The sequence below is a fragment of the Bacillus sp. FSL R10-2201 genome (assembly GCF_038008665.1).
GTDB classification, from domain to species: Bacteria; Bacillota; Bacilli; order Bacillales; family Bacillaceae_G; genus Bacillus_A; species Bacillus_A mycoides.
Window position 1 is genome coordinate 4,487,110 of record NZ_JBBOZP010000001.1, and the last position, 57,122, is coordinate 4,544,231.

66 protein-coding genes, 1 pseudogene, 1 riboswitch and 1 other annotated feature (2 of these 69 only partly in view) are annotated in these 57,122 nt (G+C 37.4%); of the genes and pseudogenes, 28 read left to right on the forward strand and 39 right to left on the reverse strand.

From position 1 onward, the window contains the following. Positions 1-647 carry the 3' portion of an MDR family MFS transporter gene (locus NSQ69_RS23210; protein ID WP_002112346.1) on the forward strand. Its footprint begins 796 nt before the window's first position, so 647 of the gene's 1,443 nt are visible here — the last part of the coding sequence; the start codon falls outside the window, past its left edge; it ends in the stop codon at positions 645-647. Between the two features lie 40 nt (positions 648-687). Here the strand turns inward: NSQ69_RS23210 and NSQ69_RS23215 are convergent, their stop codons facing one another. Further along, entirely contained in the window at positions 688-1,011 is a 324-nt protein-coding gene (locus NSQ69_RS23215; RefSeq protein WP_002015665.1) for an ArsR/SmtB family transcription factor, read from the reverse strand. Next, positions 1,012-1,443: an SRPBCC family protein gene (locus NSQ69_RS23220; RefSeq protein ID WP_002015664.1), complete on the reverse strand. Its 432-nt coding sequence runs from the start codon at positions 1,441-1,443 to the stop codon at positions 1,012-1,014. A 424-nt stretch (positions 1,444-1,867) separates the two neighbouring features. Between NSQ69_RS23220 and NSQ69_RS23225 the strand changes: the two genes are divergently transcribed. Then, complete coding sequence (locus NSQ69_RS23225) at positions 1,868-2,095, forward strand: DUF3973 domain-containing protein (RefSeq protein ID WP_341099713.1); 228 nt, start codon at positions 1,868-1,870, stop codon at positions 2,093-2,095. Positions 2,096-2,129: 34 nt separating this feature from the next. Here NSQ69_RS23225 and NSQ69_RS23230 read toward each other — a convergent pair whose 3' ends face one another. Both NSQ69_RS23230 and NSQ69_RS23235 read right to left on the reverse strand, forming a co-directional pair. Next, a complete protein-coding gene (locus tag NSQ69_RS23230; protein WP_000621751.1) occupies positions 2,130-2,312 on the reverse strand; it encodes a sporulation protein Cse60 in 183 nt (60 codons plus the stop codon). A gap of 1 nt (position 2,313) precedes the next feature. Next, positions 2,314-2,550 (reverse strand): DUF2553 family protein, encoded by a 237-nt coding sequence (locus NSQ69_RS23235; protein WP_002089059.1) that lies wholly within the window; start codon positions 2,548-2,550, stop codon positions 2,314-2,316. A gap of 280 nt (positions 2,551-2,830) precedes the next feature. On the opposite strand from NSQ69_RS23235, the gene NSQ69_RS23240 reads away from it, so the two are divergent. Then, a complete protein-coding gene (locus NSQ69_RS23240; protein ID WP_002143447.1) occupies positions 2,831-3,310 on the forward strand; it encodes a CarD family transcriptional regulator in 480 nt (159 codons plus the stop codon). Positions 3,311-3,384: 74 nt separating this feature from the next. Here the strand turns inward: NSQ69_RS23240 and NSQ69_RS23245 are convergent, their stop codons facing one another. From NSQ69_RS23245 to NSQ69_RS23275, 7 genes are all read right to left on the reverse strand, one after another. Next, positions 3,385-4,170: a glucose 1-dehydrogenase gene (locus NSQ69_RS23245; protein ID WP_341099715.1), complete on the reverse strand. Its 786-nt coding sequence runs from the start codon at positions 4,168-4,170 to the stop codon at positions 3,385-3,387. Between the two features lie 12 nt (positions 4,171-4,182). Continuing rightward, a complete protein-coding gene (gene glcU / locus NSQ69_RS23250; RefSeq protein WP_341099717.1) occupies positions 4,183-5,040 on the reverse strand; it encodes a glucose uptake protein GlcU in 858 nt (285 codons plus the stop codon). A gap of 33 nt (positions 5,041-5,073) precedes the next feature. Beyond that, a complete protein-coding gene (locus NSQ69_RS23255; protein ID WP_002089063.1) occupies positions 5,074-5,496 on the reverse strand; it encodes a DUF3888 domain-containing protein in 423 nt (140 codons plus the stop codon). 99 nt (positions 5,497-5,595) lie between these two features. Then, positions 5,596-5,829: a molybdopterin converting factor subunit 1 gene (moaD, locus tag NSQ69_RS23260; RefSeq protein ID WP_002089064.1), complete on the reverse strand. Its 234-nt coding sequence runs from the start codon at positions 5,827-5,829 to the stop codon at positions 5,596-5,598. A gap of 2 nt (positions 5,830-5,831) precedes the next feature. After that, complete coding sequence (gene moaE, locus NSQ69_RS23265) at positions 5,832-6,296, reverse strand: molybdopterin synthase catalytic subunit MoaE (protein WP_341099718.1); 465 nt, start codon at positions 6,294-6,296, stop codon at positions 5,832-5,834. After that, a complete protein-coding gene (gene mobB, locus NSQ69_RS23270) occupies positions 6,293-6,814 on the reverse strand; it encodes a molybdopterin-guanine dinucleotide biosynthesis protein B (protein WP_002164943.1) in 522 nt (173 codons plus the stop codon). The genes moaE and mobB overlap by 4 nt, the downstream gene beginning before the upstream one ends. Further along, entirely contained in the window at positions 6,778-8,067 is a 1,290-nt protein-coding gene (locus NSQ69_RS23275) for a molybdopterin molybdotransferase MoeA (RefSeq protein ID WP_341099719.1), read from the reverse strand. The genes mobB and NSQ69_RS23275 overlap by 37 nt, the downstream gene beginning before the upstream one ends. Positions 8,068-8,150: 83 nt before the next feature. Here NSQ69_RS23275 and moaC point away from each other — a divergent pair, with 83 nt between their 5' ends. Beyond that, positions 8,151-8,636 carry a cyclic pyranopterin monophosphate synthase MoaC gene (gene moaC, locus NSQ69_RS23280; RefSeq protein WP_002129484.1) on the forward strand — a complete coding sequence of 162 codons (486 nt, stop codon included), beginning with the start codon at positions 8,151-8,153 and terminating at the stop codon, positions 8,634-8,636. Between the two features lie 42 nt (positions 8,637-8,678). On the opposite strand, the gene NSQ69_RS23285 is transcribed toward moaC, so the two are convergent. The 6 genes from NSQ69_RS23285 to NSQ69_RS23310 all read right to left on the reverse strand — a co-directional run bounded on the left by NSQ69_RS23285 (position 8,679) and on the right by NSQ69_RS23310 (position 14,769). Next, complete coding sequence (locus tag NSQ69_RS23285; RefSeq protein ID WP_002067678.1) at positions 8,679-9,692, reverse strand: molybdopterin-synthase adenylyltransferase MoeB; 1,014 nt, start codon at positions 9,690-9,692, stop codon at positions 8,679-8,681. Positions 9,693-9,708: 16 nt separating this feature from the next. Beyond that, positions 9,709-10,722: a GTP 3',8-cyclase MoaA gene (gene moaA / locus NSQ69_RS23290; RefSeq protein ID WP_002129486.1), complete on the reverse strand. Its 1,014-nt coding sequence runs from the start codon at positions 10,720-10,722 to the stop codon at positions 9,709-9,711. A gap of 197 nt (positions 10,723-10,919) precedes the next feature. Beyond that, positions 10,920-13,697: a BclA-related collagen-like exosporium protein gene (locus tag NSQ69_RS23295; protein ID WP_341099721.1), complete on the reverse strand. Its 2,778-nt coding sequence runs from the start codon at positions 13,695-13,697 to the stop codon at positions 10,920-10,922. A gap of 121 nt (positions 13,698-13,818) precedes the next feature. After that, on the reverse strand, positions 13,819-14,142 hold the full coding sequence (locus NSQ69_RS23300; protein WP_002129489.1) for a hypothetical protein: 324 nt from the start codon (positions 14,140-14,142) through the stop codon (positions 13,819-13,821). A 20-nt stretch (positions 14,143-14,162) separates the two neighbouring features. After that, entirely contained in the window at positions 14,163-14,387 is a 225-nt protein-coding gene (locus NSQ69_RS23305; RefSeq protein WP_000512595.1) for a spore germination protein, read from the reverse strand. Positions 14,388-14,463: 76 nt separating this feature from the next. Further along, positions 14,464-14,769, reverse strand: a complete 306-nt coding sequence (locus NSQ69_RS23310) for a rhodanese-like domain-containing protein (protein ID WP_000141214.1) — start codon at positions 14,767-14,769, stop codon at positions 14,464-14,466. 199 nt (positions 14,770-14,968) lie between these two features. Here NSQ69_RS23310 and NSQ69_RS23315 point away from each other — a divergent pair, with 199 nt between their 5' ends. Next, positions 14,969-15,151 carry a hypothetical protein gene (locus NSQ69_RS23315; protein ID WP_002129493.1) on the forward strand — a complete coding sequence of 61 codons (183 nt, stop codon included), beginning with the start codon at positions 14,969-14,971 and terminating at the stop codon, positions 15,149-15,151. A gap of 48 nt (positions 15,152-15,199) precedes the next feature. On the opposite strand, the gene NSQ69_RS23320 is transcribed toward NSQ69_RS23315, so the two are convergent. Continuing rightward, on the reverse strand, positions 15,200-16,324 hold the full coding sequence (locus NSQ69_RS23320; RefSeq protein WP_328019515.1) for an alpha/beta fold hydrolase: 1,125 nt from the start codon (positions 16,322-16,324) through the stop codon (positions 15,200-15,202). 152 nt (positions 16,325-16,476) lie between these two features. Here NSQ69_RS23320 and NSQ69_RS23325 point away from each other — a divergent pair, with 152 nt between their 5' ends. From NSQ69_RS23325 to NSQ69_RS23345, 5 genes are all read left to right on the forward strand, one after another. Then, the gene (locus NSQ69_RS23325; RefSeq protein WP_088265221.1) at positions 16,477-18,720 is read left to right on the forward strand and encodes a spore germination protein; all 2,244 of its coding nucleotides are present in this window, start codon (positions 16,477-16,479) and stop codon (positions 18,718-18,720) included. A gap of 16 nt (positions 18,721-18,736) precedes the next feature. Beyond that, on the forward strand, positions 18,737-19,831 hold the full coding sequence (locus NSQ69_RS23330) for a spore germination protein (protein ID WP_002129500.1): 1,095 nt from the start codon (positions 18,737-18,739) through the stop codon (positions 19,829-19,831). Further along, on the forward strand, positions 19,807-20,886 hold the full coding sequence (gerHC, locus tag NSQ69_RS23335) for a spore germination protein GerHC (RefSeq protein ID WP_002129502.1): 1,080 nt from the start codon (positions 19,807-19,809) through the stop codon (positions 20,884-20,886). The genes NSQ69_RS23330 and gerHC overlap by 25 nt, the downstream gene beginning before the upstream one ends. A 92-nt stretch (positions 20,887-20,978) precedes the next feature. Next, entirely contained in the window at positions 20,979-21,164 is a 186-nt protein-coding gene (locus NSQ69_RS23340) for a hypothetical protein (RefSeq protein WP_002129504.1), read from the forward strand. A gap of 98 nt (positions 21,165-21,262) precedes the next feature. After that, entirely contained in the window at positions 21,263-21,685 is a 423-nt protein-coding gene (locus NSQ69_RS23345) for a haloacid dehalogenase (protein ID WP_002034433.1), read from the forward strand. Between the two features lie 44 nt (positions 21,686-21,729). On the opposite strand, the gene NSQ69_RS23350 is transcribed toward NSQ69_RS23345, so the two are convergent. Then, the gene (locus NSQ69_RS23350) at positions 21,730-22,731 is read right to left on the reverse strand and encodes a VrrB protein (RefSeq protein WP_341099727.1); all 1,002 of its coding nucleotides are present in this window, start codon (positions 22,729-22,731) and stop codon (positions 21,730-21,732) included. Between the two features lie 166 nt (positions 22,732-22,897). Between NSQ69_RS23350 and NSQ69_RS23355 the strand changes: the two genes are divergently transcribed. Beyond that, positions 22,898-23,326: a GNAT family N-acetyltransferase gene (locus NSQ69_RS23355; protein ID WP_341099729.1), complete on the forward strand. Its 429-nt coding sequence runs from the start codon at positions 22,898-22,900 to the stop codon at positions 23,324-23,326. Positions 23,327-23,353: 27 nt separating this feature from the next. Here the strand turns inward: NSQ69_RS23355 and leuS are convergent, their stop codons facing one another. The 9 genes from leuS to NSQ69_RS23400 form a co-directional block, all read right to left on the reverse strand. After that, positions 23,354-25,762: a leucine--tRNA ligase gene (gene leuS / locus NSQ69_RS23360; protein WP_002129511.1), complete on the reverse strand. Its 2,409-nt coding sequence runs from the start codon at positions 25,760-25,762 to the stop codon at positions 23,354-23,356. A 65-nt stretch (positions 25,763-25,827) separates the two neighbouring features. Beyond that, positions 25,828-26,046 (reverse strand) — a binding site (T-box leader). Between the two features lie 198 nt (positions 26,047-26,244). Next, positions 26,245-27,438: an MDR family MFS transporter gene (locus NSQ69_RS23365; RefSeq protein ID WP_002167529.1), complete on the reverse strand. Its 1,194-nt coding sequence runs from the start codon at positions 27,436-27,438 to the stop codon at positions 26,245-26,247. Positions 27,439-27,628: 190 nt separating this feature from the next. Further along, positions 27,629-28,852, reverse strand: a complete 1,224-nt coding sequence (locus NSQ69_RS23370) for a cation:proton antiporter (RefSeq protein ID WP_002167528.1) — start codon at positions 28,850-28,852, stop codon at positions 27,629-27,631. Positions 28,853-28,855: 3 nt separating this feature from the next. Further along, positions 28,856-29,353, reverse strand: a complete 498-nt coding sequence (locus tag NSQ69_RS23375) for a cation:proton antiporter regulatory subunit (protein ID WP_001026048.1) — start codon at positions 29,351-29,353, stop codon at positions 28,856-28,858. Positions 29,354-29,387: 34 nt separating this feature from the next. Continuing rightward, positions 29,388-29,954, reverse strand: a complete 567-nt coding sequence (locus tag NSQ69_RS23380; protein WP_000454225.1) for a tyrosine-type recombinase/integrase — start codon at positions 29,952-29,954, stop codon at positions 29,388-29,390. Positions 29,955-30,299: 345 nt separating this feature from the next. Beyond that, positions 30,300-32,159: an FtsX-like permease family protein gene (locus tag NSQ69_RS23385; RefSeq protein ID WP_002129517.1), complete on the reverse strand. Its 1,860-nt coding sequence runs from the start codon at positions 32,157-32,159 to the stop codon at positions 30,300-30,302. Between the two features lie 16 nt (positions 32,160-32,175). After that, positions 32,176-32,937: an ABC transporter ATP-binding protein gene (locus NSQ69_RS23390; RefSeq protein WP_002129519.1), complete on the reverse strand. Its 762-nt coding sequence runs from the start codon at positions 32,935-32,937 to the stop codon at positions 32,176-32,178. A gap of 129 nt (positions 32,938-33,066) precedes the next feature. Continuing rightward, a complete protein-coding gene (locus NSQ69_RS23395; RefSeq protein WP_001129345.1) occupies positions 33,067-33,216 on the reverse strand; it encodes a hypothetical protein in 150 nt (49 codons plus the stop codon). 15 nt (positions 33,217-33,231) lie between these two features. Continuing rightward, the gene (locus NSQ69_RS23400) at positions 33,232-33,495 is read right to left on the reverse strand and encodes a YtzC family protein (protein ID WP_002089099.1); all 264 of its coding nucleotides are present in this window, start codon (positions 33,493-33,495) and stop codon (positions 33,232-33,234) included. A 111-nt stretch (positions 33,496-33,606) separates the two neighbouring features. Here NSQ69_RS23400 and NSQ69_RS23405 point away from each other — a divergent pair, with 111 nt between their 5' ends. The 6 genes from NSQ69_RS23405 (at position 33,607) to NSQ69_RS23430 (ending at position 39,009) form a co-directional block, all read left to right on the forward strand. After that, the gene (locus NSQ69_RS23405) at positions 33,607-34,566 is read left to right on the forward strand and encodes a TIGR01212 family radical SAM protein (protein ID WP_002129523.1); all 960 of its coding nucleotides are present in this window, start codon (positions 33,607-33,609) and stop codon (positions 34,564-34,566) included. Then, positions 34,563-35,135, forward strand: coding sequence for a class I SAM-dependent methyltransferase (locus NSQ69_RS23410; protein ID WP_002184797.1), 573 nt, complete (start codon positions 34,563-34,565; stop codon positions 35,133-35,135). Before NSQ69_RS23405 ends, NSQ69_RS23410 begins: the two co-directional genes overlap by 4 nt. 185 nt (positions 35,136-35,320) lie before the next feature. Continuing rightward, positions 35,321-36,154: an ABC transporter ATP-binding protein gene (locus NSQ69_RS23415; RefSeq protein WP_002034419.1), complete on the forward strand. Its 834-nt coding sequence runs from the start codon at positions 35,321-35,323 to the stop codon at positions 36,152-36,154. An 18-nt stretch (positions 36,155-36,172) separates the two neighbouring features. After that, a complete protein-coding gene (locus NSQ69_RS23420; RefSeq protein WP_002067629.1) occupies positions 36,173-36,853 on the forward strand; it encodes a hypothetical protein in 681 nt (226 codons plus the stop codon). A gap of 24 nt (positions 36,854-36,877) precedes the next feature. Further along, the gene (locus NSQ69_RS23425) at positions 36,878-37,552 is read left to right on the forward strand and encodes an aspartate/glutamate racemase family protein (RefSeq protein WP_002184795.1); all 675 of its coding nucleotides are present in this window, start codon (positions 36,878-36,880) and stop codon (positions 37,550-37,552) included. Between the two features lie 155 nt (positions 37,553-37,707). Then, positions 37,708-39,009 carry a PepSY-associated TM helix domain-containing protein gene (locus NSQ69_RS23430; protein ID WP_002129527.1) on the forward strand — a complete coding sequence of 434 codons (1,302 nt, stop codon included), beginning with the start codon at positions 37,708-37,710 and terminating at the stop codon, positions 39,007-39,009. Between the two features lie 34 nt (positions 39,010-39,043). On the opposite strand, the gene NSQ69_RS23435 is transcribed toward NSQ69_RS23430, so the two are convergent. Further along, positions 39,044-40,108, reverse strand: a complete 1,065-nt coding sequence (locus NSQ69_RS23435) for a tetraprenyl-beta-curcumene synthase family protein (protein ID WP_002089107.1) — start codon at positions 40,106-40,108, stop codon at positions 39,044-39,046. Between the two features lie 37 nt (positions 40,109-40,145). Next, positions 40,146-40,949, reverse strand: a complete 804-nt coding sequence (locus NSQ69_RS23440; protein WP_002129529.1) for an alpha/beta hydrolase — start codon at positions 40,947-40,949, stop codon at positions 40,146-40,148. Between the two features lie 74 nt (positions 40,950-41,023). Here NSQ69_RS23440 and NSQ69_RS23445 point away from each other — a divergent pair, with 74 nt between their 5' ends. The 3 genes from NSQ69_RS23445 (at position 41,024) to NSQ69_RS23455 (ending at position 43,367) form a co-directional block, all read left to right on the forward strand. Then, on the forward strand, positions 41,024-41,536 hold the full coding sequence (locus tag NSQ69_RS23445) for a gamma carbonic anhydrase (protein ID WP_002015678.1): 513 nt from the start codon (positions 41,024-41,026) through the stop codon (positions 41,534-41,536). Between the two features lie 145 nt (positions 41,537-41,681). Then, positions 41,682-42,212 carry a phosphatase PAP2 family protein gene (locus NSQ69_RS23450; protein ID WP_002167520.1) on the forward strand — a complete coding sequence of 177 codons (531 nt, stop codon included), beginning with the start codon at positions 41,682-41,684 and terminating at the stop codon, positions 42,210-42,212. Positions 42,213-42,224: 12 nt separating this feature from the next. Further along, complete coding sequence (locus NSQ69_RS23455) at positions 42,225-43,367, forward strand: glycosyltransferase family 4 protein (protein WP_002129533.1); 1,143 nt, start codon at positions 42,225-42,227, stop codon at positions 43,365-43,367. A gap of 282 nt (positions 43,368-43,649) precedes the next feature. Here NSQ69_RS23455 and NSQ69_RS23460 read toward each other — a convergent pair whose 3' ends face one another. Together NSQ69_RS23460 and NSQ69_RS23465 are read right to left on the reverse strand one after the other, a co-directional pair. Beyond that, positions 43,650-44,252 (reverse strand): molybdenum cofactor guanylyltransferase, encoded by a 603-nt coding sequence (locus tag NSQ69_RS23460; RefSeq protein ID WP_002129534.1) that lies wholly within the window; start codon positions 44,250-44,252, stop codon positions 43,650-43,652. After that, positions 44,249-44,758, reverse strand: a complete 510-nt coding sequence (locus NSQ69_RS23465; protein WP_002129536.1) for a MogA/MoaB family molybdenum cofactor biosynthesis protein — start codon at positions 44,756-44,758, stop codon at positions 44,249-44,251. The genes NSQ69_RS23460 and NSQ69_RS23465 overlap by 4 nt, the downstream gene beginning before the upstream one ends. Before the next feature lie 371 nt (positions 44,759-45,129). Here NSQ69_RS23465 and NSQ69_RS23470 point away from each other — a divergent pair, with 371 nt between their 5' ends. Next, a complete protein-coding gene (locus tag NSQ69_RS23470) occupies positions 45,130-46,119 on the forward strand; it encodes a hypothetical protein (RefSeq protein WP_002129537.1) in 990 nt (329 codons plus the stop codon). 424 nt (positions 46,120-46,543) lie between these two features. Here NSQ69_RS23470 and NSQ69_RS23475 read toward each other — a convergent pair whose 3' ends face one another. Next, a complete protein-coding gene (locus tag NSQ69_RS23475; RefSeq protein WP_002129538.1) occupies positions 46,544-46,687 on the reverse strand; it encodes a hypothetical protein in 144 nt (47 codons plus the stop codon). A gap of 237 nt (positions 46,688-46,924) precedes the next feature. Between NSQ69_RS23475 and NSQ69_RS23480 the strand changes: the two genes are divergently transcribed. Further along, positions 46,925-47,104: a hypothetical protein gene (locus NSQ69_RS23480; protein WP_002034406.1), complete on the forward strand. Its 180-nt coding sequence runs from the start codon at positions 46,925-46,927 to the stop codon at positions 47,102-47,104. Positions 47,105-47,110: 6 nt separating this feature from the next. Further along, complete coding sequence (locus NSQ69_RS23485) at positions 47,111-47,290, forward strand: hypothetical protein (protein WP_000488702.1); 180 nt, start codon at positions 47,111-47,113, stop codon at positions 47,288-47,290. Between the two features lie 41 nt (positions 47,291-47,331). Here NSQ69_RS23485 and metK read toward each other — a convergent pair whose 3' ends face one another. Then, the gene (metK, locus tag NSQ69_RS23490) at positions 47,332-48,531 is read right to left on the reverse strand and encodes a methionine adenosyltransferase (protein WP_078203695.1); all 1,200 of its coding nucleotides are present in this window, start codon (positions 48,529-48,531) and stop codon (positions 47,332-47,334) included. Positions 48,532-48,700: 169 nt separating this feature from the next. Beyond that, positions 48,701-48,822: riboswitch (SAM riboswitch) on the reverse strand. Positions 48,823-49,050: 228 nt separating this feature from the next. Between metK and pckA the strand changes: the two genes are divergently transcribed. Together pckA and NSQ69_RS23500 are read left to right on the forward strand one after the other, a co-directional pair. After that, positions 49,051-50,637, forward strand: coding sequence for a phosphoenolpyruvate carboxykinase (ATP) (gene pckA / locus NSQ69_RS23495; protein ID WP_002089118.1), 1,587 nt, complete (start codon positions 49,051-49,053; stop codon positions 50,635-50,637). A gap of 296 nt (positions 50,638-50,933) precedes the next feature. Next, positions 50,934-51,131: a hypothetical protein gene (locus NSQ69_RS23500; protein WP_002089120.1), complete on the forward strand. Its 198-nt coding sequence runs from the start codon at positions 50,934-50,936 to the stop codon at positions 51,129-51,131. Between the two features lie 287 nt (positions 51,132-51,418). On the opposite strand, the gene NSQ69_RS23505 is transcribed toward NSQ69_RS23500, so the two are convergent. Beyond that, positions 51,419-51,802 carry an ATP synthase subunit I gene (locus NSQ69_RS23505; protein WP_002129542.1) on the reverse strand — a complete coding sequence of 128 codons (384 nt, stop codon included), beginning with the start codon at positions 51,800-51,802 and terminating at the stop codon, positions 51,419-51,421. Between the two features lie 292 nt (positions 51,803-52,094). Between NSQ69_RS23505 and NSQ69_RS23510 the strand changes: the two genes are divergently transcribed. Next, a complete protein-coding gene (locus NSQ69_RS23510) occupies positions 52,095-52,316 on the forward strand; it encodes a hypothetical protein (RefSeq protein ID WP_002034446.1) in 222 nt (73 codons plus the stop codon). Positions 52,317-52,344: 28 nt separating this feature from the next. Here NSQ69_RS23510 and NSQ69_RS23515 read toward each other — a convergent pair whose 3' ends face one another. Both NSQ69_RS23515 and NSQ69_RS23520 read right to left on the reverse strand, forming a co-directional pair. After that, on the reverse strand, positions 52,345-53,250 hold the full coding sequence (locus NSQ69_RS23515; RefSeq protein WP_002167515.1) for a DMT family transporter: 906 nt from the start codon (positions 53,248-53,250) through the stop codon (positions 52,345-52,347). 113 nt (positions 53,251-53,363) lie between these two features. Continuing rightward, positions 53,364-53,687, reverse strand: a complete 324-nt coding sequence (locus tag NSQ69_RS23520) for an iron-sulfur cluster biosynthesis family protein (protein ID WP_002089124.1) — start codon at positions 53,685-53,687, stop codon at positions 53,364-53,366. Positions 53,688-54,142: 455 nt separating this feature from the next. Between NSQ69_RS23520 and NSQ69_RS23525 the strand changes: the two are divergent. Continuing rightward, positions 54,143-54,364: pseudogene (locus tag NSQ69_RS23525) on the forward strand (Nif3-like dinuclear metal center hexameric protein); the annotation flags it as partial. Positions 54,365-54,501: 137 nt separating this feature from the next. Continuing rightward, positions 54,502-55,572 carry a collagen-like protein gene (locus tag NSQ69_RS23530; RefSeq protein WP_341099733.1) on the forward strand — a complete coding sequence of 357 codons (1,071 nt, stop codon included), beginning with the start codon at positions 54,502-54,504 and terminating at the stop codon, positions 55,570-55,572. 258 nt (positions 55,573-55,830) lie between these two features. On the opposite strand, the gene NSQ69_RS23535 is transcribed toward NSQ69_RS23530, so the two are convergent. Then, on the reverse strand, positions 55,831-57,048 hold the full coding sequence (locus NSQ69_RS23535; protein ID WP_002143485.1) for an ATP-binding protein: 1,218 nt from the start codon (positions 57,046-57,048) through the stop codon (positions 55,831-55,833). A gap of 25 nt (positions 57,049-57,073) precedes the next feature. Continuing rightward, positions 57,074-57,122: the end of an ATP-binding protein gene (locus NSQ69_RS23540; protein ID WP_243514043.1), read on the reverse strand. Its footprint extends 1,181 nt past the window's final position; the window shows 49 of its 1,230 coding nt (coding positions 1,182-1,230); the start codon falls outside the window, past its right edge; it ends in the stop codon at positions 57,074-57,076.

Here is a 57,122-nt window from a genome sequence, read left to right on the forward strand (position 1 = left end):
TAACACTTATTGCTGGCGCAATGATTATTAGTATTACAGTGTATCTTCCAATTTGGAGCCAAGGTGTTTTAGGAAAAAATGCGACAGAGGCTGGACTCATTTTAATGCCGATTCCTGTTATGTGGACATTCGGTGCTATGTTCTCCGGTAACTTAGTTGGCAAGTTACAAACGAAACAAATTATTTTACTTGGAGCTAGCATTTTATCAGTTGCTACTTTCTTATTATTTACATTATCAACAGATTCACCATCATTCCTTATTTATGTTGCAGTCGGATTATTCGGCTTAGGAATGGGGCTTGTTACACCAATTTACATGGTAACAATTCAAGCAGCTGTACCGGCCCATACGCGCGGAACGGCAGTTGGTTTAAATACATTTATTAATACATTTAGTCAAACACTAGGAGCTGCAATCTTCGGAACGATCTTCAATACGATGATTCATGCACGTGGCATTAAAAACCTTGATCTTGTTTCTTCTGGCGGACATGGAGGGGCTACAGCAAACGTAGCAACCGAGTCACAATCCGCATTAGCATCAAGTGTACACGTCATTTATATGAGCACTTTCGTATTAGCGGTATTCACATTAATTATCGCTTGGATCCTATTAAAGCCAGCTAAACAAACAAGTGAACAATAAAAAAAGGATGACCATTTTGGTCATCCTTTTTGCATAAAATCTACTCTTCATTCTCCACAATATGTTTAAGCACGGACAATTTATTATCCCAAAATCGTTCATAGTACGAGAGCCACTGCTGTAATTCCTCTAATGGTTCTGGGTGCAAACGATATATCTTCTCTCTTCCACTCTTTCTTCCACTCACTAAATTCGCTTCTGAAAGAATATGAAGGTGCTTTACAACTGCAGTACGGCTCATCGGAAAATGATCCGTTATTTTTGAAATTGGTAACTCTTTATCACTTAATAACCGTAACACTTCTCGGCGGGTTGGATCAGCAATTGCTTGAAATACATCATATTTCGCTGCTGACGAGGACACTTAACCTTCGACAACCTTTTTCAGTTTTTCATTTACAATCGCTACCCAGCCACCATTCATTCTATCGCGAATAATAGAGCTCTTCGCATTCGCTTTCGGAAGGATTTCATCAGGATGTTTCCAGCCGCCGTGAATTAACGTAAATTCTGTTTTATTATCTCCTAGGTCTTTCAAATTAAATGAAACAACCCAGCCATCTGTGTCCCATGAGAAAGATAAATAATTCGGCTCATCAATCTCTAACACTTTACATGGTGATGGTCCGAAAGGTGATTGCACATGAAACTCATGTCCTACCGCTAATTCGAAATCATTTGGCATAAACCATGACGCAATTCCTTCTGCAGTCGATACTACATTCCATACTTTTTGAATAGGCGCGTTAAAAACGATTGTTTGTTTAATATCATTTAATGTATTTTGTTGTTCCATTTTATATCTCCTTTATTCGGCATTAAAATATAACACCTTTTAGTTTCATATTAACAATATAACACCTTTTGGTTTCATGTCAAGAAAGACTCTTTTTCACTGTTGAGAAATTCTCAACATTTTTTCAACAGGACAAACACCCTCTCACCATTCCTTCATAATATACTCACAAAGGCAATGAAAAATAGAAAATTCCCTCAATATGAAACTCTATCACTCCTATTGAGAGAAGCGCCTAACTTATCTCATCTGTACTTCGTCTCTCCTCCTTCCCTCGGGGACAATACGCGAGATATGTAAAAATCAGAAGGAGTATGCCCGCCATTTGGGTAGGTAGTTATTTCTCTTCTCCTCAACATTTCCTTAGGAGCGAAATGACTACCGACCCACTTTTTCAAACAAAAATAAAAAGGAGATGAAAGCTATGTTCTATTGCATTAACTGTTCTGAAATTCACCATGAAAAACACCCGAATGATAAAGTTTTTAAAAACGGTTTTTATATTGATCCATTTTTAGGTGGTCGTTATCACCTTGGTATGTGTACAGATGCCCAAAACCATGAAACAGGGGCGCCTCTTTTAGCGACAAAGAAATTAGGCACAACTCAATCTATTATGAACGTATTACCGACACATGTTGTCCCAACATAAAACATAAAAAAGAGCTGGCTCACCCAGCTCTTTTTTATGCTTTATAAACGATCATTGCTGAAAAACAATAAATTTGGTTTTCGTCATCGTTAATAGAAACACCGACTTGGTACTTAATATCTACAAAGTTACTATCATCAATTTTTTTCAAAAATACATTTACAGCGTCTTCTAAGTCTTTTTCATGACTTTCATCAAACACTTTCACACGAATCATGTTAACACCATCCTAGATCGCAGCCCTCCGCCGCTTGTTTATTGCCACGGTGCGTATCTATGATGCGATAAAACTTTCCATCTTCATATATATATCCGTCTTCTAACACATATTGTTTATCTTCAGTATAGACATAAAACTTACCTATCATAAACTTACTCGTATATAATTCCAAATAATCTTGCCTAAATTTAGCTACAACTTTATTTGTAATATCAATTCTAATTGTGCGCCCCACCTTCTCTCCCTCCCTTGCAAAGAACGGATTTAGGTATATTGTATTAGCGATTTTATATTTTATGCTTAAAAATAAGTGGATATGCCCTCTTTCTGCGCCTGTACTATTTTTCTAAAAAAATTCCCCCTATTTATTCAACTTATAAGAGCAAAAAAACAAACAAAAAAACGACTTTTATATATTGACTACAGTATATCAGATGTGATATTATATAAAATTTGACATTTTTATCCTGGTATGTTATCATTAAAAGTAGTTACCACATACGGAGGTGGATGATTTGTTTCAAATTGGTGATAAAATCGTTTATCCAATGCACGGTGCAGGAATCATCGAAGCAATTGAAGAGAAAGAAATATTAGGCACTACGCGTCAATATTGTGTTATACGCATCATTAGTAAAGATATGCAAGTAATGCTTCCGATAAATCAATTACAAAAATCAGGTATACGTTATATCGTCGATAAAGGTACGTTAGATGGTATACTTCTTGAATTTCATCATGGGGAATCAGACCCCTCACTCTCTTGGAAACAAAGATATACAATGAATATGGAAAAAATGAAGAACGGCAATCTTCAAGATAGTGCAGAAGTTGTTCGTGATTTACTTCGTCGCAATAAAGAAAGAGCATTAAATGCGAGCGAAAAACAAATGCTAGATAATGCGCGTAAAATGGTTATTAGTGAAGTTGCGCTCGTACAGAATGTTTCAGAACATCAAGCAACAGAATTTCTTCAAGATACAATCAATCATTAATTTTAAAAATAGCCGACCGCTATTTTTTTTTGCGTAAAAAAGGCCAAAGAGTTAAATCTCTTTGGCTTTTCATATTACCCACGCCCCGCTTGAAACGCTGGGTATAGAGTCATTCCACCATCTGCAAATAACGTAATTCCAGTTACGTAACTTGCCTCTGCTGAAGCGAGCCACGTTGCTACTGCTGCGATTTCTTCAGGTTTTCCAATGTACCCCATTGGAATCATACTTTCTACGTCGTCACGTTTTTTCGGGTCAGCAAATTTTTCAGCATTAATTGGCGTATTAATTGCACCAGGACCAATATTATTTACCCGAATACCTTTTGGTGCATATTCTAACGCTAACGTTTCTGTCATAAGCTTAATCCCTCCCTTACTAGCCGCATAATGCACAAATAATGGCCACGGGATTTTTTCATGAACACTAGACATATTAATAACCGAACCTTTAATATCGTGTTCCACAAAATATTTAATCGCTTCACGACTTCCTAAAAAAGCACCTGTTAAATTTGTATGAATTACTTTATTCCAATCCTCTAACGGCATTTCATGCGAGGGTACCGCGTTTTCTATCCCTGCATTATTAATCATAACGTCGAGCGTACCAAACTCTTTCACAGCAGATTGAATGAGGTTCACAACATCTGCCTCGACCGTCACATCACCTTTTACAGCAATCGCTTCTCCACCTACCTTTTTTATTTCTTCTAATACATCGTTCGCTTCTGACTCTCTTGAGCGATAGTTAATAACAACTTTCGCCTTCTCTTTAGCAAATCTTACTCCCATGGCTCTTCCAAGACCAGTTGCTGATCCTGTAATAACGACGACTTTCCCTTCTAAATCGCTATACATTTTAATACCTCCTTAACCTTTCGCAATCCCCAGCATAATTCCAGCTGCAATGATAAAAACGATACCAATAACAATCCCAATTAATTGACGCTTCGTTTTCCTTTCACCTAACATAAAAATCCCGCCAAGCGTCGAAATAATAATTCCCATTTGTGAAAGGGAAAAGCTTGTTGCGACCCCAACTCTTGGCTGCGAAATGAATAAAAACATATTTCCAGCTGCCCAAATCAATCCTGGAAGAATATTTCGAATCGCATATTTATTGAATGGATGATGTTTAAATGTGAGTAAAATCCCGCCTAATACCATACCGACCGCTTGTGGTAATAAAGCCGACCAACCGTTCACGTTAAATAACCGGATAACTACTACGTAAACTAAATAACCGACTGTTGAAATTAATAAAATAATAATTCCTTTTTTAAAATTTCCTGCTTGCTCTGCATTCTTCTCTTCTTTACTTTGAAGCGATGTTAAAATAACCCCGATAATAATACAAACGAGCGCCAAAACTCCAAGAACGACCGATATCGTCGTTGACCATTCATGAAACACGATAACCCCAAATAATGTTGTTGCGACTAATTGAAGCCCTGTTGAAATCGGCATCGTTCTAGAAACACCCATTAAATCAATACTTTTTAATTGATTCGCTTGACCAAGTGCCCAAAATAAGCCAGATACAATTCCAACTCCAATAACGGTCGGAGTTAATACCGGCTTCATAAAAATATAAACAACAATTGAGAAGATAAGTGCACCGAACGTTGTACCGAGCGTTTGACTATACGGTCCCCCACCCAGTTTCACGTTAAATAGTACAATACTCCCCCAAAATATAGCTGGTAAAATCGCTAAAAGTATATCCATCGCTCATTACCTTTCTCTACAAAATGTCATAGGTTATCGCTCTAAATCATTAGAGTGAGCTTTTATTTTTTCGTTTTTTCGTGCACAAATCTTTTCTACAATAGCACCAGAAACATTCTTTTCTCGCTCCACTTTCTTTATCTTTATGTGATCTAAATTGTCTTCCAAAGTAAGTGTAACTTTATCATTCGGCGGATTATGTGCCCCTTGAAATGTAAGAAATTGTATCGTAACTTCAAACCTAGGAACAAACTCATCTTTCTTGCCTAGACGCTTTATATTTGTAACTGAGTCACATTCATATTGATCTTCTGTCACTTGCCTTATAACCGAGTAATATCGATTCAGTAACGCACTTTCTAAAAGCTGTTCCGTCGATTCCTTTGCCAAAGAATTGCTTGGAGAAAAGAAAAAAACAGAACATATCATTGCAATCATTACACATATCTTTTTCATAACTTCCTCCTTTTCCTATAAGATAGTGTTCTCCAAAATGCCATAAAAAAACGACTTTCCCTATTTAGGAAAGTCGTTTTTTATAGCATAAATCCAATATTAACCACCACTCACTGGTGGTATTAGTGCAACTACATCACCAGTGTGTATCGTGTCATCTTCATTTGCGTACTCTTCATTAATCGCAACCATAATTGGCGCTGACACTGGTACATTATATTCTTTCGCAACAATATCTTTTAACTCTGCAACAGTAATATTTTCTTTCTCTATTTGTAATTCACTCGTTCCTGCTTCTTCTTGCAAGTTCGCAAATAACAATACTCGAATCATATTTATAACTCCTTCCCAGGCTCTCCTGCTGGATATGGTGTTTTTTCTAATTGGTCACCAATCCATGAGTCACCATCTTCCCAAAACTCCTTTTTCCAAATTGGAACAATTTGCTTAATACGCTCCATAATATATTCATTCGCTTCATAAGCCTCTTTGCGATGAGGCGTTGATACAGCAACAACAACCGCTATATCAGAAATTTGCAGCGTGCCGATGCGATGCGTAATCGCAACATGTGTACCGGGCCACTTCTCCTTCACTTCTGACCCAATTTTCTGCAGCATTTTTTCTGCCATCGTCTTATAAGCTACATACTCTAAGTATAGTGTACGATGCCCTTTCGTAAACTCCCTAACTGTCCCGATAAATGTTGTAACAGCACCACATTCACGGCGAACTACTTTCTTTGTCACCTCTTCAATCGAGATTTCTGTATCAATTACTTCATAATACGTATTTATCATTTTGCACCCCTAGCCGTTTGTAAAAACCAGTCTATATACAATTTTTCTTCTGTTATATGAAATACTTTATATTCTTCTCGTACATTTGACGAAGCATCATACCACGTAATAACTGCCGCTATATTTTCTACTTTATGTAAAAGTTCAGCGTCTTCCGCAGAACGAAGTAACACTACTTTCGGATAGTTCTCAGCTTTATAGCCCTCTATTAAAATCGTATCTACTTCAAAAAATTCGTACAAGCGGATAATTTCTTGCAAGGACCATTCATCTCGCAAAGAGGACAAAGATAGTAATCCGGCACCTTCTACACTACTTACTACAGCACCAGCTTTTCTGTGTCTTTCACTATCTTTTTGCGCTACTTCAGGAAAGCCCCCGTGACCATGATGTTTAATTGTAGCAACCTTCATTTCTCTTTCAGTTAATGCATGCACCATCTTCTCTACAAGTGTTGTTTTCCCGCTATTTTGATACCCTACTATTTGTAAGATTGAAGAGGCTTTGTCCACGGCCAATCACTTCCCTCAGAGCATTCTAACAATAATACAGACACTTTCATTCCTGCTTCAAATCCTCTCGTTCCTCCAGGCAGCACGATAAAAGCATTTGCATCCGCAAGTGAAGAGACTGCACTCGATTTATCTAAACCGACTGGCATCGCTTGTAGTGCCCCATTAACAATACTCGCTTTTGCTCTTACAAAACGAGTAAACGGATTTGGTTTCGGGAAATCTTTTTGTAAAATAGCATCAGTTCTATATACGTGAGGCTCCTTCACATGCAAATACGTTTTCATAATTGGATGCACAAATAATTCGAAACCTACATAACAAGCTGACGGATTACCTGATAAACCAAAGAGTAGCTTTCCATCAACTTCAGCTACTGTCGTTACACTCCCCGGTCTCATCGCTATTTTATTAAAGAGTACATTCGCCTGTAACCTTTCATAAATAGCTGGCAAATAGTCGTAATCCCCTACTGAAACACCGCCCGTTGTAATTAAAATATCAACCTCATCCATCGCTGATTTAACAGCTGTAAAACATGCATCTAACTCATCGGCAAGTTGTCCATAGTAACGCACTTTCCCGCCAGCTTTCATAATTTGAGCGGCAATCATGTAAGAGTTACTATTTCTAATTTTCCCTGGCTCTAACGCCTCATGCACTTCTAGTAATTCACTTCCTGTCGTTACAATACCGACAACAGGCTGTTTTACAACTTTCACAGTGCTATATCCAAACGTCGCTAATAATGCGGCAACACCTGGATTGATTACAACACCTTTCTTAACGAGGACTTGATTTTGTTTTATATCTTCTCCTTTAAATGACACATTGTCACCGTTTTGGAAAGGACGTTTTAGCTTCATATATATACTTTCGTTCCTCTCGAATCCTTCCGTCAGTTCTAGCATTACGACTGCATTGCAATCTTCTGGAATAGCTGCTCCTGTCATAATACGAACCGCCTGAAAAGCCCCTACTTCTTCTGTAAAAACAGATCCTGCTCCGATCTCTCCTATTACTTCAAATTCAATCGGCTGCTCTTGACTCGCTTCCTTCGTGTCTTCTGCTCGAATTGCGAAACCATCGTAAGGAGAACGATCAAAGTGAGGAACGTCGTGATCTGAGACAACATCCTCTCCAAGAATCCTCCCATAACTTTCTGTAATAGAAACTTCTTCTACTTCACCATGCTTAGCATATTTCATAACCCGCTCTACAGCCTCAGCAACTTGAATCGGGATTCGTTTTTCTACCATTGTTTCTCACCTCATATTTGCAAAATATCTAATCTCGATTACACTTTATATATTAAATCGCAATTACTTCAAGGAGGAATTCCATGTCTTCATTCACACATTTCAACGACCAAGGGCGCGCTAAAATGGTTGATATAAGTGACAAAAAAATAACCGTTCGAACAGCAATAGCATGCTCTAGCATTCTCGTTACAAAAGAAATTTTTGATAAAATCTCACGCAATGAAATTGGTAAAGGTGACGTATTAGCCGTCGCACAAATCGCAGGTATTATGGCTGCAAAACGTACTTCTGATATTATCCCAATGTGCCATCCTTTATTATTAAAAGGTGTTGACGTCTCTTTCGATTGGAAACAGTCAGAAGAACAGTATCGGCTACTTATTGAAGTAAAAGTTAAAACAGAAGGTAGTACCGGCGTTGAGATGGAAGCTTTAACAGCCGCTTCCGCTACCGCTCTTACTGTATATGACATGTGTAAAGCCGTTGATAAAGGTATGATTATTGGCGAAACGTACTTACTTGAAAAAACGGGCGGAAAAAATGGAGATTATATTAGAAATTCTTAATCCTACCTTTTCCATTTGAACCTAAAGGATTCCCCTTTAGGTTCAACCTATATATCTTGCATATAGTCGTTTCGCAACATTCATATCATTCGTACCATGAATAAACGCCCTGCCATCTGTAAATAAAACAAAACGATATTCTTCCACTGGAAATGATAATAAATACGGCGTTGCTTTTACATCCACACTTTTTTGTAAGCGCTTTTTAATTTCTTCTAAATTAAAACCCTGACGCACACCTGGACGGATTTGAACTGTATTTCGCCCACATAATACTTCTGTTTTCGTTTGTGCTTCAAATGTTAAACTCGGATATGTACGTAACTTTCCACAGGATAAACATGTATCCTTTTTCTGCCTATTCACTTTAAATGCCATCTGTTGATTATTCCAAAGATCAAATGATAGCATCGTTTCACGAAGTGCCTCAAAATCTTCTACTAATATTTTCAAGGCTTCCGTTATTTGATGTGCAACTACTAATTGCACTGCTGGCTGTATAATACCGGCCGTATCACATGTCGCTCCGCTCGCCGGATGTTCCATTAAACATCGAAAACACGGCGTTTTTCCTGGCAAGATTGTATAAGTTACTCCGTAACTTCCAACACATCCTCCGTATATCCATGGAACGTTATACATCTGGGATATATCATTAATAAGAAGGCGCGTTTCAAAATTGTCTGTCGCATCTAATATTAAATCTACACCTTTAATTAACTCTTCCATTTCTTGCACCGTTACATCAGTCACAACCGGTACAATTTCTACTTCGGAATTAATTGCCTTTAAATGTTCTGCTGCCGCTATTGCTTTCGGCTTATAATGCTTCGCATCTTCTTCTGTATATAATTGTTGCCTTTGTAAATTACTCCATTCTACATAATCACGATCCGCAATTGTAATTTTTCCAACACCTGCTCTAACAATTGCTTCTGCATTCGCTGCTCCGAGCGCACCAGCACCGATGACGAGCACGTGCTTCCCTCTTATTTTCCGTTGCCCTTCTTCCCCAACACCAGAAAATAACATTTGTCTTGAATATCGCTCTTGCATACGACATCCCCCTTTCTTATCCTCCTATATAAGACATTTCAATTTTCGGACGATTTTTCGCACTTTCTTCTGTCCGTTCATCTGAATATCGATCTTTTCTATTCTCCCATACATATTGTATAGCTTTTAATAACTCATTATCCGAAAGGTTTTCCCTGAGAAGTTTCCTTAAATCCATTCCTTCTGTCGCAAACAAGCAAGTATAAAACTTTCCATCTGCCGAAATTCTTGCTCTCGTACAAGAAGAACAAAATGACTCAGAAACGGAGGTAATAAAACCAACCTCTACATTCGTTCCAACGTATCGATACCGCTTCGCAACCTCACCAAAATAATGAGCTTCAGCTGGCTCAATTGGATACACCCCATGAATCATATCAATTAATTCTCGTTTCGTAATAACTTGATCAAAATTCCATCCATTCGTACTGCCAACATCCATAAACTCAATAAATCTAAGCGTGATTCCTTGTTCTTTAAAATACGTAGCAACCGGAAGTACTTGATGATCATTCATTCCTTTTTTTACAACCATATTTACTTTCACTTCAAGGCCTGCTTCTTTCGCTGCCATAATTCCTTTTAACACTGGCTTCGTATTCATATTCCGGCCATTAATTGCGCGGAACACATTATCATCTATCGCATCCAAACTAACATTTACTCGGTGTAACCCAGCTTCTTTTAACGCCTTCGCTTGCTTCGTTAAATGAATCGCATTTGTCGTTAATCCTATATCTACTAAACCGTCAATTTTCACGAGACGTTCGATAAGTTTTGCTAAGTCCTTACGGAGCAAGGGTTCGCCACCAGTAAGTCTAATTTTCCGTACACCGATGCTAACAAATACTTTTGCTAATCGCTCTATTTCATCAAATGTCAGTAAAAACTCATCTTTCAAAAAAGCATAATCAGGACCAAACACTTCGGCTGGCATACAATACGTACACCGTAAATTACAACGATCAATGACAGAGATGCGTAAATCTTGAAGTGGGCGTCCGAAAAAATCTTTAACCTTCTCCTGCATCGCCACTCTCCCTTTCTGCCAAATTTATACCTCTCTTCATTCTATTATAATATATTTTTGAACCGCGATGTTTTTGCTCAAGTGAATAAAGTGAAACTTTAATCAGTGGGGGTTTTGTCCATCCCCACTGATTATTAGCCCACAAATAGAGGGATAAAAAACCTTGAAACATAAAAGTTCCAAGGTTTTTTTGCTTATTAACTTAATCTAATAATAGTTAGAGTAGCTCCTGGCGTTGTCGTAGATAATGTAGCCACTGCAAGTAATCCAAATAACTGTAAACTAATAGCAGAGCCCGCAGCTAAATTACTAATAATTGTCGCATTAAATGAACCTGTAGCCACTGCCGGTGAATTTATTGTTCCTGCTAGCGGACTTCCATTTACAGTTATACGCGAACTTACAAGTAAAGCTGCCGTTATATTAATTGTGTAGGCTATATAATAATTACCTGCATTTGTAACGGTAAACACAGTATTTCCACCACTAACTGTTATTCCCGGTCCAATATTTTGATTGTTCGGTAATGGTATATTCGTACCGCCTAACAACACGGAAATAGCACTTCCTGAAGTATTATTTGCAAAGGAATACGTTGCAGTTGTACTAACTCCAGTCACCCCTGTTGCTCCTGTTGCTCCTGTTGCTCCCGTTGCTCCCGTTGGACCTTGGATTCCTTGTGAACCTGTCGCTCCTGTTGCCCCCGTTGGACCTTGAATTCCTTGTGAACCTGTCGCTCCTGTTACTCCCGTTGGACCTTGAATTCCTTGTGGGCCTTGTGGGCCTGTTGGACCTGTGTCCCCGGTTGGGCCTTGCGGACCTTGTAAACCTTGCACACCTTGCGGACCTGTTGGACCTATTTCTCCTTGCACACCTTGTATTCCGGTTGGGCCTTGTGGACCAGTCGGACCTTGCACTCCTTGTATCCCTTGAATTCCCTGTGGGCCTTGTGCTCCGGTTGCACCTGTTGCCCCTTGTATCCCTTGTGGGCCTTGACCTCCTTGGATTCCTTGAGGACCTGTTGGACCTTGGATTCCTTGCGGGCCTTGAATTCCTTGCGGCCCTTGATCTCCCGTTGCTCCCGTTATACCTTGGATCCCTTGTGGACCTTGAACACCTTGCGGACCGGTTGGGCCTATGTCTCCTTGTACTCCTTGTATTCCTTGTGGACCCTGCAGCCCCGTTGCTCCGGTTGCACCAGTTACTCCAGTTGCTCCGGTCACACCCGTCGCCCCTGTTGCTCCCGTATCTCCTACTCCTCCCGTTACACCTGTCGCTCCTGTCGGACCAGGTGGTCCACCTGATGGACCTGTCACTCCCGTCGGACCTGATGGACCTGTTGGGCCAGTCGGTCCGGCTGGGCCTCCTGATGGACCAGTTACACCTGTTGGACCAGTTACTCCAGTTGCTCCTGTAGTCCCTTCCCCTGTCACCCCTGTTGTACCCGTATCTCCAGTTACTCCTGTCGGCCCTTGGATTCCTTGAATTCCTTGTGGGCCTTGCACTCCTTGCGCACCCGTCGGTCCTTGAATTCCTTGGATACCTTGAACTCCCTGTGGACCCATTGGACCTGTTGGACCTATATCCCCTTGAGTACCTTGCACTCCTTGCGGGCCCTCTGGACCTGTTGCTCCTATATTCCCTTGAACACCTTGAACTCCAGTTGCTCCTTGTGCTCCGGTTGCTCCTGTTATACCTTGAATCCCTTGTATTCCCTGAATTCCTTGTGGGCCTTCTGGACCTGTTACTCCTATTGGTCCTTGAATTCCTTGGATTCCTTGTGGGCCCTCTGGACCTGTTGCTCCAGCTGGTCCTGGCACTCCTTGTATTCCTTGCGGACCCTGAAGTCCTTCTGGGCCTTCTGGGCCTGTTGGTCCTATATCACCCATTGGCCCTTGAATTCCTTGGACTCCTTGTGAGCCTGTGTCCCCGGTTGGACCAGGTACCCCTTGTATTCCTTGTGGGCCTTGATCTCCTGTTGCTCCTGTTATACCTTGATGTCCTATGGCCCCTTGTATACCTTGCGGACCTTGATCTCCAGTTGCCCCCGTTATCCCTTGAATTCCCTGAACCCCTTGGATTCCTTGTTCACCAGTTACTCCTGTCGGACCAGGAATACCTTGAATACCTTGCGGACCTTCTGGACCCGTTGGTCCAATTGGCCCTTGAACCCCTTGTATTCCTTGCAGGCCCTGTGCTCCTGTTTCTCCTGTACTTCCAGTCGGACCTGTATTTCCAGTCACTCCCGCACTTCCAGTTACTCCAGTATTTCCAGTCGCTCCCGTCGCACCTGTACTTCCACTCGGTCCACCTCCTGGCCCTGTCGCACCAGTTGCTCCAGTCGGACCTGGAGGTCCTCCAGATGGGCCAGTTAACCCTGTTGGACCTGTTATTCCAGTCGGACCACTAATCCCCTGACCAGTCGCTCCTGTTGCTCCCGTATTTCCACTCGGTCCTTGTGGGCCTTGTATCCCTTGAGCTCCTTGTATTCCTTGTGAACCTGTTGCACCCGGTACCCCTTGCACTCCTTGAATTCCTTGAGGTCCCTCTGGCCCGGTAGCTCCAATCGGCCCCTGTAATCCCTGTATCCCCTGTATACCTTGTGCCCCAGTCGCTCCGGTCGGACCAATTGGACCTTGTAACCCTTGCACTCCTTGAGGTCCTGTCGCTCCAGTTTCTCCCTGTGGTCCCCTTAATCCTTGTGGGCCCTGCTGTCCTTCTGGTCCTGTTGCACCCATTTGTCCAGCTGGTCCTTGAATCCCTTGCACTCCTTGAGGTCCTGTCGGGCCCTTCTCCCCCATCGGACCTTGAAATCCCCTTGGTCCTTGTGGGCCAGTCGGGCCTTGTGGACCGGTTGGACCAGTAATCCCAATGCCAGTAAATCCCGTTGGAACGGGAGGAAAAGTAGGTCCAATAAGATTCGGTGAAATTCTGAAATTAGAGTTTAATGAATTTTGTCTATCGCGCTCTTTCACACTTTCACCACCTACACACCATCTTTTTTACTTTAAACAAACCTCTTCTTCTTAATATGTATTTACAAAAACAATCTCAAAGACTATTTTTATTCTAAATAATAAAAACTCCCTTAATTCCTTAAGGGAGTCCAGCAGCTGAATCCATATTATCTGTATTAGGGACAGCTTGCGATATACTCGATACATTTGCACCTTGCCCCATATTTGTTCCCGTTACAGTACCAGCAGGGGTACCTCGTGTATAGGTTGTCGTCACCGAATCTCCCGGTTGTAAACAAAGCTTCGTCTCCGTCCCTATTACTGTAACAACGTCAATCCAAGTGCACCCCATTGAACCACTATACGATTTCGAAGCAGTAAATGAAGTATCACTCAAATTATCCCCTGTAAATATATTTCCAGTATTATTAACGATAATAAATTCTTTAATACGTGCAGGCATACTTACACTCTACCTTTCCTTTATGCACCTAATGTACGTGTACTCGTCGCTAATGGCGGAAGAAACACTGATGTTCTAATCACAGCTTCTGGCTGTCGTTTCCCATTTAAAAAAACAGCCGCACTCGATCCTCCAGCACCAGCATATATTTTTGCCACAGCTAAAGGTGAGATATCATAACAGTCGCCAACATTAACAGCTCCTGTATTATTTATAATTTTTACTTTACGCATGTTAATTCCCATTTCGCCTCCCCCTTTTGTATACTGTATGCAAAAGAAAAAAACTTGAAACAAACACGTTTCAAGTTTTTGCAGCTACTTATTTAGTTTCGCCTTCATATTGAAGCATACCGCCAACCATATTCACCGTTTTAAACCCTTGCTCATTTAAATAATGGCATACATTTTCACTACGCATTCCCGAACGGCAAATAAAGATATATTCATTCTCTTTCTCAAAGAAATCCACTTTATTTGGAATATCGCCCATTTTAATATGTACAGCTTCTGGAATTTTCCCTGCCGCTACTTCTTCATCTTCCCTTACATCTACTAAAAATAATGTTTCTCCATTTTCTAAACGCTCTTGCACTTCTTCTGTAGTAATTGTTTTTACTTCTGTCATATGTAGTTCCTCCTTATATACAATAAAACCTTCAGTTTCTTCTTTAAACAATCATTTCTCATCAATTTTAGCACGCGAAGGAAGGAACGCAAAGAATGGAACATTTATTTCTCAATTTTCCAGCAAAACTTATTCTTTACAAACATAACTGACGCATTGTATCCTCAATATACTTGTTTGATGAAAGGAGCCAGTTAAAATGACACTTTTTCTTTTCATTATGGGCATCATTTTCTTAGTTTTTGCAGTTATTGCTCTTAGTATGAAAAATAATAAAAAGATAAAATCCCCTCAAGAAATGTCATTCTTATTTCTATTACTTAGTATAGCTTTCTTCGGTTTATCAATCGCTTCATATATTTTCCGTCTGCAAATCATGTAAAAAAAGGTGCCTACTATAAATCATGCACCTTTCCACATTAATTATTTCCTACACAAAACTAGATACTTTCCGGTTTAAAAACTCATAAATTTTCTTTTCAAATAAATGAACATCTAACGCTCCTGCCATATGCCCATTTATACTTTCTATCTCATATACTTCTGCGTACTTCCCTTGCTTTTGCAAAATGTCTACCATTTTATAATTATAACGAGGTGGCTGAAGTAAATCTTGTTTGCACGGAATCATGAGTACATTCGCTTCTATATTAGAAAGAGCCTCTTCTAAAGAAGAAAATCCATGCGCAATATCATGTAATAAGACTGCTTTCGCAGTGTACATCCACGAATTTGCATCTACTAAATCTATACTTTTGCATGTCACTTTATTAATCTCTTTCTCAAATGATGTTAATGCAGAAAATTCCTGATAAGGTGCCATTTCTATACTGTTCCGCGGGAATGCCGTTTCATAAAAATGTTCATCAAACGCATTCATAAACATCATTCGATTTGCTAAATGAAGACCTTTCGTTGGCTGCTCTTCTCCATACTTTCCACCTTTCCAGTTTGGATCAAGCTGAATTGCTTCAATCGCATTTTGCGCTACATTTCCCGACGTTATAATTGGATTTTGTGGATTCGTAATAACTCCAATCACTCGCTCTACCATATGAGGATAGTGAACAGCCCATTGCTGCGCAATCATCCCACCTGCCGACGGTCCCATTACAGCATGTAGCCTAGCAATCCCCATATCTTTTATTAACTCATATTGCATACGTGCTACATCTAAAAATGTGAAAACTGGAAAATCCATCGCATACTCAAAACCAGTCATCGGATTTATCGATTTTGGTCCCGTTGTAATTACGTAGGGATTCTTCACCTGTACATTACAAAGGTTATCAGTGCATATAACGAAATATTTATTTGTATCAATTGCTTTTCCAGGTCCAATTAATCCATCCCACCAACCAGCTTCCTCATCATGCTCTGTATATTTTCCTGCCGCATGACTTGTTGCACTAAAATAGTGACAAACCAAAATCGCATTTGATCTTTCTCTATTTAAAGTGCCATACATCTCATACCCCATTTGAACAGGAATTTCCCTACCATTTTCAAACACAAATTCTTTTAAAACAAACTTCTCCTTTTTTACAATTTGCACAGACTCGCCTTCTTCCCGTCATATTATGAACTGCTTACTAAAGGATTTTTTCTATACAAACCAATCTCCTCCTTCTTTTCATAAATAAATGAATAATATACAAAATTAGCCACAAAATAGCACTATATTACAAGATCAAAGAGGGCATACATATGATTTGGAATTGGTTACGTAAGAAAAAAAACTCAAATACAAAAGAGACAGATGATTCGAAACAACAGCCAGATGATCAAAAGGAACATAACAAAGATAAGAATGGCGAGCCAAAAAGTACGGAACAAACTGAGGATAATTCTCAAAATAAGCAGCAAAATTCTAAACAAGAGGATAATTCTCAAAACAAGCAGCAAAGTTCTAAACAAGAGGATAATTCTCAAGGTAAGCAGCAAAATTCTAAGCAAGATGATAATTCTCAAGACAAACAACAAAATTCTAAACAAGAGCATTCTTCTCAAAACAAGCAACAAAGTTCTAAACAAGAGGATTCTTCTCAAAACAAACAGCAAGGTTCTAAACAAGAGGACTCTTCTCAAGACAAACAGCAAAGTTCTAAACAAGAGGATTCTTCTCAAGACAAACAGCAAAACTCTAAACAAGAGGATAATTCTCAAAACAAACAACAAAGTTCTAAGCAAGAGGATTCTTCTCAAAACAAACAGCAAGGTTCTAAACAAGAGGACTCTTCTCAAGACAAACAGCAAAGTTCTAAACAAGAGGATTCTTCTCAAGACAAACAGCAAAGTTCTAAACAAGGTGATTCTTCTCAAAACAAACAGCAAAATTCTAAGCAAGATAATACTTCTCAAAACAAGCAGCAAAATTCTAAGCAAGATGATACTTCTCAAAACAAACAGCAAAATTCTAAGCAAGATGATACTTCTCAAAACAAACAGCAAAGCTCAGGAAGTAACAGCATTTATGACTTTAGCAAACCAGAAAGTGACCATATTCATTCTCTACAAGATTTAATAGAGAAGATGAAACAGTCTAGTGACTTTGTTAATTACCATACATCTGACGATGACACGATGCCTTATTGGATTTCTTACTATCGTCCTTCACTTGATGGTGAGAAATTGCAAAAGTATTTAATGCCTACTCTTTTGGAACGTCCTTGCGCTCCATTAGAAGAATTAAAAGAACATATTCCAATGAGTGGTATAACGATTACGAACGACTTACAAAAAATTGAGGACATGGTTTTAAAGGGACATGCAATTATTCAATTAAATCAGCAAGATCAAAAATGTATGCTTGCAAACATTGCAATTGATAATTATCGTGCACCAACTCCTCCATTAAATGAATCCACCGTTATCGGGCCACAAGAAGGATTCGTAGAAGATATTGATACGAATATTAATTTAGTACGAAAACGTCTTCCTGTTTTAGATTTACACACAAAAGAGATGATTATTGGAGAGTTTTCAAAAACAAAGGTTGTCATGATGTATTTAGACAACCTTGCCGAAAAAGATAATGTAGACTTTCTAGAAGAATCACTTCGAGCTCTTGAATATGATCAAATTAACGATAGTGCTTATATACAGGAATTAATGGGTGAAAAGTCAATTTTTCCTCTCTATATAAATACAGAACGCACTGATAGAGTCACAAAAGCACTTATTGATGGAAAAATCGCTATTTTTGTTGATGGTTCTCCAAGTGTCCTATTAACGCCTGTATCATATTTCGATTTTTTCATTTCACCAGAAGACTATAACGTATCTTGGCTATACGCGACATTTTCAAGAATATTACGCCTTATCGCAGTTCTATTCTCAATTTGTGCCACACCGCTATATGTCGCTATTTTAAATTATCATTACGAGCTCATTCCAAGTGATTTGCTTGAAACATTGATTTTATCAAGGGCACAAGTACCCTTCCCACCTTTAATCGAGGCGCTCTTTTTAGAATTAGCCATTGATTTATTAAGAGAAGCTGGCGCGCGATTACCAATGAAAGTTGGACAAACACTAGGTATTGTAGGCGGTATTGTAATTGGGCAAGCATCTGTACAAGCTGGTTTAACGAGTAATATTTTATTAATTATCGTTGCTTTATCAGCGTTAGCTTCCTTTATTACACCCATTTATAAAATGGGTAACGCTGTTCGTTTACTACGTTTCCCATTTCTCTCATTTGCAGAAATAGGTGGGCTCTTCGGTATATCTCTTGGATTTATCTTTTTATTTACCCATTTGTTTAGACTTACTTCTTTACGTAAGCCGTACGCTCTCTTTTATCCAACGAGACAACAATCCTTTAAAGATTCTTGGATTCGTTTTCCATTAACAATGATTGATACTCGAGATGTTCAAGCAAGACCGCAACACGTAAAGAAAGCAACTAATGGAATTTCTACAAAACATACGTCAGATTTTGATGATTAAGAAATGAGGTGCATCGATGAGTAAAATTAAAGCAGAACACCAAATATCACCCGTCTTCGTTTTCTTTTTAATTCACGGTGCACAATTTGGTGCTGGTGTTCTCGGATTCGCTCGAATCATTGCAAAAGCCGCTGGATACGACGGCTGGATGGGCGTTCTAATCACAGGAATCTGTATCCATATTCTTATATGGATGATGTATTTCTTATTAAAAGAAACAAACGGGAATTTAATCGACTTACATCGGCAAACATTTGGAAAGTGGCTAGGAAACGGCATTAATATCATCTTTGCTGCTTATTTTTTAATCGTCAGTATTTCCGTCATTCGAACATACGTTGAAATTATTCAAGTGTGGATGTTTCCTACCGCTTCCACTTGGATGTTAACACTATTTTTATGCTTAGTTAGCTATTACATTATCTCTTCTGGATTTCGTGTAATTACCGGCATTTGTGTCATCTCAGTTGGTGGTACATTAGGATATTTATTTCTTAGCCTATTCGTTTTGAAATACTCTCATTGGCCTAATTTACTCCCTATATTCACACATTCTTTTTCAGATATTTTAAAAGCCGCTCAACTGTCAATCTACAGTATGACCGGTTTTGAGGTTTACCTCATGGTTTATCCATTTGTGAAAAACCCTAAACAATCTCATAAATTCGCTCAATATGGGGCACTATTTTCAAACCTACTATATTTATTTAGTACCCTTTTAGCCTTTGCGTTTTTTAGTGAAAAACAATTATTAAAAACAATATGGTCCCAACTTTCTATGACCCAAGTCATTCAATTACCATTCATAGAAAGGCTAGAATATATTGCAATTTCAGCTTATGCACTCGTTATTATTACAAGCTTTATCCTTCCTTTATGGTCGGCAACGAGAGCAACTCACGAAATATTCCGTGTAAAACAAAGAGGTGTTCTAATCGCTTTCATCTTTATCACTCTCATTGTTTCACAACTTTTAACAAACAGGCACGATATTAATAATTTTATTAGTAACGCATCAAAAGTTAGTTTTTGGCTCATTTATGTATACATCCCAATCCTATTTATTATTGTGTGGGTGAAAAGAAAATGGAAAAAATCAAAAGAAAATTAATACTTATTTCTTGTATAGCACTTTTTAGTTTAACTGGATGTTTACAAAAAAATATTATCGATGATGTACAACTTATTCAAGGAACCGTTTTTGATACAGCAAAGGATAATAAAATAAAAGTAACATTCGTTTGTCCCATTCAGAAAAAAGGAAATAAAGTTCAAGTTTTTGAAGGCAGCGCAAATGCGGTAAAACAAGTAAAAGCAGACACATCTTTAGAATCTTCTCAACCATTTGCTAGCGGACAAATGCGTGTTGCTCTATATACTATACGACTTGCAAAAAAAGGAATGTCTACTTCATTCGATACATTACTTCGAGATGTGAATATAGGGAACGCTTTATATGTTGCTTTACTTGAAGGTAATGGTACTGAACTTTTAAAAGGGAAATATACGACTTCATACAACGTTGCAATTTATATAAAAAAATTGTTAGAGCATAACATGGAAACTGGTCCTTTACCAACGGATAATCTGCATGTAGGAGCATTCCGTTATTATCAAGAAGGGCAAGACTACTATATTCCAATTTTAAAGAAACATGGTGATAAAATAAAAATCACCGGAATTGGTCTTTTTAAAAAGGATAAATATATCGATAAAATTGCGGAAAAAGATATGTTCATATTTAAAGGACTATTAGAGAAACATAAATTAGATTCACATGAATTTAAAACAGATTCTGCGTACGTAATGATTAATAATATTCGTTCTGTTCCAACTTACGATATAAAGATTAAAAACGGAAAGCCTTCTTTTTTCATTCACGTTCATCTTGATGCACGTATTCAAGAACTATCGAAGCAAATTAACTTAGAAAATAACAAGAACACAAAAAACATTGAAAAAAATGTACAAAAACAATTAGATACACAAGCTGCTAAATTAATTAAGCAGTTTAAATCTTTAGGCGTCGATCCTCTCGGGCTAGGAGCTAAATATAAGCAACATTATCGTCCATTTAAATTAGAAGAGTGGAAAAAAATGTACAAAGATGTCCCTGTTAAAATAAAATACACCATAAATATTACAAATTCTGGTGTAATTGAATAAGTTAACGATTGAACTCCCCTCTCTGGCATGGTACAACGGAGAGGGGAGTTTTTATTTTTAAATAGAGAAAAGGGATATTTACGGGGGAGCTTATGTCTAAAAAATTAGTAAAACCTATTTTAAATGGTATTTTATTTCTCGGCGTCTTTTTATTTGCTCATACATACTTAAAAAATGTTTCTTTCACACGTTATTTACTTGTAGTTATACCAATGCTACTCATCGGAATGTTTGGCATCGATCTTATTTTATCCGTTTTAATTAAGAAAGAAGAATAACGAGCGAACATCTTATTTCTCATAAGATGTTCTTTTTATTTAATAACTACCTTATGTTACAATAAAATTCGGCATAACGTAAGAAAGGATGAAACAACATGACAAACGAAAAAGGTTTAGATAAAGGATACGAACTTGTTGCAAAAATGCATGAAGAATTCGGACATCCTGTGACAAGTACTCCAACAAAACTAACAGAAGAGCGTGCAAAAATTCGTGCTAGCTTTATGCAAGAAGAGCTAGAAGAATTTCTAGAAGCAACAACTGTTGAAGATCAATATGATGCACTTATTGACCTTATTTACTTTGCATTCGGAACGTTTGCAGAAATGGGCGTACGTCCAGATAAAGGATTCGAAATTGTAAACAATGCTAACATGGCAAAACTATTCCCTGATGGAAAGCCTCGATTCCGCGAGGGCGACGGCAAAATTATGAAACCAGAAGGATGGCAAGCACCGGAACCACAACTTCGTGCGGAAATCGAACGCCAACGTCAAGAGGCAGAAAAAAACTGCTAGGATCTCCTAGCAGTTTTTTATTATGTCTTTTTTCCTTTGGTCTATTAATGACCCACGTGTCCCGCGTGTCCTGCTGCTCCTGCAGTACCAGCTGCTGCTCCTGCTGCCGTTCCTGCTCCAATTCCACCTGCCCAAGGCTGTTGTTGCTGCTGATACTGTTGGTATTGTTGTTGACCTTGATGTTGTTGTTGACCTTGATGTTGGTGTTGACCTTGGTGATGATGTTGACCTTGGTGATGATGTTGACCTTGGTGATGATGTTGACCTTGGTGATGGTGTTGACCTTGGTGATGATGTTGACCTTGGTGATGATGTTGGCCTTGGTGATGGTGTTGACCTTGATGAGTTTGATAAAGGACAGCCTGCGGGTGAATTTGATGATGACCTTGGTGATGTACTTGTTGCTGATGGTGGCCGTGGTGATCTTGATGACCGTGGTGCTGATGGTGACCGTGGTGCTGATGGTGGCCTTGGTGATGGTGTTGGTGTGTTTGGAAAAGAACAGCCTGCGGATGAATTTGATGATGACCATGATGATGTACTTGTTGTTGATGATGACCGTGGTGCTGATGATGGCCTTGGTGACCATGATGGCCGTGTTGTTGATGATGGCCATGATGCTGATGATGACCGTGGTGCTGATGATGACCGTGTTGTTGATGATGGCCGTGATGCTCATGATGACCGTGAACACCTTGAGGGAATCCGCCGATTCCACCAGCTACAACACCAACGCCAGGTACAGGAAATCCTGTTTGTACACCGCCAACGAAAGATGGAAATGTAGTTGGCATACCTACAGGCACTCCTCCTTGTGTACCTCCTACTACTGCTGGAAATCCTGTTTGCACTCCAGCTACTGACGTTGGGAATCCTGTTTGTACACCCGCCACTGACGTCGGAAATCCTCCAGCTGCTCCTCCCATCCAACTTGGGATTCCGCCATATCCGTGTTGACCATCTCCTCCCATAAACATCATTTGTCCATAACTATCCGATCCACCTCCGAAGAAGCCATGTGGTGCATTATTGTCCATCCCTTTCATTCCTTTCACCTCTTCTGCTCAATTTAACCTACCTTTTTTATCATATTTCCTATAGAAGAATAGGTGTTTGTCTATATAGGAATTCCGCACCTTTTTCTTCGTTCTCCATTCATGATAGGATTAATTGACTGATTATTTTTCTTTCACTTGAAAGGGGGCATTTCCATTGAAGAACATAGCAAAAGCTTCCATCGACGATTTAGATTCAATCGTACATATAGATGTTAATGTAATCGGAGACGATAGTAGACGAGATTATATTAAACACGCTATTGATGAAGGAACCTGCATCATTGTAAAAGAGGACAATTCCATTTCTGGTTTTCTAACATACGATACAAATTTCTTTGGTTATACTTTCCTCTCATTAATCATTGTTTCGCCAACGAAAAGAAGACAAGGTCATGCAAGCTCATTAATCTCATATATGTTAAGACATTCTCCTACTCAAAAAATATTTTCTTCAACGAACAAATCGAATACAAATATGCAAAAAGTTTTTAAAGCAAATGGATTTATGCGTAGTGGAATGATCGAAAACTTAGATGAAGGTGATCCTGAGCTTATTTTTCACGCAAAAAAGCTCAGAGCATAAACGCTCTGAGCTTTTATTAATAATTAATTAATTTGCAACAACGTTAACAAGTTTTCCAGGAACAACAATTACTTTACGAACTGTTTTTCCTTCAATTTGTTCTTTGATTGCCTCAAGTGCAAGTTGTTCCATTTCTTCTTTTGATGCGTCTTTACTCATTGTTAGTTTTGTGCGAACTTTGCCCATAATTTGAACAACGATTTCAACTTCATCTTCTACAAGTTTAGACTCATCAAATGTTGGCCAGCTTGCATATGTGATTGTTTCACTGTATCCAAGTTTGCTCCATAGTTCTTCCCCGATGTGAGGTGCAACTGGTGCAATCATTTTTACGAAACCTTCTACATATTCTTTCGGAAGTGTTTCAGCTTTGTATGCATCGTTGATGAATACCATCATTTGAGAAATCGCTGTGTTGAAGCGAAGCTCTGCATAGTCTTCTGTTACTTTCTTCACTGTTTGGTGGTAAGCTTTTTCAAGATCTTTGTTTGGTGCATCAGTAATTTTCTCACTCAATTCACCGTTCTCTTGAATGAATAGGCGCCATACGCGGTCTAGGAAGCGACGAGCTCCGTCAAGACCATTTTCAGACCAAGCGATTGAAGCATCTAATGGTCCCATGAACATTTCGTATAGACGAAGTGTATCTGCACCGTGGCTTGCTACGATATCATCAGGATTTACAACGTTACCTTTTGATTTACTCATTTTCTCGTTGTTTTCACCTAAGATCATACCTTGGTTGAATAATTGTTGGAACGGTTCTTTCGTTGGAACTACACCGATATCATATAATACTTTATGCCAGAAACGAGCATATAGTAAGTGAAGTACAGCGTGCTCTGCTCCACCGATATAAATATCAACTGGAAGCCATTGTTTTACTTTTTCAGGGTCTACAAGTGCTTCGCTGTTGTTTGGATCGATGTAGCGTAGGTAGTACCAGCAGCTACCAGCCCATTGCGGCATTGTATTCGTTTCACGACGACCTTTTTTACCAGTTTCAGGATCAACAACATTTACCCACTCTTCAATGTTTGCAAGTGGTGATTCACCTGTACCTGAAGGACGAATATTCTCTGTTTTCGGAAGAACTAATGGTAATTCTTCTTCTTTCACAGCTGTCATTGTACCATCTTCCCAATGGATTACTGGAATTGGCTCACCCCAGTAACGTTGGCGACTAAATAACCAGTCACGTAGACGGTACGTTACTTTTTGATTTCCTGCGCTTGTTACTTCAAGCCACTCAATCATTTTTACAATTGCTTCTTCTTTATTTAAACCATCAAGGAATGCTGAGTTTACGTGCGCACCATCACCTGTATATGCTTCTTTCGAAATGTCTCCGCCTTTTACAACTTCCTTCATTGGAAGATTGAACGTTGATGCGAATTCATAGTCACGCTCATCGTGAGCTGGAACTGCCATTACAGCACCTGTTCCGTAAGTTGCAAGAACATAATCAGCGATCCAGATTGGTAATTTCTCACCGTTTACTGGGTTAACTGCGTAAGCACCAGTGAATACACCAGTTTTTTCTTTCGCAAGTTCTGTACGCTCTAAATCGCTCTTCATTTTAACAGAGTTAATGTAAGCTTCTACAGCTTCTTTTTGTTCTGGTGTTGTAATGTTAGCAACAAGTGCATGCTCTGGAGCCAGTACACAGTAGCTTGCTCCAAATAATGTATCAGGACGCGTTGTGAAAACTGTGAACTTCTCATCTGTACCGTCGATGTTGAAGTGTACTTCTGCACCTTCAGAACGACCAATCCAGTTACGTTGCATGTCTTTTAAGCTTTCTGGCCAATTAAGCTCATCTAGATCTTCTAATAGACGATCTCCGTAAGCTGTAATTTTTAACATCCACTGTCTCATCGGACGACGCTCAACTGGATGTCCACCACGCTCACTCTTACCGTCAATGATTTCTTCGTTTGCAAGTACTGTACCAAGTGCTGGGCACCAGTTTACAGGTACTTCATCAACGTAAGCTAAACCTTTTTCAAATAGTTTTAGGAAGATCCATTGTGTCCACTTGTAGTAGGTTGGATCTGTTGTATTTACTTCACGATCCCAATCGTAAGAGAAGCCTAATGCTTTAATTTGATTACGGAACGTATTAATATTAAGCTCTGTAAATTCAGCCGGGCTGTTCCCAGTATCAAGTGCATATTGCTCTGCTGGAAGACCGAATGCATCCCATCCCATTGGATGAAGAACGTTATATCCTTGCATACGCTTCATACGAGATAAAATATCTGTCGCTGTATAACCTTCTGGATGACCTACGTGTAAGCCTGCACCTGATGGATATGGGAACATATCTAGTGCATAAAATTTTGGTTTTTCTGTTTCATCTGGCGTACGGAATGTTTTATTCTCTTCCCAATGCCCTTGCCACTTCTTCTCAATTTCTTGATGATTAAAGCTCATGAGATACCCTCCTTGAAATTCTATTTATTTTCACCGCCCAAAATACAAAAAACCTCTCATCCCTAGAAAGGGACGAGAGGTTATAGATTCCCGCGGTACCACCCTAAATTAATGTAATAAATACATTCGCTTAGATCCGTAACGTGGATTAACGGCAATTGCTACTAATGATTTCACAACTGCAACTCAAAGGCGAGTTCATAACGAAACGTGGATTGACTTGCACCGACCGTCAACTCTCTAAACCAGCTTCTATTACTACTACTCCTTCTCACTGTTATTACAAATATGAGTTAATGTGAACTACCCACCACTTAGTATCTCTTAAGAGCTTACTTGAAGCGAGGGCTTCTCGGTTAATCGTTACTCTTGCTAACTAACGAATTCGTCTTAGGACAGCCGAGCTAACTCCCTTGTTCCAAAGGATATTTTATTACTATTTATTTAAATATATTCTAAAACATGTTGCATGTTCCGTCAAACTAAACTGCAATTTTTTCTTCAACTGTTTCTTCTACTTTTACTCGTCTATCATAAATACTCGTTGCTATAAGCGCTACTACAAGCATTACCATGATCGCAATAAACAATACTTCCATATTGTATAAGTCAACAATCGCTCCGCCAACGACCGGTCCGAACATTTTCCCTACAGTCGCTGCGCTATTTACAACACCTTGATAAAATCCTAGCTTATCTTTCGGTGCAAGTATATTTGCGATGGTCGGAACTGCCGGCCATACGAATAATTCACCAATTGTTAATGTCACCATCGCAATGAGAAACATCGTAAATTGCTGCGCTTGGCTTAAAACAATAAACGACGCCGCAAAAATGACGATTCCAATCATAATTTGTTGTTTTAAAGAACGCTTCATCCAGCGAATTAACATACTAACAAGTGGCTGCGCACAAACAATCATCGCTCCGTTTATCGTCCATAATAAACTATAATGGCGGAGGCTAATATCTAATTCTCGCATATGAGTCGCAATTGCCCCTTGCCACTGTACGTATGTAACCCAGCATAAAGCATATGCTACACATACGATTAGAAGCGCTTTGAAGCCAGGTGTAAGTGACCAACCTTTTTTCGTTTCGGCTTCTTTTTGTACCTCTTGCTCTTTTTTTGCTTCCATACCACGAAATCCAATAAACGCAATTAAGAAGAAAATAAAATATAAAATAAAGTTCGCTAAGAAAATATAATCAAAACGATAAGACGCAACTAATCCACCGCACGCTGTTCCAATCGCAATCCCAACGTTTTGTCCAACATACATTGCATTGAACGCTCGTCTCCCGCCTTCTGGCCAAACCGTACCGACCATCGCATACATCGATGGAAACACCATTCCAGAACCGAATCCGATTAATGCTAGCCACACAACATATAATGGCCAACCATGGAAAAATACAAGACCTAAAATCGATACAAGTGTAATGACAATCCCTACTAAAATTGATTTATAACCGCCCCATTTATCAAATAAAACACCGCCGAGCAAGTTTCCGATTACACCAGTAAGCGAGTTGATCATTAATACCATTCCGGCTACTGATAAAGATTTCCCTAAACTATCATGTAAGTAAATTGTATTAAAAGGCCATAAAAAAGAAGCACCCGTGACATTAATAATCATCCCAGCTACTAATAGCCATACTTTCCTTGGCATAGTCTCCCCTCCTATTCTCTTTTTTTCGTTCATATATATAACAGTAAAATTGTAGTCGTTTTTAAATAGGAAGGCAACTGATTAATAGTTGATGAAATTCAGATAATAGCACAAAGACGATTAGAATGTATTCTAATCGTCTTTGTAAAATATTAATCTATAAATAATGGAATCGTTCCCTCGCGAAAGGTTATCCAACTTCCTTTTTACGTTTTGCACTTTCTTTCGCACTCCATTTAAATATTTTGTCTAGTAGAGAGTATATTCTCCCAGACTCCTTCGTTAATAATGGCCCTAGCGACGCCAATATTAAAACATATAAAGCTGAGAATGGTTTAATCGTTGCCATTAAGCCACCCGCTATTCCGAGATTCGCGACAATAATGGAGAATTCCCCACGTGATATAAGTGTTAAACCGATATTCGTAGAAGCCTTATGCGATAACCCGGCTTTACGCCCTGCAATCATTCCAGCTGTAAAATTACCGATGAGAGTAATGAAAACTGCTCCTAATGCCAACCATACTGCTCCTCCAAGCGAAAACGGATCTATACTTAAACCGAAGCTGAAGAAAAATATAGCTCCAAAGAAATCACGAAACGGGACGACGAGATGCTCGATCCGGTCACTATGCTCTGTTTCTGAAAAGACGAGTCCTAACAATAAAGCCCCAATCGCTTCCGCAACATGAATTGTTTCTGAAAATCCTGCTACAAAGAATAAAATAGCGAATATTACGATAATAAAAATTTCGTTTGACGAAATATCTAATACTTTATTTAGGAACGGCGTAGCTTTTCTAGCGATTACAAAGAATAGGAGCATATACCCTACTGCGATTAACACCGATGTAAGAGCACCTACAAATGATGTTGCACCTCCGAGTACTAATCCTGAAACAACTGATAAATATACAGCTAAAAAGATATCATCAAACATAATGATTCCTAAAATTAGCTCTGTCTCTTTATTACCAGATCTTCTTAAATCAACAATTACTTTCGCTACAATTGCACTCGATGAGATTGTAATAATTCCAGCAATAATTAATGTTTCTAGTAAGGGGAAGCCCATAACATATCCATAAAGTAAACCTAATATGAAATTAAGCGATATATGAACACTACCCCCAAAAGCAATCGACTTTCCTGATTTAATTAATTTTTTTATTGAGAATTCTAAGCCTAAATAGAATAGGAGGAATATGACGCCTACACGGCCGAGGAAGGAAATAACTTCTCCGCTTTCAATAAACCTTAAATCGATAAGTCCTAAATCTGGGGCATGAGGCCCCACTAACATACCGAGTATAATGAGAAACGGAATAATCGAGAACTTTAACTTCGCAGCGAGGATAGCTGCAAAAGCTACTAATACTAACGCAGTTCCAACTTCAAAAATTAAAGTATCCATCGATTAGGAATCACCTCCTGCTGAAAGCAATTCATTAATAATTCTTTTCACTTCATGTCTTTCACCCGACAATACGAGCATATCGCCAGCTTCAATAATAGAGTCTGGACCTGGATTAAAGAATTTCTTCATATTCTTTTTCAAAATAGCAATAATCGTTACGTTATACGTTTTTCTGACATGTAAGCTACCAATTGTTTGTTGTACTACTGGTGCATTATTCTCCACCTTAAACCATTCAATTGATAATCCTTCAAAAGCCATCTCAATTGTGTCTAGCGCTTGCGGCCTATATACCATTCCGCCTAATATAGCCGCAATTTGTCTCGCTTCAGAATCACGAAGAGAAATGCTTGAAATACTCTCATCGTGATCCGCATCAAAATGATACATTTCTCTTCGGCCATCATCATGAATAACGATAACCATTTTTTCATTACCTTTTGTTATCACTTCGAATTTACACCCAATGCCCGGTAGTTCACTCTCTCTAATATTCATATTTTCCGCCTCCTAAAGTTTTTAGTTACGGCTTTTACAAATCTACATCAATCTCTGTTTTAAACTTCTCATCTTTTGAGATTCCTAAATACTTGAGCGTTTCTGATGGAGTTGCGTGATGAAAATGCTTTTGCAATAGCGCAATCGCTATTCCTCTTTTGTACGCATGAAATCCAAATGTTTTTCGCATTGAATTCGTTCCAATCTTTCCAACAATCCCAACCGCTTCAGCCGCGCTATGGATAACACGATATGCTTGTTGGCGTGAGATTGAATTTGTCGTTTTATTAGATTGAAATACGTAGTTTTCTCTTTGAGCATCAATAGATTTTACATACTCTAAAAGGGCTTCTTTTACTTTTGTATTTAAATAAATATCTTGTTTAAATTTTTCATCTTTCACAGGAAGAGAATAAAACTCTTTAACAGTCTTATCTTCATTTAATACCTCTTCAAATTTCATACTAAGTAGCTCAGTAATCTTTAATCCAGTGTTAATTCCAATAACAAATAAAAGATAATCTCGCTGCGAGTGCTCTTTTAAGTACTTTTTCATAGCCTCAATTTGGCTTATATCTTTTAATGCCTCTACAACTTCCATACATGTATCTCCTCATCTTATGAACGGTAATTTTCTCATTATCCTGTCCATTTTACCTTATCATGCTATGAGATTTCCATGTATTATCCATTATTTTCACAATATACTCTTACGACAATTTTTCATTTGGAAATTTATGATTGTACAAATACGGTGTGGGTAGAAAAAATAGGGGGAGTACAAGTTCAGCTTCTTTCTACAGATCGGATTCCTCCTTTCATTTTTCGGTTGCTGATACTTTCATATTATGTTACTTATTTACATTATATTATATATTTCAGTAACATTAAAGTGTTTTTTCTGAAAATACAAAAAGCCGAGCACTTTCACTCGGCTTTTTACCTATTAATCTTCTTTTGGAAGAACAATTCCTTTATACAATTGAACTGTAATGAAGTAATAAATCGCATAAATAACTACGAAAATTACGATTGGTACCCAAATACGGAAGTAAGGATCCATTAAAATAAATCCGAAAATATTCATACCAACTAATACGTGAGCGATCCCCACAATTGCTGGGAATAAGAATACTAAGAATAATTCTTTATAAATCGATTTCGTTAATAACTCACGACGCACACCGATTTTGCGAAGCATTTGATAACGCGTAATATCTTTTGATGCACCAGAAAGAATTTTAAACATTAAACAACTTGCCATCATTGCTAAGAACGCAATTCCAAGGAAGAATCCCATAAATACTGTTCCACTCGCAATGCCGTAGAATCCATTGTAAGATTGATATTTACTATCTAATCTTTCAGCTTTTACATTTTTATATTTAACTAGCTGCAACTCGTCAAGTTTTTTCCATTCTTTTGTGTATGCTACAAAATCGTCTGTTTTTCCAGTAACTACGATTCCTTCTTTACCATTTACAGTATCGTACATTTTCTGATCTACAATTTTAATTGCATGATCTTCATATAGATAAAATGGCTGAATTGTTCTGAAAGCCTCGTTCCATTCTTCTGGAAGTTCTTTAGCACTCGCATCTTTTTCATTCATTTCTCTAGAAACTGCACCTACTGGTAGTTCCTCTGAAACTTTCTTTATTTTTCCTAAATCCTTCATACTTTCCATCTGTTTTGTATCTTGTACGAAAGGAGGTTTTTTCTCTAAATCTTCTTTTACATAATAAACGTATTTATTATCAACTTTGTAACGATATTCATTTTTCTCTTTAAATGTAATACCATCTAAAATTTTCTTTTCTTCAGCTGTTGGGTTATGAATAACTGAATCATATATTACTAAACCATCAACCATTTTTATAACGTTATTTTTAAACGCCATACCACCTGAAATTGCACCCGCTCCAAGAGCAACTAACATCGCTACCGTTGCAAGTACTTTCGTTAAGCTATTAATACGGAAATTTAATTGTGCAAACGTAAAAGCATTAAGTCCTTTTTCACTACGCTTTTTATTACTCTTTAACTTTCTAATGATAACTGGGAGAAGTGATCCAAATAGCATGTAAGTACCAGTTGTTGTTGTAATTAATGCAATAAGGATTCCCATTTCTCTTAGTTTTTCCATGTAAATCATTGATGCATAGCCAATTCCTAATAAAATAACAGCAAGGATTGCAACGACACCTGTCATTTTTCCTTTTACCGCAACACGTTCTGTTTGTGCATCTGCATGTACAAGTTGCAGTACTGAAATACGTGATAACTTAATACTGTTCATAATTGCTGATAATACAAATAATGCAAAGAAGAAAATGCAAGTAACAGTCATAGATGGTAGATAAAATGCCTTATAGCCTTCACCAGCAAATTCTAATTGTTTCATTAATAACTGTCCGATACCTTCTGCAAGTCCTACACCAACTGTAAGTCCAATCGCAAGAGACGCAGCACCTAATACAATCGTTTCAATAAACATAAGTAATGTAACTTTATGCTTTTTTGCACCTAACATCATGTACATACCAAACTCTTTTTGACGAAGAGATAATAAGAAAGAGTTTGCATATAAAATGTAGAAGAACGTTATAATTGCTAATAAAAATGAACCTGCTTGGAATACGAAACCAATAGACTTAATAACAGAATTGGATTCGATAAACGCTTTATTCAGCGCTAACGTTTGGAACATATAAAAAATTGAAATCGACATGACAAGACCAACAAGTAAGACAATATAATCTTTCAGCTTACTCTTTAGCCCTGACATGGAAAGTTTAAATAACATACTGGAACCTCCTTTCTTACGCTTTTTGTGTACCTAAATCTGCAAGTACATCTAAAATTTCTTTGTAGAACTCTTCACGCGTACCACCGCGATGAATTTCTTTATATAGCTCACCATCTTGAATGAATAAAATACGCTGACAGTAACTTGCACTATATGGATCATGCGTAACCATCATAATAGATACGCCTTGTTCTTCATTTAAGTTTGTCATCGCATCAAGTAAACTTGCTGCATTTTTCGAATCAAGAGCTCCTGTTGGCTCGTCTCCTAAAATAATTGCCGGCTCATGCACTAGTGCGCGTGCTGCTGCTGAACGCTGTTTCTGTCCACCGGATACTTCAGTTGGATACTTTTGAAGAATTTCTGTAATCCCTAACATATCCGCTACTTTCTCTACTTTCGGTCCAATATTACGTGATGAAACACCTTGAAGTGAAAGTGGAAGTGCAATGTTCTCATAAATAGATAAGTTCTCTAATAAGTTGAAGTCTTGGAAAATGAATCCTAACTTTTGCGAACGGAAATCAGAAAGCTCACCTTGCTTCATTTTCGTAATGTCCGTACCCGCAATTTCAACAACGCCGCCCGTTGCTTTATCAAGCGTTGAAATTACATTTAACAATGTCGTTTTACCAGAACCAGATGGTCCCATAATTCCAACAAACTCACCCTCTTGAATTGAGAATGAAACACCTTTTAACGCGTGTGATTGGTTCTCACCTTTTTTACCGTACACTTTTTGAACGTTTTTCACGTCTACAACTGGTTTCGTCATATATATCCTCCTACACTTGTTTTTCCATTACCTATTTTGCGCCTTTTGGAGGTGAACTGCTATTTGTTAACATTACAATTACCTTACACTTTTGTAATAAAATAAAACCAGGTCGTATTTCGACCTGGTTTACTCTGATTGCTTCGATCTTTGAGGTTGTCCTTTTTTACTGTTACGCTGTTTCACTTGAACAACTGGATCAAGTTCATTTGAAAATTCAGCGTTATGTCCATTTTGCGTTTTTTGCTCTGGATTATTTTGATCTGAACGTTTTGCCATTACATTCACTCCTTATTAGTGCGGTGTAATAATCATTTGATGTTGCAATTGGCGAATTGCCATACGTGCTCTATTTAATTGCTCACGTTGCTCATCATTCGCATGTTGCTGCATAGTTTGTAAGTCGTTATATGCTTGTTCTAATTGTAACTGAGCATCCGAATACTCCATCGTATTGTAATGCTCTTGTCTCATGCCTTGGTCTAATTGTTCTTTCGCATATTCCACCGCTTGTTCTGCCTGTGTAATATACTCTTCAAGTGATTGACGCTCTGCCATAATTGTCCCTCCTTGCTTCAATTCCCCTTTAGTGTGTCCCTTCCATATGAACCTTATGAGTATGTTATAATGGATTTTGTTTCATTTTGACTCGTCTTAGGAGGGAAAATAATGAAGGTTCAAAACCCTTTTCCATATACAAATGACAATAAACGTTATCATACATGGAATTATCACTTACGAAATGAATTTGGTGAAAAAATCTTTAAAGTTTCATTAGATGCTGGCTTCGATTGCCCGAACCGTGACGGTACAGTTGCTTACGGTGGTTGCACGTTTTGTAGTGCTGCTGGATCTGGTGACTTCGCTGGCGATCGCCGCGATGATGTTATAACGCAATATCATGAAATGAAAGAAAAAATGCACTCAAAGTGGAAAGACGGAAAATGTATCGCTTATTTTCAGGCTTACACAAATACACATGCACCACTTGAAGTGTTAAAAGAAAAATTCGAACCGCTTCTAGCAGAAAAAGATGTTGTCGGTCTTTCTATCGCAACTCGTCCAGATTGCTTACCAGACGATGTTGTTGCATATTTAGCGGACTTAAATAAACGCACGTACCTTTGGGTTGAACTCGGACTACAAACCGTCCATGAACGTACTGCAAATCTTATTAATCGTGCTCACGATTATCCTTCTTACGTTGAGGGCGTAAATAAATTACGTAAGCATGGCATTAGAGTTTGCTCGCATATTATTAACGGTCTTCCCCTTGAAGATTATGACATGATGATGGAAACAACTCGTGAAGTAGCAAAGCTTGACGTACAAGGAATTAAAATCCACTTACTTCATTTATTAAAAGGAACGCCAATGGTGAAGCAATATGAAAAAGGACAATTAGAATTCCTTTCTCTTGAAGATTACGTAAGTCTCGTTGTTGACCAACTTGAAATTATTCCAGAAGATGTAATTGTGCACCGCATCACAGGTGACGGTCCACCTGATTTAATGATTGGCCCAATGTGGAGCTTAAATAAATGGGAAGTATTAAATTCCATCGATGCAGAATTTGTACGCCGCGGAAGCTGGCAAGGAAAATATGCAAATGAGGAGAAACAAAAATGAAATTAGAACGTGTATTACCGTTTGCTCGCTCGCTGCTGCAAACGGCTGTTAAAGAAGGCGATTACGCTGTAGATGCAACTTTAGGAAATGGTCACGACACTTGCTTCCTAGCTGAAATCGTTGGAGATAACGGAAAAGTATTTGGATTTGATATTCAAAAAGAAGCAATTGAAAGCTCTACTATCCGCCTAAAAGAAAAAGAGCTTTTTGAACGTACTGTTTTAGTTCACGATAGTCACGATACGCTTCTATCCGTACTACCAGAAGATGCAAAAGGAAAAGTAACAGGCGCTATCTTCAACTTAGGTTACCTTCCTGGTGGTGACAAGCATATCGTTACAAAACCGAACTCAACACTCTCGGCAATTGAACAATTACTAGGAGTAATGGCACCTGAAGGTATCATCGTCCTTGTCATTTACCACGGACATCCAGAAGGACAAGTAGAACGCGACGCTGTACTTAAATTTGCAGAAGAACTAGATCAAAAAGAAGCTCACGTTTTGCGATACGGCTTCATTAACCAGCAAAATAACCCGCCATTTATTGTGGCGATTGAGAAGCGATAAAGTGAAACTTTAATCAGTGAGGTTTACTGTCCGGCAAATAGCAGGATAATTATATCAACGATTTTTCAGATATATCGATCATTCGACAAAACATAACAAAAAAAGACGTGCATTCATTGCACGTCTTTTTCTTATTCTCCTATATAATGGATGTATACAATATTTGAAGAAAGAAGGATAGAACTTTGCTAGTAGAACTAAGGGGAATTCAAAAGAAGTATGGCAAATCACTTATACTAGACAACATCGATTTATCCATTCCAGAAGGAGAAGCACTCGCTATTATTGGTGGGAACGGGACTGGAAAAAGTACTTTACTCAAAATAATTGCAGGCTTTATTCCACCTACGGCAGGGACACTTCAAAGAAAAGAACATATACAAATCAGTTATGTCCCTGAACATTTTCCTGAAGGAATTCGTTTTACATTAGAGGATTATTTATATCATCTCGGCCACATTCACGGTTTATCAACAAAATATTTAAGAAATAAAATTCCGATGCTCCTTGAATCTTTTCATCTACATCATGCAAAGCATTACGTTGTACGAAACTTTTCAAAAGGTATGAAACAAAAAACAGGCATTATGCAAGCATTACTTACGGACGTCCATTTATTAATTCTAGATGAACCTCTTTCTGGACTCGACCCTAACTCTCAGCAAGAATTAGAGCATATTTTACTCTCATTAAAACAACAAGGCATATCTATACTCTTCACATGTCACGAAAAACAACTACTAGAAAACTTCGCCGATAGAATTGTGACATTAGCAAATCATACAATTGCGGAAGATACCTCTGTGCAAAAATCAACAGAACAGGTCTATATTGAGGCAATTGTTCACGAAACATTTTCAGCTATAGAACTACAAAAGCAATCAGGATTTATACAAGTTACACACAATTCAAATCAAAACCTCATTCAATTACAAATCGAAAAGGAATATGCAAACGAAATGCTTCAGTTTTTATTACATAAAAAAGCATCTATCACACTGCTACAGCCTAATTTTTAAATCGAAAGAAGGTTTATTATGTTTGCGCTTATTCGTTACCATTTTCTCGACTACACGAAATCGTATAAGTACATTCCTCCTATTGCGATGTACTGCATAAGCTTACTTTTTGTATATACATATAAACCAACTCCCATTGTACCAACATACTTAGAAACAGCACTCGCACTTTATTTATTATCTGCCTGGATTACAGTCACAATTTTTCATACTGAAGATCCTGTACAAGAACAAATCACTATTTCACATACAAATAATATTTCGGCATTATACGTTGGTAAATATATTACGGCTCTTCTTATTTGTACTGTTTTATCTTTTATATCCGTAATCTATCCAATTATTTTGCAAATGTTTAATGAAAAAATGACAGCTTCTTTATTTCTAGTCGGATTTCTCGCTCACATGTCTTTATCTATACTAGGAATTTCAATCGCAACATTATTTACTAGAAATATTATTCAAAAAGCAAGCACCGCTTGGCTTAGTCTTACATTTATATTACTTATGACGATTGCCTCAATCCGGTTAAAAAAAGAGTTACTATGGTTTTTACCACCTGTCGAAAGCTTTATAATGCTTGGACAATACAAATATAATATACTTACTCATACTCTATGGCTTACAGCTTGGGCTATCGTATATTCATTTTTATTACTTACTTTATTTCTTTTTCTCGTTCGCAGAAAACGTTTTTGATTACATATTAAAGGGGACTAAACAATGATTGGAATACTAGCAGGAATGGGTCCAAAATCAACCGGACCATTCGTCGATACAGTTGTAGCAGAGTGCCAAACAATTTATGGAGCAAAGCATGATATGGACTTTCCTCATATGATGATTTATTCGTGCCCAACACCGTTTTATATGGATCGCCCTATTGATCATGCGGCGATGAAAAAAGCGATTATTGAAGGAGCGCAAAAACTTGAAAGTACTGGTGTAGATTTCATCGCAATGCCATGTAATACAGCGCATCTTTATTTCGAGGAATTACAGCGTTCTATTACCATTCCTATTTTGAATATAGTCGATGAGACGTTAAAAGCAATTCCTGAAAATACAAAAAGAGTCGCTCTTCTTGCAACAGAAGCGACTGTTCAAGCAAGTATTTACCAAGATGGAATTACAAAACGTGATATAGAGTACATTCATAATGAACAATGGCAAGAAATGATTAATCAAATTATTACTTGTATTAAAGGCGGAGAAATTGAGGAAGCTCGTAAATTATGGAGTCTGCTCGTTTTACAGTTAAAAGACGAAGTAGATACCGCTATTATCGCATGTACCGATTTGAATGTGGTGGTGAGTGAGGACTTTGTTGATTCCGCTCAATGTCTTGCGAAAGCAGTTGTTAGGATCTATGCATCAAATATAAAAAAGTCTTCATAAACATAGAACACATCCTTTTTAAAATGTGTTTTATGTTTGATAAAAACAACCAAAACTTTTAACTTTTTTCACAATTATTTCAAAGTAATCACACTTAATCTCGCTATATTAAATAAGTAGTTTATTCATATAGGGAAGGTTAGGGGAACTGAAGTATGAAGGTAAATCGTTCGCTTCATTATATTTTTTGGAGGTGGCATTTTTACGCCGGGCTTTTTATTACGCCGCTTCTTATTACATTGTCACTGAGCGGAATTGGGTATTTATTTCGGGAGGAAGTTGAAGATTTCATCTATAAAGATTTATATTTTGGGAAGAGCGCCCAAACAGAGTCTATTTCGATGGCTGATTCGCTTTTCTTAACAGAGAAAAAATATCCACATTATAGTGTGGCGAAAATTAGTGAGTTTAATGGGGATTATAATACGAGACTTACTATTGCAAATGAATATACAGGAAAGCAAAAATATGTGTATTTAGATAGCAATAATCAAATTGTTGGAGATCAAAATGCAAGTGAAACTTTTGCCAATATAATGCGGGAATTACATAGTTCTCTTTTAGTTGGTGGTACTGTCGTCAACTATACTGTAGAGCTTGCGGCATGCTGGACAATCTTTTTAATTGTGACTGGATTGTATATGAGTATACGCCAATTCAAAAACACACCCGCATCCACTAAGCGAGAAAAAGCAAAACGACGTCATTCTATTATCGGTATTATATTTACAATTCCACTCGTTTTGTTAGTCGCATCTGGATTACCATGGTCAGGATTTATGGGGAACCAAATTTATAAAATCGCATCGTCGAATGAATCGATTGGATATCCGACATTGTATATGGCACCGCCTGAATCGAAGGTAAAAGAATTACCGTGGGCAACTAGAAAAGAAGCTCCTCCTGAATCGAATTCAAATGAGCCAAAAGCAATTTCTGTCGATGAATTACAAAAAGGAATTGAAATAAAGAAGCCATATGTTATCTCACTACCGGCTGATCCGAAAGGTGTATTCACCGTTTCGAAATCAAGCGGTTCCGGTATTACGGGTATGCATGTCGCACCAAATGAAGAAATAACAGCTTATTTTGATCAATATAGCGGAGAACTTATTTCCAAAACGGACTATCGTGATTATGGATTATTTGCACAATGGTTTACTTACGGTATCCCACTTCACGAAGGACATTTATTCGGATGGCCAAATAAAATATTATGCTTACTAACGACGTTATCTTTATTACTTCTTATTTATTACGGAGTAAAAATGTGGTTAGCGAGAAAACCGAAAGGAAAATTAGCAGCACCGCCAAAGCAAAGAGATAAGAAAAGCATAATCGTTTTCTTTATCATGATGGTTATACTAGGCGCTGTCATGCCTTTATTCGGACTATCTGTTTTAGTTATTTTCGCAATTGAACTTCTCATATATGTATTTTCAAAAATACAATCATAATAAGAAAACCACTCTACAAGAGTGGTTTTCTTCATCACTGCGCCATTTTCTTTCGGTACATCTTCCCGTTCCAGTAGAAGAATCGTGAAGTGAGCCCTCCGTATTTTACAATGCGCCGTGCCATTTTGTGCATATTCTTTTGCGCTGATACTTTTTGATCTGATAAATAAATACCAAGTAATCCTCGGCTTATGAGACGATGAAACTTCGCATGAGGCAAATCACCAATGCTCTTCTCTGCTTCTTCTACAAAATGTTTCATACGATCTAATATAGCTTGCTCGTTTTCATAATAACTACAGAAATTCAAATCTCCACCGATACGGTCTTCTTCTTGATCGATGAAATAATCAAGTAAAATGTGAAGTCCTTGTACGTATGGAAAATACCCTTGTCTAATTTTCACAATATCTTCTTCATGTAACTCATCATGAAATGCATATGCTACAAGACAGAAAATTCCAAGCGTAGAACCTGCACATGCTGAAAATTCAAACCAACTCATCGGTGGTAAATTTTCTTTATGCGCTTCAAACCATGTTTTTAAGCGTGGTTCTCTTTCTTCTAACTTCACGTGTTTATGAATTTGCAAATCACAATAATAACAAGCAAGTTCATGAAGAATTGGAGCAATTTTATCATAATGCTTCGTTTTCTTTAAAACATCCTGACATGTTTCAACAAGCTCATCTAAATAACCACCATCATCTTGATCATCACGATAACGATAATAGTTACCGCCCCCTTCAACTTCAGGGCTTAATGCCATTACCATCGACTCATGAAGAGCCGCAAAGTCTTTCGGGTCAAGTGATGTACTACGATCACATAAATTATCTAAATAGTCGCTAATCGTTTGATAAGCTACGATAAAACGAATACATTCCTCACGATGTTCATTTGCTAGTAGCGCTAAAATGCCACCGCCCTCGCAATGAAACGTTTTATTCTCAATACTTGCGATTGCCTGACTATGAAGCTCGTCATTCGGAATATGGTAGGCACGCTCTTTCCACATCGCTAGCTCATGGTGTACTACCGGAAACACATCACGGTATACTTTCGCCATGAGCGTTATGGGATTACTCGGTACGTTCACTTCTTCCTTCATCTCCTCTATTCAATGTACAAATAATTTACTTATTTGTTTCTATTATGTTATTGATGCGTATTTCAGTAAATGACTGAATATAATTCAAAATTTCATCACGCTCATACTCATTTAATAACTCATGATAACAATTCGGCCATTCTTTAAAAGCCTTATCACTTATTTTAACATTATCAAACCAAGTACGGACACGTGTTTTATCTACAAGTTTATCCTCACAAGCCTGCATTAGCAAGAGTGGAACGTCTGGAAAATCGCCTATTTTTTTATGCGCAATTTCGATAGACTTAATCAATTCACTATACCAACGTACTGATACTTTGCGCAAGAACAATGAATCATTCTCCATCGCATCTCTCACTTCATGATTACGAGTTGACATTTCCACTGTAAGATTCGTTGCAAATTGCAATTTTGGAGCAACAACATTTAATATTTTTGAGGCAGCTCGAAGCGGAGCAGAAGGTCCAGTTAATACACCTAAACATGGTGAACTTAAAATAATACCATCTACATCTTCTCTCTTCGTTTCTTGCATCATACGAATGACAATAAGACCACCCATACTATGACCAAATATAAAAATAGGTAATCGATACTTCCTTGCCTCTTTCACCCATAATTTAACTTCCTCTATGTATTCATCAAATGAATCAATATGTCCTCTATTTCTCGAAGTCGTTCCATGTGATGGAAGGTCTCCCATCACAACGTGGTAGCCGATATGATTCCACATTTCTGCTATAGCTTCGTAACGTCCGTGATATTCCATTGCGCCGTGCACGATAACGACTACAGCTTTCGCTTCCTCTGCTTCATAATTCCACATACGGACCTCCTCCATTTCACTCTTTCTCATAATTTGATACACTAAAACTAGTCTCTAGGAAAGGAAGGCTTTACATGATATATCCTTACAAAGAAAAAAATCCAAAAATTGCGAGTAGTGCTTTTATCGCTGACTATGTTACCATTACAGGCGATGTGACAATTGGCGAAGAATCTAGCATTTGGTTTAATACAGTCATCCGCGGTGATGTATCACCAACGATAATTGGAAATAGAGTAAATGTACAAGATCAATGTACACTTCACCAAAGCCCCCAGTATCCTCTTATTTTAGAAGATGACGTTACCGTTGGGCATCAAGTTATTTTACATAGCTGCAAAATTGAAAAAGATGCTTTAATCGGAATGGGATCTATCATATTAGATGGCGCTGAAATTGGTGAAGGAGCTTTCATCGGTGCTGGTAGTCTCGTTTCACAAGGAAAGAAAATCCCTCCTAATACGTTAGCTTTCGGTCGCCCTGCGAAGGTCATTCGCGAATTAACAGAAGAAGACCGTAAAGATATGGAACGTATCCGCACACAATACGTTGAAAAAGGACAATATTATAAATCGTTACAAAAGTGATTTTATCGCTGCCATAAGACTGGCAGCTTTTTTTATGAAAAAATCTAACTTTTTCTTTACAAAACCTTATTATCCCCTCAATAAAATCTTATTAAAATAGAAGTTAATAACTCCATATATATGTAAATGAGGGAGGAAAAATCTCATGAAGGTCAGTGGACTATATAAAATAGAATGTTACATCTTCAAAGGAATTAATCGCTACTTTGATCAAAAAACATTAAACATCTTTTTCAGCAATATTACCCATATCGGTGGTGCAAGTTTTTCCATTGCACTTACCCTATTCTTTTTAATTTTCGCAACAGGGAATTTGCATCAAGCTGCAATTGCAACTGCTATTTCTTTAACAATTAGCCATATTCCTGTGCAAATATTAAAAAGATGGTATCCACGAAAACGTCCTTATTTAACAATTCAAGATGCGAAATATCCAGTACAGCCTTTAAAAGATCATTCTTTTCCATCCGGACATACAACGGCTGTTTTCTCTGTCCTCATTCCATTTATTTGCTATAATCCAAACTTGCTTGCTTTTCTATTACCGTTAGCATTATGCGTCGGTATTTCCCGTATTTATTTAGGGCTTCATTATCCGTCAGATGTATTTGTAGGCATGTGCCTTGGCACTTGCTCTGGCATCATCTCTTTTTATCAACTCATTCCACTCATGTAAAGGAGCGATATGATGAGAGTCGCCATATTTACCGATACATTTACACCACAAGTCAACGGTGTGGCGAAAACTTTGGAACGTTTAACTAAATATTTTCAAAAAGAAAATATCGCCTATTCTGTTTTCGCCCCCCAGCATACGGCAGAAGATAATTTCGTAGCGAATGTGAACAAAATGAGAAGTATCCCGTTAACAATATTATATCCAGAATGTCGCTTTGCCTTTCCTACTCCGCGCATTAAGCGGGAACTTCTTGCCTTTAAACCTGATATCATTCACATCGCTACGCCTTTCAATATGGGACTTTGTGGGTTATATTATGCCAAAAAGTTAAATATCCCAGTTGTCGGTTCTTATCATACTGATTTTGACGCCTATTTACGCTATTACAAAATCGAATTTCTCTCCAATATGCTATGGAACTATTTAAGCTGGTTTCATAGTCATATGCAAAAAAACTTTGTTCCTTCTCCTGAAACATTACATCAATTAAAGAAAAAAGGGTTTCAACAGCTCTATATTTGGGGACGTGGTGTAGATTGTACTCTCTTTCATCCAACTTACAATAAAGACCTATTCCGAAAAAAATATAATATTACAGCGAAATATATTCTTTCCTACGTCGGGCGCCTTGCTCCTGAAAAAGATATCGATACTCTTCAAACACTTATTCAAACGACAAACAAAGAACGTGACGATATTCATTGGCTCATCGCTGGAGACGGGCCTCTAGCAACAAATTTGCGTGAAGCTGTTCCGAAAACAAATGTCACTTTTACTGGATATTTACAAGGCACGGATTTAGCTGAAGCATATGCTTGTTCTCATATGATGGTATTTCCATCAGCTACTGAAACGTTCGGAAATGTCGTACTTGAATCATTTGCATGCGGTACACCTGTCATTGGTGCAAATAGTGGCGGGGTTAAAAATATTATTACAGATGGAAAAACGGGAATTCTTTGTCCGCCAAAAGATACAGATTCCTTTCTATCCTCCATCCATTCTTTATTGCAAAATGAAGAGCTGCTTATGCAAATGGGCATAGCAGCTTCGTCTTATGCTAAATCAAAAAGCTGGGATGAGATCTTTCGTGGCTTACTTGACCAATATGAAGAAGTCCTTCAGCACACTGCATCAGAATTACTCGCTTAAACAGAAAAACTCCCTTCCAAAAAACGAAGGGAGTTTATTACACAGTTATAAATTTTAGTTTAATAAATGATACATAAGGTGAAATATCATTTTATTCCTATATTCATTATAACAAAAAGATACATAACTAAACAGAATTGTAATAAAAACCCATAAAAATTAATATATGGTTATATAGTATTTTTACTGTATAGAGATTTTAAGAGATTCCCCTTAAAATCTACTTACTCACATACCTATATACAGCAATTGTTCCCCAATTTCTGTATATCAAAAAACCTTTCATTCATTTGAAAGGTCTTTTTGAGCCTGTACGTATTCTGCTTTCGTATTCACATTTATAAACCAATCTGCATTCGCCTGTACATCCTCACCAACAATATATTTCACATTACATTGTGATAAAAGTTGGCCCATACTTCTTTTTTCTTCCTGAAGCAAAGCATAAATCTTGTCTTTCACACGGTTATGGTACGCTGCAAGTAACGGTTGTTTTCTTCCATTAATAATAGGAACAACCGCATCATATTCATTACTCGTTTGCTCTAGTAAAATGGTAAACCATTCATGCGAAACATTTGGCGCATCGCAAGGCATAATAGCGTACCAATCTGCTTCTATATATTCCATTCCTGATACAATTCCAGCAAGTGGTCCATTTCCTTTATAATGCGGAATATCTTCTATAACAGGAACTTGTACAAGTTGCTCTACTCGCTCTTTTATATCAGAATGACTAATGACTACAACTTCTTGTAACGCAGTTGTCATCACTTTCAAAATATGCTCTATAAAAGTACTCCCTTGCCAGCTCGCTAACGCTTTCGGCTCACCAAATCGACTCGACATACCGCCTGCCAATACAATTCCAGCATACTTACTCATTGGCGATGCAGCTCAAATGTAATATGACCTAATTCCGGTAAAATTAATTTATTCATCGCAAGGCGAACTGCTCCGCTAGACCCTGGCATGGAAAAGACAACTTTGCGCCCAATTGTACCGCCGATCGCTCTACTTAACATTGCGCTGCTTCCGATATCTTCTAAATAGCTAATCATACGGAACAACTCACCAAACCCAACAATTTCTTTATCTAATAACGCTGATACTGCTTCAATCGTCACATCACGTTTCGTAATACCAGTACCGCCATTTGTTAACACGACATCAACATCTTCCCGATGATAACCAGCTAACACCGCTTGCTGAATACTCTCTTTATCATCTTTTACAATTTCATAAGAGGTCACTGTATGCCCTGCTTCTTTTAATAATGCATGTAATAGTTGTCCGCTCTTGTCCGTCTCTTCTGTACGTGTATCAGAAATCGTCACGATCTTGCAGCGCACTTCTTTTGGAGCTTGTTTTTTATGTTCGGTTACGCTCACGTCTTATCTACCCCTCCTAAAAATTTTTCTTTACTTTATTATACGTATATTTATACTGTTGCAAGTAAAAAACTTGTGCTTCTACCTTAAGACTAAAAACTATTAATCAGGTTAAAAAAACTCCCCACAAAAAATAAGTAAACTGTTTTTTCTGAATTTTACTCGCAAGAACAAAAAGTAATCTGTTACAATAAAGGTAAATAATTACTTTAATTGATAAAAATAACTATTCATCTAAGTTCCTTAATCATATTCCCTATTTATACCAAACCTTTAAATAGAAATATTAGATGGTTCCTAACAAGAAAGATAATAGAAAAAGATATCCTTAACCCTCTTTCTTGTTAAATAATATAAAAAGGGTGATAAAAATGAAAAGTAATACTATCCAAAAAGCCTCTCTCTCTCTTCTACTTGCATCAAGTTCCTTATTTGCATTCGCCTCTGCTGGTAGCGCTGAGGAAAAACAGCCAGAGATTGCCCAAGTAAAACTTTCCAACTGGAATGAATCAAAAGATACTCCAGTAAAAAACGTCCGGTCTGTAATGCCGACAAATTCCGCTGAAATACAACTATATCATAATAATGGAAATCCAATTGAGACTAATATTTTAGAGCGTTCGGAGAATCCCGAAATGAATTTATTCGCGGTTGCCGATTATTATATAAACAATATAAACTATAAAAGCTATTATCTATCTGATACCAAAGCAGAAAACATTCAAAGCATCCAAAAAGAAGCATTAAATGAAATAAATAAAAAAAGTACGAATCTAAATTCTACATTGCAAACACCTTCTAATATTTCATATGCTGCTGGCTCTGGAAGTGCATTTAGAGATTATAACTGGTCGTTCTCAACTGGTGCAAAATTAACATCACAAGTTCAATTTACGAGAGTCTCTTCTAATGTAGACATCAACGGAACTACAGGATCTGTTTGGGATGTAAGTTCCACTAACCAACTCCAAAATACTATAACTAATCCTCCCTTTGTAGAATGGACGACAAGATTAGCCGTTCCGTTTTCTGCCCAAAAATTAATAGATTATGGTCCTGATAGTACATCAGGGCCTACTGCATCAGTCGGCTTATCTGGCTTTGTTCCTAGTTTTAGTTGGAGTTTTAATATAAGTGGGTTCAGTATAACAAGTACTTCTTTATTAAGTGAAAAATATGGTAGATGGACATTAAATAAAAACTTATTTAACCCTACGCCAACATCCGCTACAATGAGACCGGGTATCAGAACTTCAAATACATCCGGTGATCTAGGTGTCAAATTAAGTCATGCTTACTTCAGATCAGGTGGCACTGTTCATGCAACTGATATAATTTCAATGTATGTAGCGGACAGATAAACATATTAACAAACTTTTATTAATGGAAATATACAAAAAAAAGAATATAAGTAGTGATGCATGAAAAATCACCTCCTAAATTTCCATAATAAATATGGCAATTTAGGAGGCTATTGCCGTTTAAAAAGAAACTGCTATTAAGAAGATAATTAAGGACTTCTCTACATACCCAAAGAAACAAACTTATACCTCTCCCTAGCGCACTGATTTAAACTACACACTTAGAGAATCATTTTTTATCTTACATAAAAATGGTTTTGATAACAAATATCAGTAGCATTTTATTAATCAACAGTAAAAAGATGGTCGAGTCAATACCCAAACCATCTCTAAGTGTCTTTCTCAAATTTTTATTATTAACCTTCTCTAATAATTTCTAATTTTTCACCTAACAATATCTCCTAAGCGAGAATTCAACTTCGGTTCACGAACCACCTAACGCATTAAGTAAAGCCCCTAAAACTTCCATCATATTAGTTAGTGTTTTATTTAGATTAATAAAAACTATAGTTATAATCCCTAATAATACAAGTGCTATTACTCTTGTTACAATATTAAATATATTCATTTCAAAATACCCCCTTCAAAAATTGATTTTACACACTTTAAATTAACATACCGTTTTTTAGACTTCACATTCCTAATTATTACTAAAAACACGTCCATATTCCTGGTATAAACTAAAATGAGTAAAAATATATAGTTGAAAATATTTTGAATGTTATAATTAATTGTAACATATTTTCTCATCATAGAAAATCTTGTTTTCAAACATATTAATTCTTAATAAGGAGCTTAAATTATTATGGAACTTTACAAAAAACTAACAACAACATTCATCCTCTTATTCGTCGCTTCCATCACTGTCGGCTTTTCCTTAAAAGGCGCGATTCCATACGCTACATTAGTGAGTATTATATTCGCAACACTATTTTTAATGAGCAGTGCTTTTTGCGCAGGAAAAGCGCGTCAACTGAAAGGCTGACCGTCTATGTTCCGTAAGAAACCAATCCTTTGTAAATCATGTGAAAAGGAAATACAAACGTATGAAAAAGCGTGGATTCATATGCCATTTCCGGCAAGTGGTATGACAAATATGAAGAAGTATATTGAGCTAGACGGGGAAGTTTATTGTAGTTCTTGCATTCAAATTGTAAGTAAAACAAAATAAAAAAAGCTTTGCGCTCACGGCGCAAAGCTTTTTTTCATATATTATAGACCAGCTTGCTCTTTTAAAGCTGCAGCTTTGTCTGTACGTTCCCATGTAAGATCTACATCAGTACGTCCGAAGTGGCCGTAAGCTGCTGTTTGTTTGTAAATTGGGCGACGTAAGTCTAGCATTTTAATAATACCAGCTGGGCGAAGATCGAAGTTGTTACGAACTAGTTCTACCAATACGTCTTCAGATACTTTACCAGTGCCTAATGTATCAACTGAAATTGATACTGGTTGTGCTACGCCAATTGCGTATGCAAGTTGTACTTCTGCTTTGTCAGCAAGACCAGCTGCTACGATGTTTTTCGCAACATAACGAGCTGCATATGCTGCAGAACGGTCAACTTTCGTTGCATCTTTACCAGAGAATGCACCACCGCCATGGCGAGCGTATCCACCGTAAGTATCAACGATGATTTTACGTCCTGTTAAACCAGCATCACCTTGTGGTCCACCAATTACGAAGCGGCCAGTTGGGTTAATGAAGAATTTCGTTTCTCCATCCATTAATTCTGCTGGAACTACAGCTTTAATTACGTGCTCTTTTAAATCGCGATCGATTTCTTCCCACGTAACATCTGGATGATGTTGTGTAGAAATTACAATTGTATCCACACGTACAGGTTTACCATTTTCATCATACTCAACTGTAACTTGCGTTTTTCCATCCGGACGTAAGTATGTTAATGTGTCATCTTTACGTACTTCAGTTAAACGACGAGCTAATTTGTGAGCAAGCGAGATTGGAAGTGGCATTAATTCTTGTGTTTCATTACATGCGAAGCCAAACATTAAACCTTGGTCTCCCGCACCAATTGCCTCAATCTCAGCGTCAGTCATTTGACCTTCGCGTGCTTCTAGTGCTTGGTCAACACCCATAGCGATGTCAGCAGATTGCTCATCGATAGATGTTAAAACTGCACAAGTTTCTGCATCGAATCCGTATTTTGCGCGTGTGTAACCAATGCCTTGAATTGTTTCACGAACGATTTTTGGAATATCTACGTAAGTAGAAGTCGTAATTTCCCCCGCTACCAATACTAAACCAGTTGTTACAGTTGTTTCACAAGCTACACGTGCATTTGCGTCCTTTGCTAAGATCGCATCTAAAATTGAATCAGAAATTTGGTCACAAATTTTATCTGGATGTCCTTCAGTTACAGACTCAGATGTGAACAGATGACGTTTTTTTGTCATGTGGTAAACCTCCCTACAGTAATTGTATATATTGTACGGAACTCATCCTTAATTTGCCACAAACTGCGACATACATTTATTCTCCCACACAAGCATACAGAAAAACCTTTCCTACTTAACATAGAGGAAAGGTTTAATTTGCTACTTGCATACTGCTTTTTGCCCTTTGCTCTTATCGTTCGAGACCGTTAGCCTCGCACAGGTTTTAGCACCTATTCACCTGTATTTACCACTACAAATGAGGTTGCTGGGCTTCATCGGGCCTGTCCCTCCGCCAGCTCGGGATAAGAGAGTATCCGTCCCAACCTATACTAAAGAAATGATATTCATTTGTCAATTAATATTCACATTTTCCTGAAAGTTTTTCTCAATACCCATAGAATGAAATATTAATAGGGAAATGATACATTCACACAAACAAAAATAAATAAATAGTATACATTATTTATATAATTGTGTTATACTATTGATGGGGATTACGAGAAATATTTCATTAAATGAAAAGGATGGTATATAAATATGAGTACTGTGAATGTCCAAATTGGTTTACATGAATTATTGAACGGAAGCAATGCACAGATTCAATTAAGTGTTCCGCAATTAGTGGAAAAAGTATTAATGCGAAACGAAGGGAAATTAACTTCTACTGGTGCCGTTTCTGCTTCAACAGGAAAATACACAGGACGTTCTCCTAAGGATAAATTTATTGTGAAGGAAGCATCGGTTGCTGACAAAATTGCTTGGGGAGCCGTGAACCAACCGATCTCTGAAGAACATTTTAATAAATTATATATAAAAGTTTTAGAATACTTAAAAGAAAAAGAAGAGTTATTCATCTTCAAAGGATTTGCTGGCGCTGATCGCAACTATCGCCTACCAATTCAAGTTGTTAACGAATATGCATGGCATAATTTGTTCGTACATCAATTATTTATTCGTCCAAATGAAGAAGAATTAGCAACTCACGAATCAGAGTTCACAATTGTTTCTGCACCAAACTTCAAAGCAGATCCAGCAATTGACGGTACAAATTCTGAAGCATTCATTATGGTTTCATTCGAAAAACGTATCGTACTAATCGGTGGTACAGAATATGCTGGAGAAATGAAAAAATCAATCTTCTCTATTATGAACTTCTTACTACCTGAACAAGACATTCTTTCTATGCACTGCTCTTCAAACGTAGGCGAAGAAGGCGACGTAGCACTATTCTTCGGTTTATCTGGAACAGGCAAAACAACATTATCTGCTGATCCAAACCGTAAATTAATCGGTGACGATGAGCACGGTTGGTCTGATAACGGTGTATTCAATATTGAAGGCGGTTGCTATGCAAAATGTGTAAACCTTTCTCATGAGAAAGAACCACAAATCTTCGATGCAATCAAATTTGGTTCAGTTTTAGAAAACGTTGTCATTGATGGTCAAACACGCATCGCTGACTATAACGATACTACTTTAACAGAAAATACACGTGCTGCATACCCTATGCATGCGATTGACAATATCGTACTGCCAAGTGTTGCAGGACATCCAAATACAATTATTTTCTTAACTGCTGATGCATCTGGCGTATTGCCTCCAATCAGTAAGTTATCAAAAGAGCAAGCTATGTACCATTTCTTAAGCGGTTACACTAGTAAGCTAGCAGGAACAGAGCGCGGTGTTACATCTCCGCAAGCTACATTCTCTACTTGCTTCGGTTCACCGTTCTTACCGCTTGATGCATCTCGTTATGCTGAAATGCTTGGTGAAAAAATCGAGAAACATGATGCGAAAGTATTCTTAGTAAACACTGGCTGGACTGGTGGCGAATACGGCGTTGGTAAACGTATGAACTTAGGTTACACTCGTGCAATGATTCAAGCAGCACTAAGCGGTGAACTTGCTAAAGCTGAAACTGCAAAACACGACATCTTTGGCCTTGAAGTACCTCGTCATGTTCCAGGTGTACCTGATGAAGTATTAATGCCTGAACAAACTTGGGCTGATAAAGATGCTTACAAGGCGAAAGCAATTGAGCTTGCAAACGAATTTAAAGAAAACTTCAAAAAATTCGACAGCGTTTCTGAAGCTATTATTAACTTAGGCGGTCCAATCGCTTAATTACAAATTTTCTGTTGGAATAACCCTTTTACTCATATGAATAAGTGTCGTGTAACCGTAAAGTTCCGCGTACTCACCGACAAAACCCAATGCGGCTTAACGGTTACACACACTTACATAAAAAAGAAGCTTACGTTAAAAACGTAAGCTTCTTTCTATATCTTATATAAAGTGAAACTTTAATCTCTTCATCTATTGCATACCAATACCCATAAACTTACAGAAAATTCATTTTATAATCATTCGTTTGTAGTTTCCTATGATATATTTTACATATAAAGGAAAGGGTGAGACCCATGAAAAATTTTTCTCGTACAGGAAAAATTTTATTCAGTTATGGAGCGATTCAAATGTTTTGGGGACTTGTAATGCTTAACGTTAATTTATTTGAGCATACAAGTGAAACGATAAAATACATTATTCTAATTACCGGAATAGTTTGTTGTATTGTATCCAACTTTTTTAAAGAACCTAAGAGTCATACTACTAAGTGATTTCATATTAACTTATTGGAAGCGGAAACCTATATTTTATACAAAGTTACGCTTCCTGTTGTACTATCCATCGCCGGATCCCTTATTCCAGAGTAAGCCAATTTTCAATTTAAATAACCAGATTTTCATATATACAAATTACGGCTTCGAACATATAAATTATATTCCTGCTCACTACCTCGCTCTGGTTTCGCACCGCATGTGGCTAAAAAAGGCCCTAACCGCTTCTATCCACCGCTGGATCCTCTATTCCATCTAAAAAGAGGCTTTTCATCTTTTTATCTTTTTCAGCCCTTCGTTAATTCTTCCTCATCCTTCATACTATAATACCCTAAATTAATAACGATTAAGAAATAACCACCCAGAATACCTACTGCAAATGCCCACATTACCATATGATGCTCAATTTCGTACATGATAATAGCACCCAAAATTGCAGCTGCAAAGCGATTAAACATACCAAGCGTCGGCGCTTTCGTCTTCTTTACTATACTATCTCCAAGCTTTTCGATACGCCTTCCTAAAATCCAAACACAATACATGCTTACAATAAGTCCAATTCCTGCACCTAGAAAATGTGCTGAAAACGGTGTTAACATCCAGCCTAATAACAGAATACCTAGTAGATAATATGATTGAACTTTAAACGATTTTAATGACAAACTAATCATGCTGTACTCCCCTTCAATGTTTTTTATATTTATCCAACAAAAGCTGTATAACTCATTTCTTTCGAGTCCATACTACTTAAAATCTATTTCATTCAAATTAAAAACAACATAAACGGTATGTTTATGTTGTTAAAATGCTTTTAGGAAATAATATTATACAAGATTTCTAATATAGAATCCCTCATAAATGTGACGTTTTTCAAAACATTTTCGTCCAATTATGAAAAAATTGATATCAATCTATGAACATACGGATATGATGTAATAAGCACATAAATAAAGGGGGCGTCTAATGATTTATTTTTTAATGGCTCTCATTCATCTCATTGTTCCTGCACTTATTGGACTTTCCTTGTATTGGTACACGAAAAAACATAGTATTTTCTATGCTGTCCTCGGTGTTCTTCTTCCAGGTATTATTCTTATTACACTCTTCCGCATTCCTTTTCTTAATTTAATCCCACTTATTACTGCCATTTTATTCCTCGTATTTTTACCAAAAATAAAAAAATAGGAAAGCAGATCATAGGTGATCTGTTTTCCTATTTTGATATAGGTTCTTGCACGATAGAATTAGCTTCTACTTTCTCTGATTTCACAAACCATAGACCGAAGAAAATGATGATTCCACCAATTATTTGTTGAAACGATACATATTCATTTGCCCATACAGCTGCAAATAAAACAGCTACAAGCGGCGTAATATACATATATACCATCGTATGTGACGCACCAATTTTTTGAACACCAACATACCACATGACTAAACCGAATACTGTTACAAAGAAAATAGAATATAGTAAAGCAAATAGTGTCATTCCGTGTGTAATGTGAAATGGCATGACAAATACATGTGGACCACTTAACAATAAGAGCGGAATCGCTCCAACTAATGTCGACCATGCAGTAACACGTAATGCTGAGTATTTTTTAATAAGCGGCCCTGCTAAAACGGGATAAAGTCCCCAACATATTGATGTAATAAGTCCAATCCCATTTCCGTATAAAGAACTAGCGAGTGAATGCCCCGCTACTAAAACTAATGTAGCACCAATAAAGGCAATCATGGAACCAACTAACTTTCGAGAAGAAAATTTTTCTTGTTTCAAGAAAATCGCAAATAAAGTTGTAAAAATAGGTGAAATAGATATGAGTAAAGAAGCATTTGTAGCGGATGTGTATTTTACAGTTTCCATAAATAACGTTTGATACAGTACAATACCTACAACGCTAACGATGATTAATCTTGGTATATCTTTTCGCTCCATATAAAGTGACTTTTCGATAAAGAACGTAAGTAATAACAGTAGTGGTGCTGCTGTCATCATTCGAACTGCAGTAAACTCAATTGCTGTAAATTCTAAAAGTCCATATTTCGCAATCGTATAGTTAATCCCCCAAATAATAACGACACTTAAAATTGATAACTCAATTCCCCATCTTTTCATGCGCAACCCCCTCCGCAAAGAGAATTATACAGAAAATTCAACTATATGTACATTTCATTATGTGAAAAAATCCATAAGAAAAAGGAGCATATTATATACTCCTTCTCTCTTCATTATACTCGAACATGTAACTTCATATTCGGATTATAAAACTGGCTTGGGCTCTTCAGCTGGAAAGTTCCTCCAACTTCATGCCAATCAACTGTTAATTTATCATCCATAAATACAAGCTTTGTGCGATCTGCAATAAAGTTTAGTACGCTTGATTCGATATCTACATCGCGCTCATCTTTCTCTGAAACGGCTACTAAATCAATAATCCCGCTCATAACACAACCGCAACCTTCATTATCATAAAATAACTTTATATATTTCGTTTCACTTGGAATCGTATCCATAATCTTTTTATATGCTGCCTCTGTTACAGTAACGTACATGTGTTAACCTACATCCTCTCTTCTCGTATCATTTATATATTGTACCACCATTTTTCTTGAATTTTATATGCGGAAAATTAAGACTACTATAAAATATATGTGATAAAGTGAAACTTTAATCAGGGAGGTATCCATCCCCTTCTGATTATTAGCCCTCGCCAATCAGGCTTTTACGGGCAGTTAATGCGTGATAAAGGAGGTTGTATCACTGATGTTCAAACTACAACGATATCTCATTTTCTTAGGTCTATTAGGTAGCTTTTTTATTTCTAGCGGAATGGTATTACAACATATACTTCCCTATTCTCCTTCTATTGGCTGGATTCTAGGTTTTATTTGTTTCCTATCCGCTTCTTATTTTTCCATAAAAAACAAAAACAACTAACAAAGTAAGAACTATCTTAAGGAGGATTATCAAACATGCCAGCCTTAAAAGAAATAGAACAATAACTTAATCATTTATTACAGGAGAAATCCATTGCCATATCGACAATGATTATGGTAGGCATAAATACTCACTCATTATGGATTATGCGAAAGAAACAAATATGTCACTCATCGGTTTGTCACACTCTGCCTCTGAATATTTAGTGAAAGAGACATTGATGTATGATTGGTTTAAAGAGAATTTTGATGTAGATGTTACTTTGATTCCGCAGGAGACCTGGTGGTTATAAAACTAATAACACCTCCCCTATTTTTAAAATCTATATACGCAATACGATCCACCACACAAAATATAGAATCTACAATATATATATAGTAGCTCTACTTTTAAAACTAGATTTTCAAAAATATAGAAAGGAGATAATATATGTACCAACGCAATTGCTTTAGTTGTGACGGTAGACGCAACAGCGGTTCTATCGGCAGTACTGGACCTACTGGCGCTACTGGACCTACTGGCAATGCCGGGCCTACCGGGGCCGGTTTGCAAAGTACTACCGCTTTTAGTCTAGCAGCCGCTCCTAACTATAAAACGGGACAAGTTGTCACTTACACGAGTAGCGGCTATGTTGTAAAAAAAGATGCACCTCAAGGATTTCCGAATGTGTCTCAAGATTATATCGTATTGGTAGAAGGTGGTCCTACCGAATCTACTGGTTCTACTGGTTCTACCGGTTCTACCGGAACTACTGGTTCTACCGGTTCTACCGGTTCTACCGGTTCTACCGGTTCTACCGGAACTACTGGTTCTACCGGAACTACTGGTTCTACTGGTTCTACTGGTTCTACTGGTTCTACTGGTTCTACCGGAGCTACCGGAACTACTGGAACTACTGGAACTACTGGAGTCAATGGTTCTACTGGAGCTACCGGAACTACCGGAGTCACTGGTTCTACCGGAGCTACCGGAACTATTGGTGCCACTGGTTCTACCGGGACTACTGGACCTGCTGGTAGTTCAACAGCGAAAAGTATTGTTTTTCAAGGGACGAATGCTGGGTTTCAACGTATAGCAGGTTCTCCAGGAATTGATTCTAACGTTATTCCGTATGTAACTGCTGGAGCTGGAAATATAGTTGGTTTTGCTACATCTATAAATATTAATAACTTACCCGCTGCTGTTTATACGATTGATATTTGCAGGAATGTCCCAACAAACCTCTCTGCCCCGACCTCTAGTTACATCCTATCTACTATTACTTTAACTACTACAGATAAAATTACGGGAACTATGACATTTTCAATTAAACCTACGGATATTGGCTCTAGACAACCTCAAGTGTATAACCCTACTCCAGCACCTGGACCTGCCACTGTAACTTGGACTAGTATTACAACCGGAAACCTGTTTTCGAGGGGGGATGCGATATCTCTTTATATTACCCCCGGGATTACGGCAAGTTCTGTATATTCTATTTTTCTAATCACTGATATATAATCCACACTTACAAATCATTCATTTACAAAAAGGACCTCGATGCCGAGGCCAAAAAAATTGCAAATAAATTAAAACAAATAACAGACAAATTTATTATATACTCTCGCTTTAAAACACCCATATTTTGGATTGTGAATTTGTACAGTTTGTCAATGTTGTAAACATCCCGTTTATTAAAATTCCGTACTTCCTTCCACACTGAAAAGGGAAATCACTCTAAAGAAAGTGATTTCCCCTTTTTAAAATATCCCACTATAATTAAATCGGCAACATAATCTCAACAGTCGTTCCAACTCCAACTTCACTTTCAAAGTTCAATTTACCGTGGTGATCTTTAATAATTTTTTCCGTAACTACTAATCCTAAGCCTGTTCCAGTTTCTTTCGTTGTGTAAAAAGCTTCATTTAGCTTCGGAATTTTATCTTTCGGAATGCCGCATCCCTCATCTATAATTTGAACAATGATCACATCTTCCACTATAACTTTTACAGTAATAGTTCCGCCAACTGACATTGCTTCAATCGCATTTTTTATTAAATTAAAAAATACTTGTTTCAATCGTTTTTCCTCACATGTAATTGATGGTATATCTTTACTATAAATAGCATGCATTTTTATTCCTTGTTCTAAAGCTGGCTTTTCCATAACCCTGATAACATAAGAGATGATTTCTTTAATATTATACGTTTCGGATTCTACCGATTTAGATTTCTCAAACCCATTTAGTTCTGTAGCAATTGTATGAATTCGCTCTACTTCCTGTCTCATAATTTCACTATAAATTTTATCTTCTGGATATTTTTTCGCTTGCTTATTCACAAGTTTTTTCAATTTTTCTAACGGTCTTCTAATCTTATCGCCAATTACTGTCGCCATTTTTCCAACCATTGCTAATTTCTCTACATTTCGTATTTCTTTATCCATCATTTCAAGTGTACGAACGTAAGATTGGAATCTTAAAAATATAATCCAACATATAATAACAAACACGCTATATAATGCTATTGGGATAAGAACAATAAAGGATTGAACAACGAATCCCATAAGTGCATATTTTCCAACAATAGTTCCCGCAACTAACCAAAAGTACCTCTTATTCACAAATATTGGTGCAAATAAAATAAAGAATCCTTCTACTATATTCCCGCCATCAAATTCCGCATCACTTCCGTAATAAATAATGAAGTTATTAATAAAATCCAATATATTATAGCCAATTAAAATAATATACTTCACAATATACGGCTTTTTCCATTTCATAAAATAAAGTCCTATAAAGAATAATCCAACCATAAAACTATATAGCCATAAACCTAATCCTTCTCCAAAAGCATCTGCTAGTTTTTGATTTTTATCTGATAAAAGGACAATAGCTTTTTCAGCAAAATCATACGCAAAAAATATAACGAAGAATAAGCTTAAAAATATTATTAATGCCTTTATCTCTTCTTTTTCAAATATATTTCCTTTTTCCATATGATAACTCCTTTAACAACACCTCTTAATCTTGTGTCACATTGCGCTCACATTTTTTCGGGAGCAGTATTTCT

Bases quoted from the DNA above. Each gene is read 5' to 3' on its own strand.
- NSQ69_RS23220 (WP_002015664.1), bottom strand. From the start codon at position 1,443: ATGGAACAACAAAATACATTAAATGATATTAAACAAACAATCGTTTTT.
- NSQ69_RS23225 (WP_341099713.1), top strand. From the start codon at position 1,868: ATGTTCTATTGCATTAACTGTTCTGAAATTCACCATGAAAAACACCCG.
- NSQ69_RS23230 (WP_000621751.1), bottom strand. From the start codon at position 2,312: ATGATTCGTGTGAAAGTGTTTGATGAAAGTCATGAAAAAGACTTAGAA.
- NSQ69_RS23245 (WP_341099715.1), bottom strand. From the start codon at position 4,170: ATGTATAGCGATTTAGAAGGGAAAGTCGTCGTTATTACAGGATCAGCA.
- glcU (WP_341099717.1), bottom strand. From the start codon at position 5,040: ATGGATATACTTTTAGCGATTTTACCAGCTATATTTTGGGGGAGTATT.
- NSQ69_RS23255 (WP_002089063.1), bottom strand. From the start codon at position 5,496: ATGAAAAAGATATGTGTAATGATTGCAATGATATGTTCTGTTTTTTTC.
- moaD (WP_002089064.1), bottom strand. From the start codon at position 5,829: ATGATTCGAGTATTGTTATTTGCGAACTTGCAAGAAGAAGCAGGAACG.
- moaE (WP_341099718.1), bottom strand. From the start codon at position 6,296: ATGATAAATACGTATTATGAAGTAATTGATACAGAAATCTCGATTGAA.
- NSQ69_RS23275 (WP_341099719.1), bottom strand. From the start codon at position 8,067: ATGGTAGAAAAACGAATCCCGATTCAAGTTGCTGAGGCTGTAGAGCGG.
- moaC (WP_002129484.1), top strand. From the start codon at position 8,151: ATGTCTTCATTCACACATTTCAACGACCAAGGGCGCGCTAAAATGGTT.
- NSQ69_RS23285 (WP_002067678.1), bottom strand. From the start codon at position 9,692: ATGCAAGAGCGATATTCAAGACAAATGTTATTTTCTGGTGTTGGGGAA.
- moaA (WP_002129486.1), bottom strand. From the start codon at position 10,722: ATGCAGGAGAAGGTTAAAGATTTTTTCGGACGCCCACTTCAAGATTTA.
- NSQ69_RS23300 (WP_002129489.1), bottom strand. From the start codon at position 14,142: ATGCCTGCACGTATTAAAGAATTTATTATCGTTAATAATACTGGAAAT.
- NSQ69_RS23305 (WP_000512595.1), bottom strand. From the start codon at position 14,387: ATGGGAATTAACATGCGTAAAGTAAAAATTATAAATAATACAGGAGCT.
- NSQ69_RS23310 (WP_000141214.1), bottom strand. From the start codon at position 14,769: ATGACAGAAGTAAAAACAATTACTACAGAAGAAGTGCAAGAGCGTTTA.
- NSQ69_RS23315 (WP_002129493.1), top strand. From the start codon at position 14,969: ATGACACTTTTTCTTTTCATTATGGGCATCATTTTCTTAGTTTTTGCA.
- NSQ69_RS23325 (WP_088265221.1), top strand. From the start codon at position 16,477: ATGATTTGGAATTGGTTACGTAAGAAAAAAAACTCAAATACAAAAGAG.
- NSQ69_RS23330 (WP_002129500.1), top strand. From the start codon at position 18,737: ATGAGTAAAATTAAAGCAGAACACCAAATATCACCCGTCTTCGTTTTC.
- gerHC (WP_002129502.1), top strand. From the start codon at position 19,807: ATGGAAAAAATCAAAAGAAAATTAATACTTATTTCTTGTATAGCACTT.
- NSQ69_RS23340 (WP_002129504.1), top strand. From the start codon at position 20,979: ATGTCTAAAAAATTAGTAAAACCTATTTTAAATGGTATTTTATTTCTC.
- NSQ69_RS23345 (WP_002034433.1), top strand. From the start codon at position 21,263: ATGACAAACGAAAAAGGTTTAGATAAAGGATACGAACTTGTTGCAAAA.
- NSQ69_RS23350 (WP_341099727.1), bottom strand. From the start codon at position 22,731: ATGAAAGGGATGGACAATAATGCACCACATGGCTTCTTCGGAGGTGGA.
- leuS (WP_002129511.1), bottom strand. From the start codon at position 25,762: ATGAGCTTTAATCATCAAGAAATTGAGAAGAAGTGGCAAGGGCATTGG.
- NSQ69_RS23365 (WP_002167529.1), bottom strand. From the start codon at position 27,438: ATGCCAAGGAAAGTATGGCTATTAGTAGCTGGGATGATTATTAATGTC.
- NSQ69_RS23370 (WP_002167528.1), bottom strand. From the start codon at position 28,852: ATGGATACTTTAATTTTTGAAGTTGGAACTGCGTTAGTATTAGTAGCT.
- NSQ69_RS23375 (WP_001026048.1), bottom strand. From the start codon at position 29,353: ATGAATATTAGAGAGAGTGAACTACCGGGCATTGGGTGTAAATTCGAA.
- NSQ69_RS23380 (WP_000454225.1), bottom strand. From the start codon at position 29,954: ATGGAAGTTGTAGAGGCATTAAAAGATATAAGCCAAATTGAGGCTATG.
- NSQ69_RS23385 (WP_002129517.1), bottom strand. From the start codon at position 32,159: ATGTTATTTAAACTTTCCATGTCAGGGCTAAAGAGTAAGCTGAAAGAT.
- NSQ69_RS23390 (WP_002129519.1), bottom strand. From the start codon at position 32,937: ATGACGAAACCAGTTGTAGACGTGAAAAACGTTCAAAAAGTGTACGGT.
- NSQ69_RS23395 (WP_001129345.1), bottom strand. From the start codon at position 33,216: ATGGCAAAACGTTCAGATCAAAATAATCCAGAGCAAAAAACGCAAAAT.
- NSQ69_RS23400 (WP_002089099.1), bottom strand. From the start codon at position 33,495: ATGGCAGAGCGTCAATCACTTGAAGAGTATATTACACAGGCAGAACAA.
- NSQ69_RS23405 (WP_002129523.1), top strand. From the start codon at position 33,607: ATGAAGGTTCAAAACCCTTTTCCATATACAAATGACAATAAACGTTAT.
- NSQ69_RS23410 (WP_002184797.1), top strand. From the start codon at position 34,563: ATGAAATTAGAACGTGTATTACCGTTTGCTCGCTCGCTGCTGCAAACG.
- NSQ69_RS23420 (WP_002067629.1), top strand. From the start codon at position 36,173: ATGTTTGCGCTTATTCGTTACCATTTTCTCGACTACACGAAATCGTAT.
- NSQ69_RS23425 (WP_002184795.1), top strand. From the start codon at position 36,878: ATGATTGGAATACTAGCAGGAATGGGTCCAAAATCAACCGGACCATTC.
- NSQ69_RS23430 (WP_002129527.1), top strand. From the start codon at position 37,708: ATGAAGGTAAATCGTTCGCTTCATTATATTTTTTGGAGGTGGCATTTT.
- NSQ69_RS23440 (WP_002129529.1), bottom strand. From the start codon at position 40,949: ATGTGGAATTATGAAGCAGAGGAAGCGAAAGCTGTAGTCGTTATCGTG.
- NSQ69_RS23445 (WP_002015678.1), top strand. From the start codon at position 41,024: ATGATATATCCTTACAAAGAAAAAAATCCAAAAATTGCGAGTAGTGCT.
- NSQ69_RS23450 (WP_002167520.1), top strand. From the start codon at position 41,682: ATGAAGGTCAGTGGACTATATAAAATAGAATGTTACATCTTCAAAGGA.
- NSQ69_RS23455 (WP_002129533.1), top strand. From the start codon at position 42,225: ATGAGAGTCGCCATATTTACCGATACATTTACACCACAAGTCAACGGT.
- NSQ69_RS23460 (WP_002129534.1), bottom strand. From the start codon at position 44,252: ATGAGTAAGTATGCTGGAATTGTATTGGCAGGCGGTATGTCGAGTCGA.
- NSQ69_RS23470 (WP_002129537.1), top strand. From the start codon at position 45,130: ATGAAAAGTAATACTATCCAAAAAGCCTCTCTCTCTCTTCTACTTGCA.
- NSQ69_RS23475 (WP_002129538.1), bottom strand. From the start codon at position 46,687: ATGAATATATTTAATATTGTAACAAGAGTAATAGCACTTGTATTATTA.
- NSQ69_RS23480 (WP_002034406.1), top strand. From the start codon at position 46,925: ATGGAACTTTACAAAAAACTAACAACAACATTCATCCTCTTATTCGTC.
- NSQ69_RS23485 (WP_000488702.1), top strand. From the start codon at position 47,111: ATGTTCCGTAAGAAACCAATCCTTTGTAAATCATGTGAAAAGGAAATA.
- metK (WP_078203695.1), bottom strand. From the start codon at position 48,531: ATGACAAAAAAACGTCATCTGTTCACATCTGAGTCTGTAACTGAAGGA.
- pckA (WP_002089118.1), top strand. From the start codon at position 49,051: ATGAGTACTGTGAATGTCCAAATTGGTTTACATGAATTATTGAACGGA.
- NSQ69_RS23500 (WP_002089120.1), top strand. From the start codon at position 50,934: ATGAAAAATTTTTCTCGTACAGGAAAAATTTTATTCAGTTATGGAGCG.
- NSQ69_RS23505 (WP_002129542.1), bottom strand. From the start codon at position 51,802: ATGATTAGTTTGTCATTAAAATCGTTTAAAGTTCAATCATATTATCTA.
- NSQ69_RS23510 (WP_002034446.1), top strand. From the start codon at position 52,095: ATGATTTATTTTTTAATGGCTCTCATTCATCTCATTGTTCCTGCACTT.
- NSQ69_RS23515 (WP_002167515.1), bottom strand. From the start codon at position 53,250: ATGAAAAGATGGGGAATTGAGTTATCAATTTTAAGTGTCGTTATTATT.
- NSQ69_RS23520 (WP_002089124.1), bottom strand. From the start codon at position 53,687: ATGTACGTTACTGTAACAGAGGCAGCATATAAAAAGATTATGGATACG.
- NSQ69_RS23530 (WP_341099733.1), top strand. From the start codon at position 54,502: ATGTACCAACGCAATTGCTTTAGTTGTGACGGTAGACGCAACAGCGGT.
- NSQ69_RS23535 (WP_002143485.1), bottom strand. From the start codon at position 57,048: ATGGAAAAAGGAAATATATTTGAAAAAGAAGAGATAAAGGCATTAATA.